Origin of the sequence: Caballeronia mineralivorans PML1(12) (assembly GCF_001028175.1) — a bacterium.
Classification (GTDB): domain Bacteria; phylum Pseudomonadota; class Gammaproteobacteria; order Burkholderiales; family Burkholderiaceae; genus Caballeronia; species Caballeronia mineralivorans.
In genome coordinates this window covers 1-57,671 of record NZ_AEJF01000163.1, presented here as the reverse complement: position 1 = coordinate 57,671, position 57,671 = coordinate 1, and the positions used below count along the sequence as shown (strand labels likewise).

Annotated in this window: 52 protein-coding genes and 3 pseudogenes (1 of these 55 running past the window's edge); 25 read left to right on the top strand and 30 right to left on the bottom strand. The window is 60.3% G+C overall.

What is annotated here, in order from left to right:
• Together EOS_RS27190 and EOS_RS27185 are read left to right on the top strand one after the other, a co-directional pair.
• Positions 1 to 898: the 3' portion of a 2-hydroxyacid dehydrogenase gene (locus EOS_RS27190; RefSeq protein WP_047895281.1), read on the top strand. Its footprint begins 35 nt before the window's first position; only the last 898 of its 933 coding nucleotides appear in the window; the start codon falls outside the window, past its left edge; the stop codon is at positions 896 to 898.
• A gap of 121 nt (positions 899 to 1,019) precedes the next feature.
• Entirely contained in the window at positions 1,020 to 2,384 is a 1,365-nt protein-coding gene (locus EOS_RS27185) for an MFS transporter (protein WP_047895280.1), read from the top strand.
• 39 nt (positions 2,385 to 2,423) lie between these two features.
• On the opposite strand, the gene EOS_RS27180 is transcribed toward EOS_RS27185, so the two are convergent.
• From EOS_RS27180 to EOS_RS27170, 3 genes are all read right to left on the bottom strand, one after another.
• The gene (locus tag EOS_RS27180; protein ID WP_047895279.1) at positions 2,424 to 2,606 is read right to left on the bottom strand and encodes a hypothetical protein; all 183 of its coding nucleotides are present in this window, start codon (positions 2,604 to 2,606) and stop codon (positions 2,424 to 2,426) included.
• Positions 2,607 to 2,967: 361 nt separating this feature from the next.
• On the bottom strand, positions 2,968 to 4,350 hold the full coding sequence (gene dbpA, locus EOS_RS27175) for an ATP-dependent RNA helicase DbpA (RefSeq protein WP_047895278.1): 1,383 nt from the start codon (positions 4,348 to 4,350) through the stop codon (positions 2,968 to 2,970).
• A 4-nt stretch (positions 4,351 to 4,354) separates the two neighbouring features.
• Positions 4,355 to 4,552 carry a hypothetical protein gene (locus tag EOS_RS27170; protein WP_047895277.1) on the bottom strand — a complete coding sequence of 66 codons (198 nt, stop codon included), beginning with the start codon at positions 4,550 to 4,552 and terminating at the stop codon, positions 4,355 to 4,357.
• Positions 4,553 to 4,785: 233 nt separating this feature from the next.
• On the opposite strand from EOS_RS27170, the gene sbcD reads away from it, so the two are divergent.
• Entirely contained in the window at positions 4,786 to 6,009 is a 1,224-nt protein-coding gene (gene sbcD / locus EOS_RS27165) for an exonuclease subunit SbcD (protein WP_047895276.1), read from the top strand.
• The gene (locus EOS_RS27160) at positions 6,006 to 9,443 is read left to right on the top strand and encodes an AAA family ATPase (RefSeq protein WP_047895275.1); all 3,438 of its coding nucleotides are present in this window, start codon (positions 6,006 to 6,008) and stop codon (positions 9,441 to 9,443) included. The genes sbcD and EOS_RS27160 overlap by 4 nt, the downstream gene beginning before the upstream one ends.
• Before the next feature lie 5 nt (positions 9,444 to 9,448).
• Here the strand turns inward: EOS_RS27160 and EOS_RS48310 are convergent.
• Positions 9,449 to 9,683, bottom strand: a pseudogene (locus tag EOS_RS48310) (IS5/IS1182 family transposase); the annotation flags it as partial.
• Between the two features lie 209 nt (positions 9,684 to 9,892).
• The gene (locus EOS_RS27155; protein ID WP_047895274.1) at positions 9,893 to 10,780 is read right to left on the bottom strand and encodes an SDR family oxidoreductase; all 888 of its coding nucleotides are present in this window, start codon (positions 10,778 to 10,780) and stop codon (positions 9,893 to 9,895) included.
• Positions 10,781 to 11,139: 359 nt separating this feature from the next.
• Between EOS_RS27155 and EOS_RS27150 the strand changes: the two genes are divergently transcribed.
• On the top strand, positions 11,140 to 12,141 hold the full coding sequence (locus EOS_RS27150; protein WP_235442982.1) for a tyrosine-type recombinase/integrase: 1,002 nt from the start codon (positions 11,140 to 11,142) through the stop codon (positions 12,139 to 12,141).
• A gap of 35 nt (positions 12,142 to 12,176) precedes the next feature.
• Here the strand turns inward: EOS_RS27150 and EOS_RS49010 are convergent.
• From EOS_RS49010 to EOS_RS27120, 7 genes and pseudogenes are all read right to left on the bottom strand, one after another.
• Positions 12,177 to 12,221 (bottom strand): annotated as a pseudogene (locus EOS_RS49010) (hypothetical protein); the annotation flags it as partial.
• A 166-nt stretch (positions 12,222 to 12,387) separates the two neighbouring features.
• Entirely contained in the window at positions 12,388 to 13,386 is a 999-nt protein-coding gene (locus EOS_RS27145) for a site-specific integrase (RefSeq protein ID WP_047895273.1), read from the bottom strand.
• A complete protein-coding gene (locus EOS_RS27140) occupies positions 13,383 to 14,327 on the bottom strand; it encodes a tyrosine-type recombinase/integrase (RefSeq protein WP_047895272.1) in 945 nt (314 codons plus the stop codon). The genes EOS_RS27145 and EOS_RS27140 overlap by 4 nt, the downstream gene beginning before the upstream one ends.
• A complete protein-coding gene (locus EOS_RS27135) occupies positions 14,324 to 15,562 on the bottom strand; it encodes a site-specific integrase (RefSeq protein WP_047895271.1) in 1,239 nt (412 codons plus the stop codon). The genes EOS_RS27140 and EOS_RS27135 overlap by 4 nt, the downstream gene beginning before the upstream one ends.
• A 52-nt stretch (positions 15,563 to 15,614) precedes the next feature.
• On the bottom strand, positions 15,615 to 16,451 hold the full coding sequence (locus tag EOS_RS27130; RefSeq protein ID WP_235442981.1) for a tyrosine-type recombinase/integrase: 837 nt from the start codon (positions 16,449 to 16,451) through the stop codon (positions 15,615 to 15,617).
• A gap of 23 nt (positions 16,452 to 16,474) precedes the next feature.
• Positions 16,475 to 17,416 carry a tyrosine-type recombinase/integrase gene (locus tag EOS_RS27125; RefSeq protein ID WP_235442980.1) on the bottom strand — a complete coding sequence of 314 codons (942 nt, stop codon included), beginning with the start codon at positions 17,414 to 17,416 and terminating at the stop codon, positions 16,475 to 16,477.
• A complete protein-coding gene (locus tag EOS_RS27120) occupies positions 17,413 to 18,378 on the bottom strand; it encodes a site-specific integrase (RefSeq protein ID WP_160312535.1) in 966 nt (321 codons plus the stop codon). Before EOS_RS27120 ends, EOS_RS27125 begins: the two co-directional genes overlap by 4 nt.
• 538 nt (positions 18,379 to 18,916) lie before the next feature.
• On the opposite strand from EOS_RS27120, the gene EOS_RS27115 reads away from it, so the two are divergent.
• Positions 18,917 to 20,083 carry an IS91 family transposase gene (locus tag EOS_RS27115; protein ID WP_047895269.1) on the top strand — a complete coding sequence of 389 codons (1,167 nt, stop codon included), beginning with the start codon at positions 18,917 to 18,919 and terminating at the stop codon, positions 20,081 to 20,083.
• Positions 20,084 to 20,691: 608 nt separating this feature from the next.
• On the top strand, positions 20,692 to 20,943 hold the full coding sequence (locus EOS_RS27110) for a hypothetical protein (protein WP_047895309.1): 252 nt from the start codon (positions 20,692 to 20,694) through the stop codon (positions 20,941 to 20,943).
• 457 nt (positions 20,944 to 21,400) lie between these two features.
• On the opposite strand, the gene EOS_RS27105 is transcribed toward EOS_RS27110, so the two are convergent.
• From EOS_RS27105 to EOS_RS27070, 7 genes are all read right to left on the bottom strand, one after another.
• Positions 21,401 to 21,625, bottom strand: coding sequence for a helix-turn-helix domain-containing protein (locus tag EOS_RS27105; RefSeq protein ID WP_235442979.1), 225 nt, complete (start codon positions 21,623 to 21,625; stop codon positions 21,401 to 21,403).
• A gap of 52 nt (positions 21,626 to 21,677) precedes the next feature.
• Positions 21,678 to 22,985, bottom strand: coding sequence for a type II toxin-antitoxin system HipA family toxin (locus tag EOS_RS27100; RefSeq protein WP_047895267.1), 1,308 nt, complete (start codon positions 22,983 to 22,985; stop codon positions 21,678 to 21,680).
• Positions 22,986 to 23,435: 450 nt separating this feature from the next.
• The gene (locus tag EOS_RS27095; RefSeq protein ID WP_082163538.1) at positions 23,436 to 24,953 is read right to left on the bottom strand and encodes a Fic family protein; all 1,518 of its coding nucleotides are present in this window, start codon (positions 24,951 to 24,953) and stop codon (positions 23,436 to 23,438) included.
• A 630-nt stretch (positions 24,954 to 25,583) separates the two neighbouring features.
• Complete coding sequence (locus EOS_RS27085; RefSeq protein ID WP_047895265.1) at positions 25,584 to 25,961, bottom strand: type II toxin-antitoxin system VapC family toxin; 378 nt, start codon at positions 25,959 to 25,961, stop codon at positions 25,584 to 25,586.
• The gene (locus EOS_RS27080; RefSeq protein WP_047895264.1) at positions 25,945 to 26,199 is read right to left on the bottom strand and encodes a type II toxin-antitoxin system Phd/YefM family antitoxin; all 255 of its coding nucleotides are present in this window, start codon (positions 26,197 to 26,199) and stop codon (positions 25,945 to 25,947) included. Before EOS_RS27080 ends, EOS_RS27085 begins: the two co-directional genes overlap by 17 nt.
• A 140-nt stretch (positions 26,200 to 26,339) precedes the next feature.
• Positions 26,340 to 26,492, bottom strand: a complete 153-nt coding sequence (locus EOS_RS43990; RefSeq protein ID WP_407639186.1) for an H-NS family nucleoid-associated regulatory protein — start codon at positions 26,490 to 26,492, stop codon at positions 26,340 to 26,342.
• 160 nt (positions 26,493 to 26,652) lie between these two features.
• Entirely contained in the window at positions 26,653 to 27,447 is a 795-nt protein-coding gene (locus tag EOS_RS27070) for an SDR family NAD(P)-dependent oxidoreductase (RefSeq protein WP_047895262.1), read from the bottom strand.
• Positions 27,448 to 27,550: 103 nt separating this feature from the next.
• On the opposite strand from EOS_RS27070, the gene EOS_RS27065 reads away from it, so the two are divergent.
• Both EOS_RS27065 and EOS_RS27060 read left to right on the top strand, forming a co-directional pair.
• Positions 27,551 to 28,441 (top strand): LysR family transcriptional regulator, encoded by an 891-nt coding sequence (locus EOS_RS27065; protein WP_047895307.1) that lies wholly within the window; start codon positions 27,551 to 27,553, stop codon positions 28,439 to 28,441.
• A 279-nt stretch (positions 28,442 to 28,720) separates the two neighbouring features.
• Positions 28,721 to 29,050, top strand: a complete 330-nt coding sequence (locus tag EOS_RS27060; RefSeq protein WP_053064060.1) for a GNAT family N-acetyltransferase — start codon at positions 28,721 to 28,723, stop codon at positions 29,048 to 29,050.
• A gap of 368 nt (positions 29,051 to 29,418) precedes the next feature.
• On the opposite strand, the gene gyrB is transcribed toward EOS_RS27060, so the two are convergent.
• The 3 genes from gyrB to dnaA all read right to left on the bottom strand — a co-directional run bounded on the left by gyrB (position 29,419) and on the right by dnaA (position 35,157).
• A complete protein-coding gene (gene gyrB, locus EOS_RS27055) occupies positions 29,419 to 31,890 on the bottom strand; it encodes a DNA topoisomerase (ATP-hydrolyzing) subunit B (RefSeq protein ID WP_047895261.1) in 2,472 nt (823 codons plus the stop codon).
• Between the two features lie 158 nt (positions 31,891 to 32,048).
• Positions 32,049 to 33,152: a DNA polymerase III subunit beta gene (gene dnaN, locus EOS_RS27050; protein WP_047895260.1), complete on the bottom strand. Its 1,104-nt coding sequence runs from the start codon at positions 33,150 to 33,152 to the stop codon at positions 32,049 to 32,051.
• 397 nt (positions 33,153 to 33,549) lie between these two features.
• Entirely contained in the window at positions 33,550 to 35,157 is a 1,608-nt protein-coding gene (gene dnaA, locus EOS_RS27045) for a chromosomal replication initiator protein DnaA (RefSeq protein WP_047895259.1), read from the bottom strand.
• Between the two features lie 419 nt (positions 35,158 to 35,576).
• Between dnaA and rpmH the strand changes: the two genes are divergently transcribed.
• From rpmH to EOS_RS27020, 5 genes and pseudogenes are all read left to right on the top strand, one after another.
• A complete protein-coding gene (gene rpmH / locus EOS_RS27040) occupies positions 35,577 to 35,711 on the top strand; it encodes a 50S ribosomal protein L34 (protein ID WP_006998755.1) in 135 nt (44 codons plus the stop codon).
• Positions 35,712 to 35,764: 53 nt separating this feature from the next.
• Positions 35,765 to 36,247, top strand: a complete 483-nt coding sequence (gene rnpA / locus EOS_RS27035) for a ribonuclease P protein component (RefSeq protein WP_047895258.1) — start codon at positions 35,765 to 35,767, stop codon at positions 36,245 to 36,247.
• 52 nt (positions 36,248 to 36,299) lie between these two features.
• On the top strand, positions 36,300 to 36,692 hold the full coding sequence (gene yidD / locus EOS_RS27030; RefSeq protein ID WP_047895257.1) for a membrane protein insertion efficiency factor YidD: 393 nt from the start codon (positions 36,300 to 36,302) through the stop codon (positions 36,690 to 36,692).
• Between the two features lie 8 nt (positions 36,693 to 36,700).
• A pseudogene (yidC, locus tag EOS_RS27025) lies at positions 36,701 to 38,378 on the top strand (membrane protein insertase YidC).
• Between the two features lie 278 nt (positions 38,379 to 38,656).
• A complete protein-coding gene (locus EOS_RS27020; RefSeq protein WP_152693182.1) occupies positions 38,657 to 39,463 on the top strand; it encodes a hypothetical protein in 807 nt (268 codons plus the stop codon).
• A 157-nt stretch (positions 39,464 to 39,620) separates the two neighbouring features.
• Here the strand turns inward: EOS_RS27020 and EOS_RS27015 are convergent, their stop codons facing one another.
• Positions 39,621 to 40,040, bottom strand: a complete 420-nt coding sequence (locus tag EOS_RS27015) for a hypothetical protein (protein ID WP_047895255.1) — start codon at positions 40,038 to 40,040, stop codon at positions 39,621 to 39,623.
• Between the two features lie 316 nt (positions 40,041 to 40,356).
• On the opposite strand from EOS_RS27015, the gene mnmE reads away from it, so the two are divergent.
• Complete coding sequence (gene mnmE, locus EOS_RS27010) at positions 40,357 to 41,745, top strand: tRNA uridine-5-carboxymethylaminomethyl(34) synthesis GTPase MnmE (protein WP_047895306.1); 1,389 nt, start codon at positions 40,357 to 40,359, stop codon at positions 41,743 to 41,745.
• 116 nt (positions 41,746 to 41,861) lie between these two features.
• Here mnmE and EOS_RS27005 read toward each other — a convergent pair whose 3' ends face one another.
• Both EOS_RS27005 and EOS_RS27000 read right to left on the bottom strand, forming a co-directional pair.
• Complete coding sequence (locus tag EOS_RS27005) at positions 41,862 to 42,509, bottom strand: hypothetical protein (RefSeq protein ID WP_047895254.1); 648 nt, start codon at positions 42,507 to 42,509, stop codon at positions 41,862 to 41,864.
• Positions 42,510 to 43,091: 582 nt separating this feature from the next.
• A complete protein-coding gene (locus EOS_RS27000) occupies positions 43,092 to 43,316 on the bottom strand; it encodes a hypothetical protein (protein ID WP_152693181.1) in 225 nt (74 codons plus the stop codon).
• 515 nt (positions 43,317 to 43,831) lie between these two features.
• On the opposite strand from EOS_RS27000, the gene EOS_RS46455 reads away from it, so the two are divergent.
• On the top strand, positions 43,832 to 44,029 hold the full coding sequence (locus EOS_RS46455) for a hypothetical protein (protein WP_152693180.1): 198 nt from the start codon (positions 43,832 to 43,834) through the stop codon (positions 44,027 to 44,029).
• A gap of 212 nt (positions 44,030 to 44,241) precedes the next feature.
• Positions 44,242 to 44,379, top strand: coding sequence for a hypothetical protein (locus EOS_RS47185; protein ID WP_160312534.1), 138 nt, complete (start codon positions 44,242 to 44,244; stop codon positions 44,377 to 44,379).
• Positions 44,380 to 44,477: 98 nt separating this feature from the next.
• Here the strand turns inward: EOS_RS47185 and EOS_RS26995 are convergent, their stop codons facing one another.
• On the bottom strand, positions 44,478 to 45,104 hold the full coding sequence (locus tag EOS_RS26995; protein ID WP_047895253.1) for a LysE family translocator: 627 nt from the start codon (positions 45,102 to 45,104) through the stop codon (positions 44,478 to 44,480).
• Between the two features lie 542 nt (positions 45,105 to 45,646).
• Between EOS_RS26995 and sap1 the strand changes: the two genes are divergently transcribed.
• Both sap1 and EOS_RS26985 read left to right on the top strand, forming a co-directional pair.
• The gene (gene sap1 / locus EOS_RS26990; protein WP_047895252.1) at positions 45,647 to 45,991 is read left to right on the top strand and encodes a surface attachment protein Sap1; all 345 of its coding nucleotides are present in this window, start codon (positions 45,647 to 45,649) and stop codon (positions 45,989 to 45,991) included.
• 368 nt (positions 45,992 to 46,359) lie between these two features.
• A complete protein-coding gene (locus tag EOS_RS26985) occupies positions 46,360 to 46,911 on the top strand; it encodes a YaeQ family protein (protein ID WP_047895251.1) in 552 nt (183 codons plus the stop codon).
• On the opposite strand, the gene EOS_RS26980 is transcribed toward EOS_RS26985, so the two are convergent.
• Positions 46,892 to 47,326 (bottom strand): VOC family protein, encoded by a 435-nt coding sequence (locus EOS_RS26980; RefSeq protein ID WP_047895250.1) that lies wholly within the window; start codon positions 47,324 to 47,326, stop codon positions 46,892 to 46,894. The genes EOS_RS26985 and EOS_RS26980 overlap by 20 nt on opposite strands.
• 401 nt (positions 47,327 to 47,727) lie before the next feature.
• On the opposite strand from EOS_RS26980, the gene ada reads away from it, so the two are divergent.
• The 6 genes from ada (at position 47,728) to EOS_RS26950 (ending at position 55,170) form a co-directional block, all read left to right on the top strand.
• Positions 47,728 to 48,837 (top strand): bifunctional DNA-binding transcriptional regulator/O6-methylguanine-DNA methyltransferase Ada, encoded by a 1,110-nt coding sequence (gene ada / locus EOS_RS26975; RefSeq protein ID WP_047895249.1) that lies wholly within the window; start codon positions 47,728 to 47,730, stop codon positions 48,835 to 48,837.
• A 118-nt stretch (positions 48,838 to 48,955) separates the two neighbouring features.
• A complete protein-coding gene (locus tag EOS_RS26970; RefSeq protein WP_047895248.1) occupies positions 48,956 to 49,870 on the top strand; it encodes a DNA-3-methyladenine glycosylase family protein in 915 nt (304 codons plus the stop codon).
• Between the two features lie 228 nt (positions 49,871 to 50,098).
• On the top strand, positions 50,099 to 51,718 hold the full coding sequence (gene gshA, locus EOS_RS26965) for a glutamate--cysteine ligase (RefSeq protein WP_047895247.1): 1,620 nt from the start codon (positions 50,099 to 50,101) through the stop codon (positions 51,716 to 51,718).
• A gap of 240 nt (positions 51,719 to 51,958) precedes the next feature.
• Positions 51,959 to 52,540, top strand: a complete 582-nt coding sequence (locus EOS_RS26960) for a hypothetical protein (protein ID WP_407639185.1) — start codon at positions 51,959 to 51,961, stop codon at positions 52,538 to 52,540.
• 587 nt (positions 52,541 to 53,127) lie between these two features.
• Positions 53,128 to 53,385: a hypothetical protein gene (locus EOS_RS26955; protein WP_053064067.1), complete on the top strand. Its 258-nt coding sequence runs from the start codon at positions 53,128 to 53,130 to the stop codon at positions 53,383 to 53,385.
• Positions 53,386 to 53,616: 231 nt separating this feature from the next.
• Positions 53,617 to 55,170: an efflux transporter outer membrane subunit gene (locus EOS_RS26950; RefSeq protein WP_047895246.1), complete on the top strand. Its 1,554-nt coding sequence runs from the start codon at positions 53,617 to 53,619 to the stop codon at positions 55,168 to 55,170.
• Positions 55,171 to 55,231: 61 nt separating this feature from the next.
• Here the strand turns inward: EOS_RS26950 and EOS_RS26945 are convergent, their stop codons facing one another.
• From EOS_RS26945 to gspL, 3 genes are all read right to left on the bottom strand, one after another.
• Positions 55,232 to 56,020, bottom strand: a complete 789-nt coding sequence (locus tag EOS_RS26945; RefSeq protein ID WP_047895245.1) for a type II secretion system protein N — start codon at positions 56,018 to 56,020, stop codon at positions 55,232 to 55,234.
• Complete coding sequence (gspM, locus tag EOS_RS26940) at positions 56,017 to 56,520, bottom strand: type II secretion system protein GspM (RefSeq protein ID WP_047895244.1); 504 nt, start codon at positions 56,518 to 56,520, stop codon at positions 56,017 to 56,019. Before gspM ends, EOS_RS26945 begins: the two co-directional genes overlap by 4 nt.
• The coding region (gene gspL / locus EOS_RS26935) for a type II secretion system protein GspL (protein ID WP_047895243.1) at positions 56,517 to 57,671 on the bottom strand (1,155 nt) is incomplete at its 5' end. The genes gspL and gspM, both read right to left, overlap by 4 nt.

The following is a 57,671-nucleotide window of genomic DNA, read 5'->3' as shown; positions in this document are numbered from 1 at the left end:
TCCTGAAAACCAAACCACCGTCGCCACCGCCTTCAACGTCATTACAGCCCTCGATCAACCCGCCCTCGATAAAGCCCTCACCGATCACGCGAGCGAAATCCGCGCTGTCCTGACCAACGGCACCATCGGCTTCGATGCAAGCTCGATCGCGAAACTCCCGAATCTCGAGCTGATCGGCGCGCTAGGCGCGGGCTACGAAAACATCGCTCGGGACGCGGCGCAGGCGCGCGGTATCGTCGTGGTGAATGGCGCCGGAACCAACGACGATTGCGTCGCCGATCACGCCTTCGCGCTGCTGCTCGGCGTCGTCCGCCAGATCCCCGTGCTCGACCGCGCGTGCCGGGCAGGCTTCTGGCGCGACGACCTGCCGTTTCAGCCCAACTTCTCGGGCAAGAAACTCGGCGTGATCGGACTAGGCAACATCGGCAGGAAGGTGGCGAAAAGAGCGCAAGGCTTCGATATCGAGATCGGTTATCACAATCGCCAGCCGCAACCGGACACGGCGTACACGTACTTCGACTCGGTGATCGCGCTGGCCGAATGGGCCGACTACCTCGTGGTCGCGACGCCGGGCGGCGCATCGACGAAACATCTGATCGACGCCAGCGTACTCGCCGCGCTCGGCTCGCACGGCTACGTGGTGAACGTGGCGCGCGGCAGTGTCGTCGATACCGCCGCTCTGGCAGATGCCCTCGAACGCGGCGTGATAGCGGGCGCAGGACTCGATGTCTACGAAGGCGAACCCGCGCCGCCAGCGTTGCTCACGGCCTCGGAGCGCGTGGTGCTGACGCCGCATGTGGGTGGGCGCTCGCCGGAAGCCGTGGCCGCATCGGTGCAGATGTTCGTCGATAACGCCACGCGGCACTTTGCCGGCAACGCCGTACTGACACCTGTTTGAAAGCTGCCACGGGGGTGCCCGGCAAGCTTCGCCACGATCCCGTATCGTGTCGGACTATCGCCGATCACGCTCCATACTAAAAACCGTGTCAGACCAGACCACTTTTCCCACCGACGGCCCCATGACCGCGCTTCAGCGTCGCGCCATGGCGGCGATTCTGCTGGCCGTTTCACTCGCCACACTCGATACCGCCATCGCGAATACGGCACTGCCTGCGATCGCCGCCGATCTCCACGCAACGCCGGCCTCGTCCGTCTGGATCATCAACGCGTATCAGCTCGCCATGGTGGCCACGCTGCTGCCGTTCGCGGCGCTGGGTGGCATCGTCGGGCATCGGAAGATTTATCTGGGCGGGCTGATTCTGTTCCTCGTGGCGTCGCTGACCTGCGCGCTGTCGTGGTCGCTGCCATCGTTGACCGCGGCGCGGCTGCTGCAAGGGATTGGCGCAAGCGCGGTGATGAGCGTGAACACGGCGCTGATCGGAGCGATCTATCCGCATCACCGGCTCGGGCGCGGATTTGGGCTGAACGCGCTGGTCGTGGGGATATCGTTCGCGGTCGGGCCGACGGTCGCGTCCATCGTGCTCTCGCTTGGGCCCTGGCCGTGGCTATTCGCGGTGAACCTGCCGGTGGGGTTGCTGGCGCTGTTTATCGGCTGGCCGGCGTTGCCCCAAACGCCGCGCGCGAAGCACGGCTTCGATCGCGTGGCGGCAGGGCTGAACGTGGTCACGTTCGCCGCGCTGGTGTTCGCACTCGGCGAAGCAGCGCAGCGCGCGCCCGCGCATATCGTGTTGATCGCGCTCGCGATAACGGCAGTGGCGGGCGGCTTGATGCTGCGTCGGGAACGCGGTCATCCGGCGCCGATGCTCCCCGTCGATCTCTTCAAGCGGCCGATGTTCGCGTTATCCACGGCGACTGCCGTTTGCTCGTTCGCCGCGCAAGGGCTGGCGTTCGTTTCGCTGCCGTTCTATTTCGAAAGCGTGCTCGGGCGCACTCAGGTGGAAACCGGCTTCCTGATGACGCCGTGGTCGGTCATGGTGGCGTTGCTGGCGCCGGTCGCCGGACGTTTATCGGATCGATATCAGCCGGGGCTGCTTGGCGGCGTCGGGCTCGCGATCATGTGCGCGGGGATGGCGTCACTGGCATTGTTGCCGGCTCATCCCCATGCCCTCGACATCTGTATCCGCATGGCCATCTGCGGCGCGGGCTTCGGGTTTTTTCAATCGCCCAATCTGAAGGCGTTGATGGCGAGCGCGCCGCGCGAGCGCAGCGGCGGTGCAAGCGGCGTGGTGGCGACGGCCCGGCTGATCGGTCAGGCTACCGGCGCGGCGCTGGTCGCGCTGAGCTTCGGTATTGCGGGACATCATGGACCGGCGTTGGCGCTCGCGATCGGTGCGGGATTCGCAGGCGTGGCGAGTATCGCAAGCGGCTTGCGGCTGATTACCCGCGACAAAGCCACTGAAACGATGCGGCCGGTTGGGGAATAGGTCGTTCAGGCCATTGGCCGACCGGCAAGCGGGCGACGATCAGCCCGCCGTCAGCGCCGCTTTCGCCTGCACCACCGGCGCGCTCCAGTCGCCCAGCTTGCCGAACGCACCGGCCAGATGAGCAACCGATGTATGCACCGTCATCACGAGATCGAGTTGTTCGATCAGCGCGGCGGTATCGGCGAAATCGTGGATGTCGTCCGTCAGATCATGGCGCTTCAACGCGCAATCGGGCTGCGAGAGCTGGTCGCGCGCGGCGCCCTTTTACAGCGAAAACCATTCGGTATTCGCGACATCGGCGAAAGGTGAGCACGCGGCGAACGGCATCCAACGAAATTGATCGTTGCCGAACGTCGGACCGCCCGCCCATACAACGCCAATCTTCCTGCGCCCACCCGCCGGTTTCTTCACTCGCACCGGCCACTCGCCGATCCGATTCGCGCTCGCTAAATGACGCTTTCCCGCCCAGCTATCGGATCCCAGCTATCGGATTGCTCCTATCCCTGGTTTCTTCGATTGAAGTTATGCATCTCGTTGTGGGTCTCCATTCGGCGTGGTGCAAATTGCAGGCCCGGCGCTTGATTTAAATGCGCCGCACCTTGACCTTCTTGCCCTTCACCTTCCCCGCCGACAACTTCTTCACCGCCTGATCCGCGATGTCCCGCGATACCGCAACATACGTGACCATGTCCGTCACATTGATCTTGCCGATCTGCGAGCCTTCGAAACCGGCATCGCCGGTGAGCGCGCCGAGGACATCGCCGGGACGAATCTTCTCTTTACGGCCGCCGAGGATCTGCAGCGTAGCCATCGGCGGCTGAAGATGACCGGGCTTCGCCGGCGTCAGCTCGCTCAGCTTGTGCCACTCGACTTCCTTCTTCTGCGCCTGTTCGATCGTGCCCACGCGCCCCATTTCGTCCATGCTCGCGAGGCTCAGCGCCCAGCCTTCCTGATCCGCGCGGCCCGTTCGGCCGATGCGGTGCACGTGGATCTCCGGATCGGGCGTGACATCGACGTTGATCACCGCCTCCAGTTGCGCGATATCGAGCCCGCGCGCGGCAACGTCGGTTGCGACCAGTACCGAGCAGCTACGGTTGGCGAACTGCACGAGCACCTGATCGCGTTCGCGTTGTTCCAGTTCACCGTGCAGCGCGAGTGCGTTGAAGCCCTGCGCGACGAGGACGTCGAGCAAGTCGCGGCATTGCTGCTTCGTGTTGCAGAACGCGAGCGTGCTGACCGGTTGGTAGTGATCGAGCAACAGGCCGACGGCGTGCAGGCGTTCGTTGTCGTGGACTTCGTAGAAGCGCTGCTTGATCTTCGAATTCGTGTGCTGCTCGGTGAGCTTGATTTCCTGGGGCTTGCGCAGAAATTGCTGACTCAACTTGGCGATGCCTTCCGGATACGTCGCGGAAAATAGCAGCGTCTGGCGATCCTTCGGGCATTGCTTGACGACCGCGACGATGTCGTCGAAGAAACCCATGTCGAGCATGCGATCGGCTTCATCAAGGACCAGCGTCTTGAGCGCGGTCAAAGGAAGCGTGCCGCGTTCGAGGTGATCCATGATCCGCCCCGGCGTTCCCACGGCAATATGGCAGCCATGTTCAAGGCTCGCGATCTGCGGACGCATCGGCGAGCCGCCGCACAGCGTCAGGATCTTGATGTTGTCTTCCGCGCGCGCGATCCGGCGGATTTCCTGTGTCACCTGATCGGCGAGTTCACGCGTCGGGCACAGCACGAGCGCCTGCACGGAAAACAGCCGCGGATCGATCTTCGCGAGCAGCGGCAACGCGAACGCGGCGGTCTTGCCGCTGCCTGTCTTGGCCTGCGCGATGAGATCGTGGCCGGCGAGCGCGATCGGCAGGCTGGCGGCCTGGATCGGGGTCATCGTGAGATAACCGAGCTGTTCGAGGTTCGCCAGCATCGCCGGCGAAAGCGGCAGAGCGCTGAAAGAAGTAGGCGTAGTCATGGGATTACTTTGCGGCAGGCTTCGGCGGGACCGAATTGTCCTGCTCGTAGGTGATGGTGCCGTCGGGCGCGTCGTGGCGAAGCACCTTGTTGCGCGCGCCACACATGGGGCAGCGGAACATGAGGCCCTGGCCTTCGTTCTTGATGAGCACGTCGGCGAGTTGCCATTCGGCGCCACACGGCTGGTTTCGGCAGATAAACATGATTGATTTGAGCGTAATGGATGGAGTTGCAGCGTGAAAAGGGCGCTGGCAGGGCCAGTGCACGCTGTTTCCGCGCAATAGAAGCCGAAGTGTACGCGTACACGCCACAATTGCCTCGTTTTACGATGTTTTGCATGGGTTTTCAGGGTGCTCGCTCAATGCTGGCCGAGGCGATCGGCTAAACTGGCAGCCACTAGAACCATGCGCGGCAACGCCTTCAACCCGACCCTTCGATGCGAATCCTGCACACCTCGGACTGGCACCTCGGCCAGTACTTTCTCGGGCATTCACGCCAGGCCGAACATCAAAAGCTGATCGCGTGGCTGGTCGAGCAGACGCGGCTGCACGCGGTCGATTCGGTACTGATAGCCGGCGATATCTTCGATACCGGCGCACCGCCCAGCTATGCCCGCGAGCTTTATTACACACTGATTCTCGCTTTGCGTGACGCGGGCGTGGGCTTGACGCTGCTTGCGGGTAATCATGATTCCGTCGCCGTGCTGGAAGAGTCGCGCCACTTGCTGACGGCGTTGAATACCGTGGTGATTCCCTCCGTTCGTGACGATCCGAATGAACAGGTTCGTGTGCTCAATACACGTGAAGGCAAGCCCGGCGCAATCATCTGCGCAATCCCGTTCATCCGTGCGCGCGACGTACTGCAGAGCCTCGCGGGACAGAGCGCAGGCGACAAGCAGCAGTCGCTGCAAGATGCGATTCATGCGCACTATCAGGCGTTGTTCGCGCTGGCCGAAGGCAAGCGCGTGGAGCTTGGCGCGCACTTGCCGATCATCGCGACCGGGCATTTGACGACCGTCGGCGCGAGCGCGAGCGAGTCGGTGCGGGAGATTTATGTCGGTGCGTTGGAAGCGTTCCCGACAGCCGCGTTTCCCGCCGCCGATTACATCGCGCTTGGGCATATTCATCGGCCGCAAAAAGTGGGCGGATTCGAGCACATCCGGTACAGCGGATCGCCCATCGCATTGAGCTTCGATGAAGCGCGGCAGCAAAAAGAGATGCTGCTCGTGGACGTTTCTTCGGACGGCCTTGAGCGCGTGACCGTGCTCGAGGTGCCGTGCTTTCAGCCGCTGATGTCAGTGAAAGGATCGTTGAAGGAGCTTGAGGCGGCAGTCGCGGCGGTGGCATCTCAGGTGGCTGAAGGCGAGACCGTGTGGCTCGAAATCGTGGTCTGCGCCGATGACTATCTCAGCGACCTCAACGCTCGCATCCAGACAATCACTGAAAACCTGCCGGTGGAAGTACTGCGCATTCGCCGCGAGCGCTCTTCCGCGTTGAACGCATTGCAATCGCAAGCGAAGGAAACCTTGAACGAACTCACGCCTGATGATGTATTTGCGCGCCGGCTGCAATCTGAAACCATCGACGACGAAACGCATGCTCAGCTCTTAACGATGTATCGCGAGGTCGTCGCGGAGATCGGCGAGGCGGACGCGCAATGAAGATTTTGTCGTTGCGTTTGCGGAATCTGAACTCGCTAAAGGGCGAGTGGAAGATCGACTTCAGTCAGCCGCCGTTTCGTGACAACGGCTTGTTCGCGATCACCGGTCCAACCGGCGCCGGCAAGACGACGTTGCTCGACGCGATCTGCCTTGCGCTCTATCACCGCACGCCGCGGATGGACACTATCTCGCAAGGGACCAACGAGCTGATGACGCGGCACACGTTCGAATGCCTCGCGGAGGTGGAGTTCGAGGTGAAGGGCGACGGGTATCGGGCGTTCTGGAGCCAGCGTCGCGCGCGCGACAAAGCCGATGGCAATCTGCAAGCGCCGAAGGTGGAACTCGCGCGTCTCGATGGCACCATCGTGACTGATCGGATCGTCGACAAGTTAAGGAAGGTCGAAGAGATTACCGGCCTCGATTTCGGCCGCTTCACGAAGTCGATGATGCTCGCGCAAGGTGGCTTCGCTGCGTTCCTCGAAGCGAAGGCGAACGAGCGCGCCGAGTTGCTGGAAGAGCTCACCGGCACCGATATCTACGGCACGATCTCGCAGAACGTGTTCGAACGGACGCGCAACGAGAAGCTTGCGCTGGATACGCTCCTGGCCCTGGCGGACGGCGTTCAGTTGCTGACCGAGGAACAACGCATCGGCTTGCAGCAGGAACAGACCAAGCTTGGCGAACAGGAAGCGGCGCTTGGTAAGCAACTCGATGCAACACGCGCGATGCTGGCGTGGCGGCTGGCGTTGTCGGCGGCGCAAACGCAGCTTGAACAGGCGCTGGTGAACGAGCGGCAAGCGGACTCGAAGATCGCCGATGCCAAGCCTCAACTCGATCGCCTGGCCCAAAGCGAACCCGCTGAAAAGCTGCGCGCGGATCATACGGCGATGCTTGCCGCGCGTGAAAGGCATGCGGAAACATCTCGTCAACTGGCGGTCTCGAAAGACGAAAAACGCGCCGCGTCGCTCGATGCCGCGCGCGGCCTGCGATCCGCGTCAGTGATCAGCCGACGAGTCGTCGAGATCCGCGAAGACGCGCTCAATGGCGTGTTACTGGAAACGAAGACCGTTCAGTCCGCACTCGACGAACATCCGCATCGAAGCAAACTCGGCGAGCGGATTGTGCTGTGGCAACAGCAATTCGCCGCGCGCCTGCAAACGCTAAGTGACATCGAGGTGAATGCCGCAAGGCAGAAAGAACTAAGCGGTGAGATCGACAAGCGGGCACGCGAGATCGATGCCAAACAGATTGCTGTGCGCGACGCCGTGGCAGCCGCGGAACACGCACGCAAGGCTGAAAGCGAGCAGCATGAAAAGCTTTCGAGCACGCTGGGTGGCGAGACTGAAGCTGCGTTGAAGACGCGTTGCCAGCGTCTTAACGAGCAGCATCATTTGTTCGGCAAGCTGATGGATATCGGCGAGATAGTTGCACGCGGAACCGGCCAAGCCGCGCTTGACCGTGATGAGCAGGCTCGGAAAAATGCATCACTCGCGTCGCTGAACGAGCAACGCGAGCGTCTTGCAAAAGACATGGCGACGCTGACCGAGCAAGTGGAAGACAAGCGCAAATTGCTGCATCAGGAGCAGCGCATTCTCGATCTCGCCGGGCATCGTGCAGCGTTGCAACCCGACGAAGCGTGCCCGTTGTGCGGATCAACGGAGCATCCGTCCATCACTGCGTATGCCGCGCTCGATGTCTCGGCGACCGAGCACGCGTTGAAGGACAAACAACTCGCATTGCAGAGCAAAAACAAGGAAGCCCTGGCTACCGATGTCGCTATCGCGGCGTTGACTGCGCAGATCAAGGCGCTTGGAACGCGTATCGATACATGGCTTGAAGACGAAGCGCGGCACGCGGATAGCTGGCGAAAGCTGTGCGTCGAGCTTGGACTCGGAGCCGTTGACCATGACGGACTCGATGCGCTCATGCAGGCGCACGCCGCGACGTTGAAGCTGGCGCAGGAAACCCTCGCAGCCGTGGATCACCAGATCGCGGTGATCAAGCAGCACGAAACTGCCAGACATGCGGCGGAGCGAACTGCGCTCGACCACCAACACGCACTGAAGCTGCTCGAAGAAAGACAAAGCGCAGCGGGAAAGGCCTTGAAAGAAGCCGCCGATCAATCCGACGCGTTGCGAACCGCGCTGCTCAAGCGAGAGCAGATGCTTGATGAATCGGTGAGGTCCGTGGATTATGCGCGGCCGGATACCTGGATGCATTGGCAGCAATGGCTCACGCAGCGCGATGCTGAATGGCGGGCCTGGCAGAAGGCATCGGAGCAAATCCGCGCGTTGACGCAGCAAGCCGATCGCGCGCGGCACGCGCACGAAGCCGCATCGGTTGAAGCCGCAAAGTGGTCCGCGCGATGTGTTGATTGTGAGAAGGATTACGTGGAGTTGAAAACCGAAGCTGTTGCCGCGAGCGCTAATCCCGATGCAGCGTTTTTGTCGGCGATACAACGCTACGACACCGCACGTGATAAAGCCAGCTTGCTCGAAGGCACCGAGCGAACGTTGACGGCGCGCCTGAGCGAAGACAAGGAGCGCGCGGAGAAAACATCGGCGACGTGGACCGAAGCGTTCGCCAAGAGCGCCTTCGCCGATGAACAGGCGTTCAAAGAAGCGCTGCTCTCTTATGAAGAACGCGAGCGCCTGCAAACGCTGAAGCGCGAACTCGATGAACTGCTCACAACGGTGCGCACGCTGCGCACGACCGCGGAAAACCGCCGTGCGGAATTGCTGAAAGAGCCGAAGACCGAGCTGGACGTTGACGCCCTGCAACGTACGCTCGACGACATGCTGGCAAAGTCGAAGAGCCTGAGCGAAAAACAAGGCGAGCTTCGCGCAACGCTCAAGAACGACGACCGCTTGCGCGTGGAAAAGCAGGCGCTGTATCAACAGATCGATGCACAACGCACACGTTACGACTTGTGGCAGCGCCTGAGCAGCCTGATCGGTTCCGCCGATGGCGCGAAGTATCGGAAATTCGCTCAAGGCCTGACGCTCGATCATTTGATCTATCTCGCGAACCGGCAACTCGTGCAGCTGCATGGGCGTTATCAGCTCAATCGCAAACTCGCCGGGGATCTGGAAATGGAAGTACTCGATATGTGGCAAGGCGACGTTGCGCGCGACACACGCACGCTCTCGGGTGGCGAGAGTTTCCTGGTGAGTCTCGCGCTGGCGCTGGCTTTATCGGATCTGGTGAGCTTCAAGACGTCGATTGATTCCTTGTTCCTCGATGAAGGTTTCGGCACGCTCGATGGCGAGACATTGGAAATCGCGTTGAACGCGCTCGATTCCTTGAATGCGAGCGGCAAGATGATTGGCGTGATCAGTCACGTGGAAGCGCTCAAGGAGCGCATTCCGTTGCAGATCAGAGTGGCGAAAAGCGTCGGAATCGGTTTTTCTACGGTAGAAGTGGTGGGCACGTGACCGGCAGCTACGCTCCGAGCGAATGCCGTAGCCGTAGCCCACGATCAGCATGCGGATCATGAGATCCGGATCAATCGACAGGCGACCGATCGGACTGTAGAAAGGTGCGAGATGCTAACGGAGATCGTCGAGATCGAGAGCCCGATCTATGCCTCTCAGCAGGTGGGTTCGAAGAACATGATTGTCAATATTGGACGAGTAAAAAAGCTTGTCCTGCCCGCTTTCCAATTGACCCATCATGACGATTCGCTCCTCGTCTATCGATATCAAAAGGATACCTAATGAATTACTCGAGAGCAGACTTTTTCAACAGAATCATTGTGAAGCCGACATTCGGTCCGCCGCGATGACGGACCGGGCTAAAACCTGATTGACCGCCGTAACTGTTCCTGACGAGCGTCGACCCGCTGCGTAAATGGTTTCCGCTCCGGGCCAATAAACGAAGGTGATCAGGCGTACCGGGCTTCGTTGAGGTCGTCGATGAGCGTTGGACCGATTGGATGCCAGTCCAGCCGGGCCTGGGTCTGGGCACTGGAGGCCGGCATATCCAGGCCGACGAACATTGCCATCCATCCAAAATGCGACGCCGCTTCGTCCGGGGCGATCGAAACGACGGGCAAGTTCAGGCCCCGGCCGAGCGCCTCGGCGATTTCGCGGCTGCTGATCCCTTCTTCGCCGACCGCATGATACCGTGCCCCCGGTTCGCGCTTTTCTACGGCGAGCCGATAGAGGAGCGCCACATCGCAGAGATGGCCAGCCGGCCAGCGGTTACGGCCCTCACCCACGAAGGCGGAAACACCTTTCTCACGAGCGATACCAATGAGCGGCGTGATGAGACCCTGCTTGAACGGGTTGTGAACCTGAGGTAGTCGTACCACCGACACGTTGACACCTGCCTCCAGGAGCGCATTCCCAGCCAGTTCGGATGCGATGCGTGGATTTGGATGACTGATGTTAAAGACATCTTCGGTCGCGGCTTGACCATGCTCACCGCTACCCATGCCGGTCCCGGAGGTGATGATCAGAGGGCGGTCGGAGCCGGCGAGCGCGGACCCGAGTGCCGCGATCGCAAGCTTGTCCTTTTCGCAATTCTCCACAAATCTTGAAAAATCGTGATCGAATGCCGTGTGGATGACGCCATCTGCTTTTGCGGCGCCGCTGCGCAGGCTCTCCGGATCCTCCAGGGTTCCGCGATGCACCTGCGCCCCCGCATTGATGAGCGCCTGGGCTCCCGCGTCCGAACGCGTCATGCCGATCACATGATGGCCCGCCTTGATGAGTTCGGGAACGATGGTCGCGCCGATAAAGCCTGTCGCACCGGTAAGAAAAATGCGCATGTTGAAATCTCCCAGGTTGTCACCGCAACTATCCGACCATTTCTTGTTCTGTTGAAGTAGTGACATCATCCTATTAAAAGGACTAACAGGATCCCGATGTCGACCAGACGTGTGCGCGCTGGGAAAATCAAACGATCCCGTGGTGATGTAGTCTCGAGCGCGTCATCGAAGGGATCGGGCCGGCCGAGCGGCCACACGGCAAATTCGATGAGGTGACCGGCAGTTGCACCTCGGGGGACGAAACCGCTCGCGCGGTAGGGGGCTCCGGCTAAGCGCGGTGGTTTGTGAGGGGTTTGCTGCGCGGTTCCGTATGTTGGCGAATGAGGCAATCCGCCTCGTTCTCCAGCAGGAGCCGAATCATGACCTCTCAACCGAGTGTCAGCCCGCTGCGTCAGCGCATGATTGACGACATGCACATGCGCCAGCTCTCTCCCAAGACGCAAGCCACCTATCTGCGCATCGTGCGCGAGTTTGCCCGGTTTCTCGGGCGCTCGCCCGATACCGCCACCATCGAGGATCTGCGAAGCTACCAGTTGCATCTGGTCGATCACGGCACATCACCGGTCTCGCTGAACGCCGCGATCACCGGACTGAAGTTCTTCTTCGAAGTCACGCTCCACGAGCCCGAACGGATGGCGCGAATGCAGCCCGTGCGCGTGCCCCGCACACTGCCCGTCGTCCTCAGCCCCGATGAGGTACGACGGCTCATCGCCGCAACGGGCAACCTGAAGCACCAGACCGCGCTGTCGGTCGCCTATGGCGCCGGACTGCGCGCCGGCGAAGTGGTAGCGCTGAAGGTCGGCGATGTCGATAGCCAGCGTATGACCCTGCGCATCGAACAGGGCAAGGGCCGCCGCGACCGCTACGCGCTGCTCTCGCCGGTGCTACTTGAACGCCTGCGGGTCTGGTGGCGCGTGGCCCGTGCCCAGGGCAGGATGCTCGACGGCGGTTGGCTCTTCCCCGGGCTCGATCCCGTCGATCCGCTCAGCACGCATCAACTGAACCGTGCCATTCATGCCGCCGCCGAGGCGGCCCAGATCGACAAGCGCGTGTCCATGCATACGTTGCGCCACAGTTTCGCGACGCACTTGCTGGAACAGAAGGTTGACATCCGCGTGATCCAGGTGCTGCTCGGGCACAAGAAGCTGGACTATCTCCCGCGCGGAACTATGTCCCGTGGCGCACGAGACTTACGGGACGACATCAGCCGGCCGTGCGCAGCGCGGGACATAGGTGTGGCCTATAGGCCCTTCAAGAACGCCAGCAATCGGTCATCTGGTCGATACCGTCCCGGTTTGCCTTTAGGGGGCGTGGTCCTGTCCAGAACCGCCTGTTTTAATGTGAGGTTGGCGTCCAGGTAGACCTGTGTGGTTTCAACCGATTCGTGACCGAGCCAGAGTGCGATTACTGAGGGGTCGACACCTTCTTGCAGCAGATCCATCGCTGTCGTGTGTCGACTATCTCTATCAAGAGATAGAAGGCACTATATGCCCTTCCGAATTATGTCGGGCGGCACGATTGAACTTCGACGATCTACCCGAACGGAGTGTGTCGAAAGCAGATGTGCCAGACGTGCCCAAGTTATTACCCGACATAATTTCAGGCCGCTAAAGACTGTTCAGAAAGTCGAGAAGCTCGTCTGTCGGCTTGAAGCGTCCAGGCTTGCCGTGTCGCGGAGTTGCCTTCTCAAGGGCCTGTTCTTTCATCGCAAGGGTCGCTTCGATATAGATCTCCGTTGTCGCAACCGATTCATGCCCGAGCCACAACGCGATGACCGAGCGACGAACGCCTTGTTGCAGAAGGTCCATGGCCATGGTGTGTCTCAAACAGTGGACGGTGACCCGTTTTTGCTTTAACGACGGGCAGACTTCACAGGCGGTCTTGCGGTGCTTGTTTAGCAGGTACTGCACACCATGGACGCTGAGGCGTTCACCCCGCGCGCTGGGAAACAGAACCGTGCCATCACCACGTTGTGGTTCTCGCAACCACGCTTTCAGTACGGCGCGTGTGGATCTCGCGATGGGTGTACAGCGCTCTCTCCGACCTTTCCCGATCACCCGCACGTGAGCGCCTGCGCCAAGGATCAGGTCCTCACGTTTGAGACCGGTCATCTCGGACAGGCGAAGGCCGGTCTGTACGGCGACCAACATAAAGGCGTGATCGCGCCGGCCAGACCAGGTGCCTTGATCAGGCGCGGCTAGCAAGGCGTCGACTTCAGGGCGCGTCAAAAAGTGGACCAGTGTACGCGCGAAGCGTTTGCTAGGGATAGCAAGCACCCGCTGGATCTGCGCCGAATGAGCCGGAGTTTCGAGGGCTGCGTAGTGAAAGAAGGAATGAATTGCCGCGAGGCGTAGATTGCGAGTGCGAACGCTGACACCCTGGTGCTTCTCGAGTTCATCGAGGAACGCGACAATCAAAGGCGCATCGATGTCTTCGAAGTTAAGCCGGGACGGCGGTTTATGCAAACGCTGCTGCACGAATTTCAGAAGTTGCCGAAAGGTATCGCGATAGGAGGTGATGGTGTAAGGGCTCGCCTGACGCTGCTGCATCAGGCGCTGCGTGAAGAAGAGTTCCAGTAGTGGAGCGAACGTCGCTGAAGTAGTCATTGCACGTCCTCCCAGCGTTGTTCGAGTCGACGCATAGCCTCACGCATCAGTTCGGGCGAGGCGCTTAAATACCACTGCGTATCCTCAACGTGGACATGACCGAGGTAGGCCGACAGGATTGGTAGGCGACGCTCGGGATCCTGATCGGACCGGTACCAGCGTACAAGTGTGTTGGTTGCGAACACGTGCCTCATATCGTGCAGACGCGGCCCGTGACTGTCTGACTCACCGCGCAAGCCGATCTGCCGCGACAACGCATAGAAAGCGCGATGAATCTGACCACTGTCCAGCCGGTTGCCCCAGCTCGACACGAACAGGTACGAGGATACCGGTCGCCCCGCCCAATGACGTTGGCGTTTTGCGATATAGTTTGCGAGCACCTCGCAGGTCGAGGCATGCAAAGGAACCAATCTCGTCTTGCCTAGTTTCGCTCCGCGGACCGTCAATATCCCCGCGGTCAGATCCACGTCCTGTAGCTCGAGATTGCGCGCTTCACCCAGACGCATTCCTGATACGCTCAGCAATCCGAACAGGCAATGATAGGTCCACGGCAGCAGGGCACCCCGTTCATAACGATATGGCATTTGGAGTGCAGCCTGCAATAATGCGCAGATCTCGCTGGTCGAATATAAATACGGTCTAGCCCGCTTCGGTTGAAACGGTAACAAGCCTGGCGCTGGTATCTCGGTGCGAAGATCGGTAGCACTGCGATGGCGCGCAAACTGTCGTACATAGCTCAGACGTTGCGCCCATTGCGCGGGCCGGACATCCGATGGCTGTTGAGCCCACGCGAGAGCCAGTGCCTGGGTAACGTAGGGAGCACGATGCCGTTCCATAAACGCGACGAAATCTGGTAGCGCATTGCCTGCCTCTCTCAGCTTGAATCCCAGGCTGCGCCTCAGATCGATGTACTCCTTAACGGCGTGTCGAAGTGTATTCATCGCACACCTCCCGGCCAGGGCAAAGCAAGTGTGCGCAATGCCTTGATGTCTACCGACGTATAGATCTTCGTTGTTTGTGGATGATGATGTCCCAATACCTCGCCGATCTCGCTGAGCGAAGCCCCACGGCTCAACATCTGGGTGGCCAGGCCGTGGCGGAACTGATGGGCACCCATCGTGGGTGCGTCGATGCCAGCGCGCTGAAGCGAATTTCGGACGAGGGAGCCGACGCCACTTTGCCCACGAAAACCTGTGATGGGCGCTTTTGTGCGCAAAAATACGCGGCGACTGGCGCTATGAGGACGCCCGTACCGCAAATATGCGGCAATCGCCTTGCCGACGTCGGCGGGTAAGGGTAGCTCGCAGCGTTGGCCGCCCTTGCCGCGGACGCTCACCTGGCCCGCGCTCCAGTTGATGTCGTCGAGTTCGAGAAAAGCCACCTCACCAGCGCGTAACCCCAATCGCGCAAGCAGGAGCAGGATGGCGTAGTCACGACGCCCAACCGAGGTCCGTCTATCGATGCTAGCCAGCAGCTGCCGCGTCTGCTCAGCAGAAATCGCTCGAGGAATCGACGGCATCGACCAGTTGGCGACGACCGGAACCGCGGCAGCCAGATCCAGCGTAACGTCGCCGCGATAGCGCGCATAGCGTAGAAATGAGCGCAGTGCAGTGGTCATTAGCTTGGCTCGCTTCAAATGCAAACTTGGTGCACGGAACTGCACGAAGCTCACGACATCCACGGCACGTAGGCGCGATAAGTTGACCCTCCCGTCACCGAAGCAATGGCGGAGAAAATCGCGGATGAATGGCACGTAATTAATGACCGTCGTTGCGGCAAGAGCCTTAGCGTCGCACAAGTACTCTGCGTATGCCTGTGCACAGATCTCCGCAGGTGGCGCCCGACGTGTTGCTGTCTTCTCGACGGGAATCACGCCCTCACTGCGCATAAAATCGATGAGATGACGGAGCGCAGCCCGATCTCCAAGGTAAGGTTGCACATGTCGGGCGCGATAGCGCAAATACCGTGTCGCGCGGTCGTAGCAGATGTCCTTTACGCTGACGCCTGTCTTCTTAAGCCATCGACTAAAGCATGCGGCGATACGTACCTGCTGCTTCATGGACTGTGCGCTGTATCCCTGGGAGTAGATTGCATCCGCAAACGATACCAAATGGGCTGCAAGCGGCCCTTCTGGCGCCCGAGAGAGCGTGACCTGATCATGAATGGTGTACTTCACAATGACCTCCTTCCCCGGCGTGGGGAGCGGGTGGAAGGAGTAAAGATTATCTCTATCTGGCATCGGCCGTTTGGCCTAAAAAGCGCGCCGTCACGCGATTACAAGACACAATTCGGAGGGGCATATAGTGTCGCAACACATGCGGGCTCACGCGCTTGTTCTTCAGTGAAGAGCATTCGTTCGTGGCCGCTAAGACATGCTTGTGAAGCAGGTAGTGAACGCCGTGTGCGCTCAACCGGCCGCCGCGCGCATTGGGGAACAGTGGCTGATTCTCGGCCCGCGGCGGCTCTCGAACCCACGCGGCCAACACGGCGCGGGTGCTCTTGCTCAATGGCGTGCAACGCTCCTTGCGCCCCTTGCCAAACACGCGTACATGCGCGCCGGCGCCAATGTGCAGGTCCTCGCGCCCAAGGCCGGTCAGCTCGGACAGGCGTAACCCCGTCTGCACAGCCAACAACAACAGAGCGTGATCGCGGCGACCTGACCAAGTCTGCTGGTCCGGCGCGGCCAGCAACGCATCGACCTCCTGTCGGCTCAGGAATGGGACCAATGCGCGGCTAAAGCGCTTGGCCGGGATGGCCAGCACACGCTGGATGTGCGCTGAGTGTGACGGCATCTCGAAGGCCGCATACCGGAAGAACGAGTGCACTGCCGTCAAGCGCAGGTTACGCGTTCGAGCCGTGATGCCACGAACCTGCTCCTGTTCATCCAGGAAGTCCGTTACCAGCGGCGCATTGATGTCTTCCAGTGCCAGAGTGGATGGCGCTTTATGCAGGCGTCGCTGTACAAATTCCAGCAGTAACCGGAATGTGTCGCGGTACGATGCGATCGTGTGCACACTAGCCTGGCGCTGGTGCATCAGGCGCTGGATGAAGAACTTCTCCAGCAAGGCGGCGAAGCTGGGCTCCCTAGTCATGATGACTCTCCCCAACGGCGTTCAAGGCGATCCATCGCTTGTGCCATCAACTCGGGCGACCCGCTCAAATACCAGTATGTGCCGGCCACATAGATGTGCCCAAGATAGGTCGACAGCACCGGCAACAAGCGCCAGGCGTCCTCTCCAGACTGATACCAACGTATCAGCACTTCAACGGCGAAGCGATGCCGGAAGTCATGCAACCGTGGCCCCTTGCTTGCGCCTTCGGCACGCAGTCCCGTTTGCCATGACAGCGCGTAGAACGTCCGATGAACGCGACCTATGTCGAGCCGGGTGCCGCGACTCGTGACGAACACATAGGACGAGACCTGGCGACCCAGGAACTGTTTGCGGCGCCTGAGGTAGTCAGCCAGGACGGTACAGGTGGTCGGATGAATTGGGACTAGGCGCGATCGGCCGAGCTTGGCACCGCGAATCGTCAGAACGGCGTCTTCGAGGTCCACGTCCCCAAGCTCGAGGTTCAGCGCTTCGCTGATACGCAGGCCGGTAACGCTGAGCAAGCCGATGAGGCAATGGAACACCCACGGCCGCAGCGGCGTCGACGGCCAGGCCACCGGCAGTTCCAATGCCGCATTCAGCAAGCGCCGTACTTCCGCTTCCGTGTATAAATGAGGTCTGGCTCGCGTAGACCGATGGGGCAACATGCCGACCGGTGGAATTTCCGTGCGGGTGTCGGTGGCACTGCGGTGGCGGGCAAAGCCGCGTACGAAGCAAAGGCGCCTGGCCCATTCTGCGGGTTGAACCGACGGATTTTGCGCCCACTCTAGAGCGAGGCCGTTGCTGATATGCTCGGCATGCCGCGTCTCCATGAAACTGACGAACCGTGGCAACAGCAAGCCGGCATCGTGCATCTTGAAGCCCAGGCTGCGACGCAGGTCAAGGTACTCCTGAAGTGCCTCTCGAAGCGTGTTCATCATGCACCTCCTGGCCAGGCTATGGCTAATTTCCGGAGGGCGCTGACATCCACCTTCGCATAAAGGCTCGTGGACTGCGGGCTTCGATGGCGAAGAACTTGGCCGATCTCCGGGAACGACGCACCGAGCTGCAACATGCGAACAGCCAAGGCGTGCCGGAACTGGTGCGAGCCGCGGTGCGGCGCGTCGACTTTGGCTCGATTGAGCGCGTGGCGCACGATCGTGCCGATGCCGTCCGACCCTTCCATCAACCCGCGTATCGGTGCCACGGATCGAAGGAAGAGGTGCCGATCTGGACTGGCAGGACGCCCGCGCTCGAGATAGGCGGCGATCGCCTCGCCCACGTCGGCGGTCAATGGCAGGAGACTCTCGCGGCCACCCTTGCCACGCACACGCAATTGAGCGCAGTCCCAGTCGACGTCGTCCAGCGTCAGCCTGACGATCTCGCAGGCTCGAAGTCCCAGTCTTGCCAGAAGCAGCAGCACGGCTCGATCGCGTCGGCCCACCGCGCTCTTGCGGTCGCAACTGTCGATTGCGCGCTGTGCGTGCTCGGCTGCAATGGCTCTGGGGATGGGGGGTGTGCTTGCCCAACTGGCTACCGCTGGCACGCTTGCAGCAAGTCCCGCGGTGACCTCGCCGCGAAACTGGGCGTAACGAAGGAAGGACCTCAGTGCCGTGATAACGTTCTTTAGGGCGGCCGGCGCCATGCGCTTTGCCTCGCTCTTAACGAAAGCGCTGGCGTCGGTCACGCGAACGTCCCGCAAGCAGACTTCTCCTTGGCCGAACCGCCACACCAGAAATTTGCGTGCCCACCTTGCATAGGACTCGACGGTCACAACGGCCAAACCCTGATCGCGTTTTAAGGATTGCGCAAACCCATCGACAACTTGGTCAGCGGCAATAGCGTGCGTTTGAGCGACATGACACACACCGCGATCGCGCAAGAAGCGCATCAACAGTTCCAATGCGTGCAGTTCCCGGCGTCGCGTCTCGAAGCATCGCGATCGACGCCGCGAACGAAAACGCTGATACCGCACGACGTCGTCGTCCCTTAAGTCATGGAAGGAAATGCCGCCATCTTCGCACCAGTGCCCAAACGCAAGCGCGTGTTGTGCCAACTGACATACATAACTAACCGAGTATTGCTGCCCGATCAGCGAACCGACGAACGCAACAAGGTGCTCCGCAGTTGCGCCTCTGATGGTGCAGACCAGCGCGGCAGCGCTCTCATAAGAATCTTCCATGGTCCTCTCCTGTCAGGCGAAAGTGCCTGCAAAAGAGAATGCCAATATCTAGCGCCCATGCGGAAAGTCCACGCCGGACGGGGGTTCTCGGTGAACACGGGACATAGTTCCGCGCGGGAGATAGTCCACCCTATTGACTGCAGTCAATAGGCTGGAGACCACCGCGCTGTACGCGCAGGTGGCCACCGACCTGCTGCGCGAAGTCATCAGTCCGCTGGAGCGTCTGCCCTCCGAGTAACGCGGCCCAGTGCAGTACCCCATGCTGGAGGTCGCAGACATCTTCCGCGCCCAGGGCCCAGTATGGCGACGCACGGTGTCGCTGAGCCTGGGGCAGCTGAAGGTCATGTCAGCCATCGAACAGTGCCGCAGCGCGGCGCTGGGAGGACACGTATTGCGCTGTTCCGGCTGCGCACAGATCGAGGTCGCCTACAACTCCTGCCGCAACCGCCATTGCCCGAAGTGCCAGGCCAGTGCCGCGCGCCGCTGGCTCGAAGCACGCCAGGCCGATCTGCTGCCGGTCGAGTACTACCACGTCGTCTTCACGCTGCCCGCGCCCATCAGCGCCATCGCCTGGTACAACAAGGCCGTCATCTACGCACTGCTGTTCGACATCGCTGCCGAAACGCTGCGCACTATCGCCGCTGATCCGAAGCATCTGGGTGCCAACATCGGCGCCACGCTTGTGCTGCACACCTGGGGCTCAGCGCTCACGCATCATCCGCACGTGCACGGCATTGTCCCCGGAGGGGGCCTGTCGCCCGATGGTGAGCGCTGGATTGCCTGTCGGCCAGGTTTCTTCCTGCCGGTGCGCGTCCTCTCCCGCCTGTTCCGGCGCCGCTTCCTCGAGGCACTCGAAGCGGTTCACCGTCGTGGCCAGTTGCAATTCTTCGGCGAGTACACGGAGCTTGCCAATGCGGCTGCCTTTGCGCGGTGGCTCGCACCGCTGCGCGCGTGCGAGTGGTTCGTGTATGCCAAACGTCCCTTTGCAGGGCCCAAAGCCGTGCTCGCGTACCTCTCACGCTATACGCACCGCGTCGCGATCTCCAATCAACGCCTGGTCGCTTTCGATGAGCACGGTGTGACCTTCCGCTGGAAGGACTACCGGGCAAAGGGGCGCACCCGCTACAAGACCATGACGCTTGAGGCTGGCGAGTTCATGCGCCGCTTCCTGCTGCACGTGCTGCCCGGCGGGTTCCATCGCATCCGTCACTACGGGCTGCTGGCCAACCCGGTGCGCCGCGCCAGTCTCGCGAAAGTGCGTGAACTGCTGCACGTCGCGACCGCGGTCAACGCGTCACCCCACGAAACCGTCATGGAAACGCGCCCGGTCTTCATCTGTCGGCACTGCGGCGCACCGATGATCGTCATCGACATCCTTGAGCGCACCGCACCGATTCGCGCACCACCGATGCAAGGCCACCTATGAGAGCAGTACTTCATGGACGTGCACACCAACCGTCGGCTCCACGGCAACGCGGGCCGCGAGTGGACGTTCGTGCCTGCCGCTTCGTGCAGCCCCTCGCACCTCCGCTTCACCATCACGATTGCGCGCCTGCATCGCATCACCACGGCATCTGGCCCATCCAGCATCCCGTTCCGCCGACCAGCCTCTCACATAGCTGAGGACCCCGGACCATCAATCGCCATAGTCACCCAGGATTCCAGCCGCATCGGACCACTCCGCGGTTTCCTCCCTCGAGGCTTATTGGACGCCTGCCCACACGCGCCGCGGCACACTCGCAGCCATGTGATTGAGGGCAGGCGTCCAATAACCCTTAACGGAAGCAGCCGGTGTTGTGGCAAGAGTCCGAACGGCGGCTATATAGGGTCGGCGGGAGTTCGCCCCGGGGCGCGGGCGCTCAGTTGCTGCCAGTAATCACAGGTCCGAGTGCGGGCATGAGCGGTTTCTCCCTATCCATTAGCGGGCGTCTGCTGACCAGCGGGCGGGGCGCGGTCATACTGGATGCGAGCGACGTTCTCAAGCTGTCCGGCTGGCTATCGTGCGCACCAATCTCATGTGGGAAAATCAAAGTGATGAAGAAGACGAGAATTTCGATCATTCTGTTCGTGCTGGCCGTGCTCAGCACGCTGGCGCATGCGAGCCTGGCTACAGGTGCCCACGAGTTCAAGAACGATGTCAAGACGGCAGGAAAGAAGAGCGGGCATGCTGCGCGCGATGCCGCGCACGCGGTCGGCCATGGTACGAAGAAGGCCGGCCATGCCGTTGCCGATGCATCAAGGCACGGCTATCACGCGACGAAAAAGTTCGTGACAGGGCACGGATAAGGGTCACTTCGCGGCAACTGAGGCGAAGACTGAGGCGGCGACTGCGGATCCATGACACGAGCAGCCTGTTGCTCGTGTCATGGACGATCGCACTCTTAGCTGAGCCGATATCAAGTGCGACAGCGCGGTCGTTCTGCCGCCAATCTGTGATGTCCAGACCGTGGCCGGCGCTTGCCTAACCGTTTTCCGCGCTAACTGCCATTACCGAAGCCTTGCCGTAGGGCACCCCAATAAATGACATCGCACCTCAACAAAATCAGACACTTGCGCGACGCTGCGTCATAGGTAGCTGACAGTCGCGCCAGACTGGCTGCAACTGACCTATGTTCGCGCCAAAGTAGTGGCTTTTTTTACGGCCGCTGCTGCGACGATCGATGATGAAAGGATGTCGGCACTCTGTAGAAAACGCGCAGAATCGCTTGCTTCGGAGACGTCGTCTGGCGCCATCTGATAGCTGCTAGCTTGAGGTTGGCGAGGATGATTCGTTCCGCCTGATCGGGACGAATCCAACCTGCAGGCCAAAGAGCTTCGCAACGCTGTTGAGCGAGTCGACGGTCGGATTTCCGGTCCCGCGCTCGATGTCCTGAATGACCCGGCGGCTGACGCCTCGGTGCGCGGCGAATTCCGCTTGGGTCAGGCCCGTCATCTCGCGCATCGCTTTCATGGTCTCAGGAATGGTCATGTCGCCCCGGCCGATCCTTTCGTAGAAAGTACGGCGCAGGTCATTCTGCTCTTCACGGGTAGGTCGGTTCCGACGGGGCATGATGAGCCTCTGGCGGTTGAAGGGCTTTCAGTTGTCGGACCTGCGTATCAATGTACTGCGTCAGGAACTCGATGATGTCGTGATCGATGCCCTGCTCTTCCATGATGTCGGGCAGGCGTTCGATCTGCGCGGCAAAGCGGCTCAGTTCCAAGGCGAGCATTCGGCGCTCGTGGTCAGATACAGGCAGCGCCGCAAGCACATCGGCCCAGTCCGTCAGTTCAACCCGAGTGTCTGGCCGATACCATCTCAGCGCACGTGGAATCACCTCGGGATCAAGGTACATCGGCGCGAAGTCGAACAGGGGTGTGAGCCGGACTTTGCCTTCGACCAACTGCACGGCTGTATTGCGCGCGTGATTGTCCGTGTTGCCCATCGCCAGATTGATCACGTCCCGTTTGATGAATTCGAGCGTTTCGGCTGATGGATCGGTCACAACCTTGCGGATCCCGGCCACGACCTCGAAGAGGCTCGGGCGCAGGTCAAAGCCGGGCAGTCCCAGAATAGATGCCACGCTTTCCTGATGGAGGCGCACCACTTTCCCGTCGCTCGCGATCCGGTCAAAGCGCGGGACCAGCAGAAGGTCTCCGTGAAGGGTCGGCAAATCCGCGTGCGTGCGGATAGCAAGCGCGGAGGCCACCCGCATGTACGCCGCTTCATTGCGCAGGATCTTGTTGTCGGCCGCGCTATTGCCGCGCGGCAGTTTCGCGATCAGATGCTGGGTAGCGTCGGCATCGGGCAGGATGGCATCACCGTGCAGCAGGCCCGCTCGGTCCCGAGTGAGCAGGTATTTCGGCGCCGCACCCTGGACCCCCGTGGTGCCGGTGCTCAGCATCCCGTGCAGGAACATCCTGTCCTTGAATTCCGCGCTGCGCACGACGACGTCGTCGATCGTCAGGCCGGGTAGGCCACGCGCTCCCGGGTGCCGGGCGACGTGCGTCTCAAAATAGTCGGCTGCCTCGGCAACCCGGATTCGGCCGACCGGATTGAAGGCGCCCGCACAGATCAGCGGGAAGTCCGCATCAGGGCCATCCGGTAGTTTCAGCTCGCCCAGCAGGAAGCAACGACCGGCCCCCTGCGGGGCGAGGTCGTGGAGGAATGCGGGCATGGTCCGGGCCGCGCGGAGGTGCATATCGACGGGCTCAGCCAGTGATAGTGGGGCGTCCGTGTGTTCGACGGCGTACATGACCAGATGATTCCACTGGCAAAGGCCGTCGTTGAGTTCGATCTGCGCGCAGTCGACCCAGCGATCGTCCAGGAATATTTGCAGGGTGCAATCCATGAGGCAACTCCTTATGCCTCATAAATGTAGCATGATAGGGCTATGAATTTCTTATGCGCTTCTTATAAGAAGTTTTTTGGTCGAATCAGCGGCAATTAGCATGAAGGTCCGGCACTGGCTTCCACCCGGCGGTGGAAACCCTCTCTCGAACTCAACTCGAAGCCGAAAGCTTTGCCGGCGACCGCGAGCTGGCTCGCGCGCATTGACTCACCAGAAGCCGAAAGCCAGGCTGCCGGGCGATACGCTCAAGCGTCTTAGTCAATGCCGCGTAGTGTCCCCGAAGTGACATTCGCGAAATCCCTCCCGAGCCGCGGATTCTGTCTCCCGGCGTCGAAAAATCCGTTCTTGGGTCGTGAAATTTTCACGATCCTGGAGATTTTTCGCGTGCTCCTCGAAAAACATGCAGGTTTTTGGATGCGCTCGGCAAGCGTCCGCGGGTTGGCCTGCAAATCAAGGGGAGTCGGCGTCCATAGCGTCGGCTGAACCGCCTGTAGCCTCGGGAAAAGAGTCCCTGACCACTTCCTCAATGCGAGCGATGACGTTCTCGGGCAGGTAATAGTATTGCTTGCGCTTATTTGCCGAGAGCTTTCCGTTGTTGGACTTCACCATGCGAATGAGGGCCGACAGGTCCGACTGTCTCAGGTCGAATTCCGTGTCCAGCTGCCTGAAAGCTTCGTCGTAACCGCTGAGCCAGCTGAGCTTCTCCGGCAGTTCTGTCCGGATGGCCTCCACCAGCATCTCGTGCAGGAAACGCACTTCCCGACTGGCGTCAAAGAAACGATACGGGCGGCCTCCCGGATGCCGGGTCACTAGCGGAGCCGGGTCGCTCATCACGTAGTCCCACAACCGGGTGGCTGGGACCGAAAAGCCTTTGAGGACTTCAGCGTACTCTGCTTCGTGACGAAGGATGACGGCCGAAACTGGAACGATGGCTCCGCCACGCAGGCGTCGCGCGCCGTTCAGCACATGGTGGATGATGAAGCGATGAATCCGCCCATTGCCATCCAGGAAGGGGTGCAGGTAGACGAATCCGAAAGCGGCGCACGCGGCTCTTACCAGGATATTCGGGCAGCGAAGGCCGATTTCGTTGATGAAACGCTCCCAACCTGCCATCGCCCGCGGCAGGTCTTCAGGAGAAGGCGGAAAGAAGGTGACGCGGCGCGTGCCATCCTCGAGCCAGTTCTGCTTCGTCCGATAGGACGCCTCCTGGCTGAACACCTCGCGAACGATGATGTTCTGCAGCCCGACCAGCCAGTCCTCTGTCACCAGCTTCTCTTCGCCAGCGTGAGCCAGGAGCTGAACAAACCGTTCAGCCTTGTCCGCGCTGGGGTTTTCTCGTTCGATGCTGAAACTGCTCCGCGTCTCCGACAGGTAGAGGTAGCTGACAGCCCGGGCATAAAGCGTCGGGTCCGTCAGGCCGTCCAGCGTCTCGGAAGCTTCGTTGAGAAGCTCATCGAGCGTCGGGCTTTCTGGTAGGGCCGAGCGGCGCACGAGTGGGCAGAAGGCAGAGGTGCCTGGCAGGTTATCCCGGACGCGAAACTTCGAGTTGTTCGCCGCACGTTCGGCAGTGAAATACTCATCTTTTGGAAGTGCGTCGACGTATGGGCCTGTCGGTGTGGCTTCGACGGACAGGCTTTTGCCGGTTAGCCATTCCCACAGGAAGCAGGCCCGGCGGATGTGCGCCCCATTGGGCGACTCTGTGAGGCGGCGAACGAGCTCTGTGTCGGGCAGGCGCTCGAACACGGCGTCGATGACTTCGAGGTTCACACCCTCGTGCCGCAGGGCGAACTCAAGATGACCCACCGGCGTCGATTCGAGCGCGACGTTGCGTGGGAACCAGAATCCATTGTGCGCAGGCACTCGCCGATTCACTGAGCCGCTAATGAAGCAGGGGTGCGTGAGCGGGCGGACAGGCAGGTTAAAGGTTCGGATTAGGCGCTCGTAGCCGACGGGTTCCAGACTGGACATGGACTCGAGATTTTTTCACTTGATTCGAGATTTTATCACTCAAAGGTGTTTTTCTGTATTTTCCTCGAAAATTATTCACGACGGACCAGATTTGGAGAGACCGTGGCTATACGGGTTCCCCGTTCAGCGATGGCGATACGGAACCCCAAACCTAGAAGAAACACTATGCGCGTACTTTACAAAACCGGAGCGGCCCTGTTGCTGGTGCTGCCGTTACTCGGACACGCTGCCAACGGGCATGGCCTAAGCTAGGAGCGCATCAACGGTCATCGCCGCGCATCTACCGGCAAGAAGCGCATTCGCTAGAGAAGCAAAGGGGCGGCATGGTAATAGAGCGAGCATGCGCAAAGAACTCACCGAACCTCCCTACCGCCCAACGTGTAGCGATCCGGAGCCCCCAAGGGCCAATGTAGTCCTCGCATCCGCGCCACGCTGCATCTAACGCAACCACCGAAATCCAAACCACAGGGTCGGGCTCGACGTTCCATCCTTCGCCGATCGGCTGCTGCATCCACACAATGTTCAGAAGGTCCGCCATATCAAGCTTTTCCCTGTTTTCCTATGTTTCCCTCCCTACAAGGCGCTGTTTGGCTGGACTGCTGCGTATTAACTTTTCCAATCGGCTGCACGTTAAACCACAGTCACTAGCGGGCTATAGCCTCGAAGCACGGTGTCGTGGGTCAGAAATTGCATCTGCTCGTGAATCGCTTGACCGATCAGCAAGCGGTCGAACGGATCTTTATGCAGCGCGGGAAGGTGCCGCACTTGCACCGCATGCCAAGCGGTCACCGGTAGCTCCTGCGCGCCCAATCCCTCAATACCGGCCACCACATCGCGGGCATTCGCATTGAGATTGCCGAGCGCGATCTTGATGGACAATTCCCACACTGTCGCTGCGCTCACGAATATTTCATCGGCGCTCGTCATCAGCTTGCGCATCGGACGCGTGAGCTTGGGATCATCCACCAATGCCCACAGATAAATATGGGAATCAAGCAGCAGACGCATCGGCCGACCCCTCGAACAGTGCAATATCCTCTTCAGTCATCGGGTCGTAGAAACCCTCCTTAATCTCGATCTCGCCTTTCATCACGCCAAACTGAATCTTGCGCTTTTGCTTTTGCAGCGGCACAAGCCGCGCCATCGGCGTGCCCGCCTTCGCGATGATGATTTCTTCCCCGGCGGCGGCCTGGTCTACCAGCTTAGAAAAGTTCGTCTTGGCGTCGTGAATATTGACGGTTTGCATAGTCGCTCCTAATGGACTAACGCAATCTTAGTCCACTTAGTCCGATGATGCAAATCCGATCGCGTCTACGCATCGGCTTGTCACGGTCGGCACGACGGTTACAGTGCGCAGCTCGCGCTGGGATGTTTTCCGAGGCCAGGTTATTCTGCGCCGACAACGAATGCTGCGCGGTCCTTACCTTTGATCCAACCAGGTTCGCGCCCCATTCCGCTCCAGGTCGCGCCCGACTCCGGGTCCCGATACGTTGGGCCGCTGCGCTCGCGTTGCTTCCGCGTCTTTTTGGTCGAGAACACATCTTCAACCGTGAAATCGAACTCCGCGATTTTTGCCTTGATCTCGGCTAAAGCGCCCGCTGCTTCTGCACATTCAACTTGGGCTGTCGTCTACTCCGGGAAGGAACCGATGGTTTGGCCCTTCCCGAGGCCGCGTTGAGCGAGCGAAAAAGCGTGCGCCCTATGCAATTGTCCGAACGACACCGCCGTCGACACGCAAGGACGTACCTGTAGTCGCTGAAGCCTGCTCCGAGCAGACATAGACGACCAGGTTTGCGACTTCTTCGGTTGTCGCGAAGCGATTGAGGAGCGTGGTCGGGCGATGCGTTTTCAGGAACTGCTGCTCGGCTTCCTCACGCGTAATGCCTTGCGCATCTGCGTTCGCCTGCGCCCAACCACCCATAATCTCCGAATTCGTCGGACCAGGGAGAACCGAATTAACGGTGACGCCCGTTCCGCCGACCACCTCGGCCAAGCCCCTCGCAATGGCGAGCTGAGCGGTCTTGGTCGTGGCGTAGTCGATCATGTCCTTGGGGATGGCAAGCGCGGACTCGCTGCTGATGAAGACGACGCGCCCCCAGCCGCGCTTCGTCATGTTTGGCACATAGTGGCGGGAGGCGCGAATGCCGCTCATGACGTTAAGTTCGAAGAGATCGATCCACTCGCTGTCCTCAATTTCGAAGAAGGACTTCGGACGCCCAGTACCCACATTGTTGACGAGAATGTCCGCATCCGGCGCCTGCGCGAACAAGTCCGCCGCGCCTTTCGGGGTCGCAAGATCTGCGATGACGCCGGTAAACTCCGCCTTTGGCAAGAGTTCGCGAAGCTCCCGAAGCGCCGTGGAGACGCGCTTCTCTGTGCGGCCGTTGATCACGACCGCGGCGCCTGCGCGCCCCAGCCCTTCTGCAATGGCTCGGCCGATACCTGCCGTGGACCCAGTAACGACGGCCTTGCGGCCAGTGAGATCAATATTCATGACACCATTCCTTCAGCTGTGGAGAGAGCTGCATTGTGAGTGATGTCGGAACCGATGATAATAGCTTAATTTGCCATAATATTAATTCCCAGGAGGAATGGAAGTGGATCGATTCCACGAATTAAACGCCTTCATAGCCGTGGTTGAAGCAGGCGGTTTTACAGCTGCCGCGCATCGAACCGGCGATTCACAGTCAGCAATCAGTAAGGCTATCGGCGCGCTCGAGAGGCGCCTCGGCGTGGTGTTATTTAACCGAAGTACGCGCCGCGTGACCCTGACGGATCAGGGGCAGAGATACTACGATCGGGCAAAACCGCTTCTTGACGAGATGGATGACGCCGACAGCGAGCTGACCAGCAGCACGCATAATGTCTCGGGTCTAATCAGGATCGCTGCATCAGGTACTTTCGGCCGTCTTCATATTTTGCCGCTTATTCCCGACCTGCTATCACTCAATCCTAGCCTTCAGGTGGATCTCATTCTCTCGGACTTCGTGCGAGATATGGTGGAAGATGGGATTGATCTGGCGATCCGAGTGGGGCCCGTGAACGATCCTGACGCGATCGTCAAGCGCGTGGCCAGCACTCCTCTCGTCTGCGTCGGATCCCGTCGCTACTTCGAGCAACGCGGAATGCCAAAGACTCCTGTCGAGCTCGTTGATCACAATTGCCTTTTATATCGCGGCTTGACGGAGTCAACGCATTGGCCTTTTGTAGGGCCAGAAGGTCGATTTAGCGTGTCCGTGCACGGAAATCTCACGTCCAACAGTATCGAAACGATCCGGGCTGGTGTTCTAGCCGGTGTGGGAATCGGCCTGTTTGCCAAGATCTCTCTTGCCGATGATCTCCGACATCCGGACGTCATCACCGTTCTCGACGAATTTATAGGCGACGCCAGAGACATAAGCCTCATCTGGCCAAGACGCCGGTTTGTACCGGCGCGTGTGCGACAAGTCACCGATTTTTTCGCAGAGGCTATACCGCGGCGTATTTAGTCGCCCGAACTTAGGAAAAATGGTCAGCGATGGCGGAGGGGGGCCTTCGGATCAGTCAAGCGGACTTCCTATTGATCGCGCGAGCCATGAAAGCTCAAGAAGCAGAGCACGAACACGGTCCAGTCCCCTGAAACATGGTTGGTATTGCTTGCTCGAACACCTCACATTCCATCCTTGCCGAAGGTTTCGTCGCACAGCCAGACGCCATACGTTCTTCGTTCTGGATAGGATGGAGGATGAGTTACTCATGATTGAGCAAGCCTGCCGTTTGCCGGCAAGATGTGCCTTATTGGTACCTGCGGACTCGCCATCAATTGGGCCTTCCGGTCGGCGAGCATCGGTTTCGAGTTGGAGAGACGCTTTGGGGGACAAGGTCTCATGCGCGAAGCTCTTAGCTCAACTGTCGACCATGCCTACGATCGCTGGGACATCAATCGAATTCAGGCAACGACCGACCTCGACAACCACGCGTCTATAGGGCTTCTGCGCAGCTTGGGATTTATAGAGGAAGGCATCATGCGACAGTGGGGGTACTGGAAAGACGCATTTCACGACGTTCGTCTTTTTTCCTTGATCAAGGCTGAACGACCCATCTATCCCACAGCGTAGGTTCTGGCGCTTGATCAACGATCCGGGCGGTTGTCCGCGACCGTCCGCTATCGAGAAAATCGACGGTCCCTTTACAGGGTCGTGAAGCGCCTCTCGCCCTTTCTGAATGGAAGCCGCATCGGCAAGTTGCCGGGTGCCACTTGCGCCGCGCGGCAGCCCTTCGATTTCCGCGCTTTCCCGGCAGTCCAATCAATTCCGTTCTTTCGAGTCTAGCTAATTGCGCGCTAGTCCAACGAATTCCGTTTCCCGACAAGTCTTCCTGGCCGTTTCGAACATTGCCATCCATCAGAAAAAACGCCCGGATAAGCCGGGCGTTTCGGTGATCCGAACTTGGCAAATTTTTCACTTTTTGTGGCATCCGACAAGTCTCAAACGTCAATATTCCCCGCTCTTAGCGCATTCGATTCAATAAACGCGCGACGCGGTTCAACGTCATCACCCATCAGCGTCGTAAAGATGCCATCGGCTGCAATCGCATCTTCGATCTGAACCCGCAACAACCGCCGCACCGTCGGGTCCATCGTGGTTTCCCACAACTGAGACGGGTTCATTTCACCCAAGCCCTTATACCGCTGCTTGCTGACGTTGCGCTCCGCGTCCGCGATCAACCACTTCATCGCGCTCTTGAAGTCGGTAACCGCCATCGACCGTTCGCCGCGCTTGATCAACGCACCCGGCCCGATCAAACCCTTGAACGTATTCGCGGTCGTCTGCAATTGCTTGTAGTCCGCGGTCAGCTGAAAGTCTTCATCGATAACGGAAACCTTCACATTCCCGTGATGCCGGCGATTGATATGCAGCGACCGGATCTCGCGCACTGGGTCGTAAGCCGGCTCGACAGTCACTTCCGGCTTCAACGGATCGGCCCGCAACGCAGCTTGCAGAGCCGCTGCGGATGCCGCCGCCGCTTCCTCCGTCGACAAATCCAGCGCGATGCCGTCCATCACCGCTTCAAGCGCATTGACGTCGTAGAACCGGCTGACGCGATCCACCACCGCCTGCGCGAGCAAATACGCACGCGCCAGTTCACCCAGCGCGTCACCCGTAATCGGTGTCGCGCCTTCAGCCGGGATCAACTCCGAACCCTGCAATGCCAGCTTCAACATATGCTGATTCAGCTCGTGCGTGTCCTTGAGATACCGCTCGTCCTTGCCCGCCTTGATCTTATAAAGCGGCGGTTGCGCGATATAAATAAACCCGCGCTCCACGATCTCCGGCATCTGCCGATAAAAGAACGTCAGCAACAGCGTACGGATGTGCGCACCGTCCACGTCCGCGTCGGTCATGATGATGATACGGTGGTAGCGCAGCTTGTCGAGGTTGTAATCGTCCTTGCCGAGCCCGGTCCCGAGCGCCGTCACCAGCGTCACGATCTGCTCCGACGAAATCAGCTTGTCAAAGCGCGCGCGCTCCACGTTCAGCACCTTGCCGCGCAACGGCAAAATGGCCTGGAACTTCCGGTCACGTCCTTGCTTCGCCGAGCCACCTGCCGAGTCGCCCTCGACGATATAAATCTCCGACTTCGCCGGATCCTTCTCCTGGCAATCGGCGAGCTTCCCCGGCAAACCAACGCCGTCGAGCACGCCCTTGCGCCGCGTCATTTCACGCGCTTTACGAGCGGCGTCGCGAGCCCGCGCTGCATCGATAATCTTGTTCGTAATGATCTTCGCGTCGTTCGGCGTTTCCTGCAGAAACTCCTCGAGCGCCTTGGCGACCACGTCTTCAACCGGCGCGCGTACTTCCGACGACACCAGCTTGTCCTTCGTCTGCGAGCTGAATTTAGGCTCCGGCACCTTCACTGACAGCACGCACGACAACCCTTCGCGCATGTCGTCGCCGCTCGTCTCGATCTTCGCTTTCTTCGCGATATCGTGATCTGTGATGTACTTGTTCAGCACCCGCGTCATGGCCGCGCGCAGGCCGGTCAAGTGCGTGCCGCCATCGCGCTGCGGAATGTTGTTCGTGAAGCACAGCACGCTTTCGTTGTAACTGTCGTTCCACTGCATGGCCACTTCGACCGTGACGTTGTCCTTCTCGCCAATCGCGTGAAACACATTCGGATGCAGCACTTGCTTCGCTTTGTTGATGTATTCGACAAAGCCCTTCACGCCGCCGATAAACGCAAAATCGTCTTCCTTGCCGTCACGCTGATCGGTCAGGCGAATTCGCACGCCGTTATTCAGGAACGACAGTTCGCGCATACGCTTGGCGAGGATGTCGTAGTGGAATTCCACGTTACCGAAGATGGTGATATCGGGCATGAAATGCACTTCGGTGCCGCGATTTTCGGTGTCTCCAACAACGTGCATTGGCGAATACGTAATACCGTCTTCGGTCACGAGTTCGCGGTTCTGCACCACGCCGCGATGAAACTCCATGAAGTGCTTCTTGCCGTCGCGGCGCACGGTGAGGCGCAGCCATTCGGACAAGCCGTTCACGCACGACACGCCCACGCCGTGCAAGCCGCCCGACACCTTGTAGCTGTTCTGGTCGAACTTGCCGCCGGCGTGCAACTCGGTCATCACGATCTCGGCGGCGCTGCGCTTCGGATCGTGCTTGTCGTCGAGCTTCAGGCCCGTGGGCACACCACGGCCGTTGTCGGTCACGGAGATGGAGTTATCGGCGTGAATAGTGACGTGGATGTCGTTGCAATGGCCGGCGAGCGCTTCGTCGATGGAGTTGTCCAGCACTTCGAAAACGAGGTGGTGCAGACCCGTGCCATCCGACGTATCGCCGATATACATACCCGGCCTCTTGCGGACCGCCTCCAGACCCTCGAGGATCTGAATGGAGGATGCGCCATAAGCGTTGTCGGGTTGCGAAATTGGGTTTTCAGTCATGGGTTTTTTTCCGGTTCTGCGTCACTACTGGGTTGCTACTGGGTCACTACGCGGTCACTGCGGGGTTGCTGCGCGGTCGCTGCATGAGACTTTTCGAAACACCTTAAAAATGCCAAAGGGGCAATGCGCCCCTTGGAAAGTTTTTAGTTTTGGCCGCGTCAGATGCGCATCGGCATCACCACATATTTGAATTCGTCGTTCTCGGGAATCGTGATCAAGGCGCTTGAGCTAGCGTCGCCGAGGCTCACTTGCAGCATGTCGATCTTCAGGTTCGCGAGCACGTCGAGCAGATACGTGACGTTGAAACCGATGTCCACGCTGTCGCCCTGATACGCGATTTCCAGCTCTTCCTGCGCTTCTTCCTGGTCGGCGTTGGTCGACATGATCTTCAACTGGCCCGGCTCAATCAGGCAGCGCACGCCCTTGAACTTGTCCGACGTCAGGATGGCGGCACGCTGCAGCGAACGCTGCAATTCTTCGCGGCCGATGAGGAACGTGTTCTTGTGCGACTTCGGGATCACGCGCTGGAAGTCGGGGAACTTGCCCTCCACCAGCTTCGACACGAGTTCGACCTGGCCGAACGTGAACTTGACCTGGCTTGCCGCAATATCGATCACGAGCGCGTCGTCGATATCTTCCAGCAAGCGCTGCAATTCCAGGATCGTCTTGCGCGGGATGATGACTTCCTGCCGCGGGAACGAGCCTTCGATTTTCATCGATGAAAACGCCAGCCGGTGACCGTCGGTTGCGACCGCCATCAATTGGTCGCCGTCGACCACGAGCAGCATGCCGTTCAGGTAATAGCGGATGTCCTGCTGCGCCATCGCGAAGTGGACCATGCCGAGCAATTGCCGGAACGTCTTTTGCGGAACCGAGAGGCTCGCGCCGAATTCCGTCGCCTGATTGACGGTCGGGAACTCATCGGCAGCAAGCGTCTGAAGCGCAAAGCGGCTCTTGCCGGAGCGCACGGTCAGCTTCTTGTCGGTGAGATCGAGCGAGACTTCGCCCGGCGGCATGGCGCGCAGGATGTCCAGCAGCTTGCGCGCGGCGACGGTGGTGGCGACCTGATCGCTGCCGGTGCCGAAATCGGCGCGGGTGGTGATCTGAAGTTCGAGATCGGTCGAGAGGAACGACACGTCGGCGCCAGTCTTGGTGATCAGCAAATTGGCGAGGATCGGCAACGTATGACGGCGTTCGACGATTCCGCTCACGGTTTGCAGCGGCCTTAGGAGATTATCTCGTTCGGTCTTGACCAGTTGCATAGAGTTCCTTCGTTGATGTGACGGCCGTCCGCCGCGTTTGTCACCGCTTTTGCCACCGCTTTTTCAGAAGCGTTTGCCACCGCATTGATGAGCTTCGGACGGTCTCGTGTCACGCGCTTGCGGCCCCCGCCGCCCGCACGTGCCAGGCTTACGCCAAAACGCCGCCCAAGGCCGCTGGACGGTCAAACCCGTATTGTGCCTCAAAACCTGACCGCTCCCTGAAAATGGGGGCAATTTCGTCAATAAACAGGCCCATTTTTCGACGCTTTTTTCGCGCTTTTCAGCCAAGCGCACAAACCTGCGCGGGCACGATCCTGATAACGCGTTCTGAGTGCGTTCGCCCGCGGCTGCGCGAGGCCGGCAAGCCCGCACTCAACTTGACTTACAGCCTTGCGAGCTACCCCTTCAGCGTTTGTTCGAGCACGTGCAGTTCGTGGTTCAACTGGGCGTCCGTGCCGCGTTCGGCCGAGATTTTCCGCACGGCGTGCAGCACCGTCGTGTGGTCGCGGCCACCGAACAATTCGCCGATTTCCGGCAGGCTTTTCTGCGTGAGTTCCTTCGCGAGATACATCGCGATCTGACGCGGCCGCGCGATGTTCGCCGGGCGCTTCTTGGAATACATGTCGGCGACCTTGATGTTGTAGAAGTCCGCCGCCGTCTTCTGGATGTTTTCCACCGAAATCTGCCGGTTCTGCACCGTCAGCAGATCTTTCAGCGCTTCCTTGGTCAGCTCGATGGAGATCTCGCGGCCGTGGAACCGGGAAAAAGCCAGGATCTTGCGCAGCGCGCCTTCGAGCTCACGCACATTCGAACGCAGATGCTTCGCCACAAAAAACGCCACATCCTCCGACAAGCTCACGCCTTCCGATTGCGCCTTGCGCATCAGGATGGCCACGCGCATTTCCAGCTCCGGCGGCTCGATCGCGACTGTCAGGCCGGAGTCGAAGCGTGAAATCAGCCGGTCGTCGATACCCGAAATCTCCTTCGGATACGTATCGCTCGTGATGATGACCTGCGCCTTGTTCGCCACCAGCGCCTCGAACGCGTAGAAAAACTCTTCCTGCGTACGCGATTTGCCCGAGAAGAACTGGATATCGTCGATCAGCAGCAGGTCGAGCGAGTGGTAGTAGCGCTTGAAGTCGTCAAAGGCCTTGCGTTGATACGCCTTCACCACGTCCGACACGTATTGCTCCGCGTGGATGTAGCGAATGCGCGCGCCGGCCTTGTCCTGCAGCAACTGGTTGCCGATAGCGTGAATCAGGTGCGTCTTGCCCAGGCCCACGCCGCCGTACAGGAAGAGCGGGTTGTACGAAATGCCGGGGTTATCGGCGACCTGGATTGCGGCTGCGCGGGCGAGCTGATTCGCCTTGCCGGTCACGAAGTTGTCGAAGGTGAGAACGGGATTGAGCTTCGAGCGCTCGTAAGCCGAATCGCTTTCCCCATTCGACGACACCGTGCCGCCCGGGCGCCATGTCCGGCGCGCGGCGGCGGCTTCGTTGGCGTCAAGGCTCGGCAGGTCGAGATCGCCGTTATCGGCCTGGTCGTTGTGTTGCAAGGATTGCGCGTGCTGCGCGGCTTCGGCGGCGAGCGCATTGATGTGAGCGCTCGCGTTCGCGTGGCCGCCATTGCTTCGTTCAGCGGGCTCGGCCAGCGGACGCTGGATTGACGGGGAAGCGGGCGCTCCAGACGGCGTGGATGCAGACGGCGTGGATGCAGCCGACGGCGCAGCCACGCCGCCCATCGCTTTGCGTGCGGTGGCTTTTGGGTCAAGAACAAACTGGATATCGACCGGCGCGTGCCAGAAATCGCGCGCCAGATCCGCGATACGGCCTGAAAACTGGCTCTTCACCCAGTCGAGCTTGAACCGGTTGGGCGCGGCGATGCGCAGCGTGCTCGCATCGGCATCGAAGTCGACCAGGGCCAGCGGTTTAATCCATGTGACGTACTGCTGCGGCGTAAGTTCGCGCTCCAGCAATGCGGAACAGTGTTGCCAAAAATCGTTCATCGAATGCAGTCGTTAGGGTTTACCGCGAGTCCTGCCGCCGCCCTCGCCGCCACTTGGCGACGAGGCCCGGTGCGCGCGGGCAAGCGTGCCCCGAAGCCTTGTCCAGCCTGGCTTTGCAGGCGGCACAGCGGACCGGGACAACGTGCGGTTAGGTCGGATTGAGGGGAGATTCTAACGCCAAATGCAAGCTCGGAGCGAGTTATCCACAGGGACGGACCATGTTGCGTATCGAACGATGATGCCTGTGGACTTCTCGGTAAACCAGTCGTCATGCCTCGTAACCTATTGACGGTCAATAGGAAACCGGTTTAAATAGCGGGTTCCGCAAAACCCGAATTCCTGTACCAACGGCCGGTGCGTCGCCTTTTTACGTCGCTTAGGTCTGGCCGGCGGTCCGTTTTTACCCAAGTGAGACCAACATGAAACGCACTTATCAACCTTCCGTCACCCGTCGCAAGCGCACCCACGGCTTTCGCGTCCGCATGAAGACGGCCGGTGGCCGCAAGGTGATCAACGCACGTCGCGCGAAGGGTCGCAAGCGCCTGGCAGTTTAAGGTCGCTGTTGACGGCGCACCCCGGCACTCGCCCAGACGCGTGCGACGGCCAGGTGCGCAGCACGACAAGCTCCGGACAGGAAATCGGTCAGTTGCAAGCACGTGCCGCGTTCCCCAAGGCCGCAAGGCTGCTGAAAACGGATGAATACTCATCCGTTTTTCGTTTGCGCCCTTGGCGCCGGTCCCCGCACTTCGTTCTTTACGGCAAGCCGACCGGCAATGAGGCGCGGCTAGGGTTGGTTATCGGCAAGAAGTTTGCGCCGCGTGCAGTCACGCGTAATCTGATAAAGCGGCTCGCGCGCGAAGCTTTCCGGCTTCGGCGCGCGGAGCTTGGCGGCTGGGACATCTTGCTGCGGCTGCATGCGAAAATTGACCGCAAGGCCATGCCGAGCGCGAAATCGCCGCCGCTGCGCACGTTGTTTCGCGAGGAGATCGACAGCCTGCTCGACCGTGCAGTGCGCGAAGCCGCGCGGCGCATGGCGGAGCCGGGTGCATCGACTATCGTCAACGATCCACCCGCGCCTGCGGGCTCATGAGCCGCTTCAGGCGCGCACCGGCTTGTCCGGCGTCGACCCGAGCGCGAATTCTATGCAGACGGCACGAATTGCAGAAACGGCGTTGATCGCCTTATTACGCTTCTACAAGGTTGCGGTGAGCCCCATGCTCGGCAACCGGTGCCGCTTTTACCCATCGTGTTCTGACTACGCGCGCGAAGCAATCCAGTATCATGGCGCCGCGCGTGGCTCATTCCTCGCAGCAAAACGTCTGTGCCGCTGCCATCCGTTTTCGGCTGGCGGCATCGATCTGGTCCCCGTGCCTCCGTGCGCCGCCGGCTGCGTTCAGCAGGATGGCGCGTCAGCGGCCGACCCAGTCGACGACTCTGCCCCGAGCTCATCGAATTCGCCAAATCCTCCGGATTCAGCAAATTCAGTGAGTTCAAACCCCCACGGCGCCAATAACGCGCTCTTCGATCGACACTGAGACAACGCATGGATATCAAACGTACCGTCCTATGGGTCATCTTTTTCATGTCGGCTGTCATGCTGTTCGACAACTGGCAACGTGACCATGGGCGCCCGTCGATGTTCTTCCCGAGCGCCGTCCCGACCAAGACAGTCGGCACCGCTGCACCGGGAACCACGACGCCGGGCACGCAAGCCGCCGATTTGCCGGCCACCCCCTGGCGTACCCGGCGCACCGGTCGCGCCCGGCTCGAACGCACCCGCGCCCGCGGCCGCCGACCAGCTCGTGAATTTCTCCACGGACGTCTACTCCGGCCAGATCGATACACGTGGTGGAACGCTGTCGAAGCTTTCGCTCATGAAGGAAGGCGACGGCAAGCAGCCGGATCTGTACATCACGCTCTTCGATCACACCCCGACTCACACGTATCTCGCGCGCACGGGCCTCCTCGGTGGCGATTTCCCGAACCACAACGACGTGTTCACGCTCGTACCGGGCAGTCAGACGTCGATGGGTGACGGCAAGACGCTGTCGATCTCGTTCGAATCGCCGGTCAAGGGTGGCGTGAAGGTCATCAAGACCTACACGTTCACGCGCGGCAGCTATGTGATCAACGTCGACACGAAGGTGCAGAACGTCGGCACCACGCCGGTCACGCCGCGCCTCTATATGGAACTCGTGCGCGACAACACGCCGGTGGAAACGCCGCGTTTCTCGCACACGTTTATCGGGCCGGCTGTTTATACGGACCAGCATCACTTCCAGAAGATCGATTTCAGCGATATCGACAAGGACAAGGCCACGTTCGCCCCCTCTGCCGATAACGGCTGGATCGCGATGGTGCAGCATTACTTCGCCTCGGCGTGGATTCCGCAGCAGGGCGTGAAGCGCGACATCTACGTGCAGAAAATCGATCCGTCGCTGTATCGCGTGGGCGTGCAGCAGCCGTTGCAGACCATCGCGCCGGGACAGACTGTCGACGTGCAGGCACGGCTCTTCGCCGGTCCCGAGGAAGAGCGGATGCTCGAAGGCGTCGCGCCGGGTCTGGAGCTGGTGAAGGACTACGGCATGGTGACGATCATCGCGAAGCCTCTGTTCTGGCTGCTCGAGAAGATCCATAGCTATGTCGGCAACTGGGGTTGGGCGATTATCCTGCTCACGCTGTTGATCAAGGCTGTGTTCTTCCCGCTGTCGGCAGCAAGCTACAAGTCGATGGCGCGTATGAAGACCATCACGCCGCGCATGACGCAATTGCGTGAACGGTATAAGGGCGATCCGCAGAAGATGAATGCGGAATTGATGGCGCTCTATAAAACTGAGAAAGTGAATCCGTTCGGCGGGTGTTTGCCGGTCGTCGTGCAGATTCCGGTGTTTATCTCGCTGTATTGGGTGTTGCTCTCGTCGGTGGAAATGCGCGGTGCGCCGTGGGTCTTGTGGATTCACGACCTGTCCCAGGCCGATCCGTTCTACATTTTGCCGGTGCTGATGGCCGTGTCCATGTTCCTGCAAACGCGGTTGAATCCTACGCCGCCGGATCCGGTTCAGGCCAAGATGATGATGTTCATGCCGCTGGCTTTCTCGGTCATGTTCTTCTTCTTCCCGTCAGGACTGGTGCTGTATTACGTCGTGAATAACGTCCTTTCCATCGCGCAGCAGTATTACATTACGCGGATGATGGGACAGAAGAAGGTTGCAAAGGCTTAGGTTTTTGGTGGTTCAGTTTGAAAACGCCCGGCTTATGCCGGGCGTTTTTGTTTCCGTGACGGCATTCTGGCGGAGTTACCCTTTGAGGCTTTCGCGGCCGTATGCATCGGGCGGTACATGTCGGCGCGAATCGCCGCAGATCGCAAGCGGGTGCGGCTCTCCCTTCGACAGCTGACCGCGCCCGCTTTTCAACATAGAATGTTAATCATGCATTCGAGTGACTAACGGACTATTCACATAGTTTCGTAGTCGGTGCACGTCGTGATTAGGGTACTACAATGGATGCAGGTTTCAATGACGCACCTGCTCGTACCGAATGGAGATACGAACTCCTAGGACTTCTCGAGTCAAACGAAGCACCTCGCGTCTGCACCACGGAAGAGCTGGCGCAACTGGTGCGTCGCGTACGGCCGCGCGCCAACGCCGATACCGTCCACAGTGCTATTGGCGGCCTGATGAAGGCGGGTGCCCTGCAAAAGGTGAGTCGCGGGCTCTACTTGAATCGTCGCAGTCGGCCTGCTGTCGAAGTAGCCGAAGTTGCACAGCACATTCGACAAGGCGCTGTTGTCTCACTCGAATCGGTGCTTGGAGAGTGTGGCTTTCTAAATAACCCGCCAGCTATCGTGACGGCTTTGGTGCCGCGACGCCCCGACTCCGTTCCCCGTGTCGGTTCGGTCAAGACCAGCGGCGGACAGGTCCTTCGGTTCAATGCCCTGCCATCTCGATTCTTCCCATCCTCCCAAGAGGAGGCGCGCCTACTGCTTCAAGCCGGGCGCCACTGTCCGGTGGTTAGACCCGAGGTGGCAGCTTTGCACCGGCTGCATCTGGCTTTGTCGCCCCGCAGCTCGATGCGGATGCCGCCGCAGGATGTGGATTTCAGTGTTTTGGACGCGGAGCTTCTCAAGGACCTCGCATGGCGCTGGGAGCTCTCACGTGCGCTCGAGGATTGGAAGGGGCAGATTCAGCTGGCTGGCGACATTCAAGAGCCCTCTCAGCCAACCGCTCCGGTCTCAGAAGCGCATCGGCAGCGCGGCCTTGCAGCGCGTGAGCGGCTCATGGCAAGGCGCAAACTCAACACTACCTGAGTTGCCAGATGCATGAGCGCTGACACGACGCACCAGTTCGGCTTGATTGCGCCGCGCCGCGAAGAAGCTGTCGAGTTCAGGCTGCGTGCCTAGCCAAGGCCACTCAAGGGGTAACGCCGTCATCATGCCGTTGCGTGAGCGCGTTTGGATACGCGTGTTAGCGTTTCTCGCCCGCCCCATAAAACTGGTCAACCAGTTCCTCGAGCAAATACCGGTGATGCGGCGAAAGCGCTTCAATCTTCGAAGCCAGTTCGATCGTCTCCCCGGACGCCGGATACTTCTCGTCATGCACGATCGGTTTCGGCGCGTTTTGCGGATTCCCGCTTGGCGGCGGACCGTAATGCAGCCAGTGCTGCTCGACCTTGAACCATTCGGCGAGCGTCGCCAGTTTGTCGGCCGTGGGAATCGAACGCGCGCTCAGCCACTTATGCGTGGTTTGCGCAGACACGGGTTCGCCGTGATATCGCAAATTGAAATGCAAAGCGAGGTCGGTTGCGCCGCGCATTTTCTCGGGCGCGCGCGTCATCGAAAATTTGAGCCGATCCGAAAAATCGGTTTTCTCTTGGGGTGTTGGCATAGGTCGCGATGGTGCGAGGCAAACGCAGCGGCCGAGTCAACCGCCTACGCCAGATGTGGCGCCGTTTCCTCATTTTTAGCGTGTTCAGGAAAAAGAACAGGCGAATGCCGCATCGATCGATTAATACGCGTGAACCTCATTGCGACGACATTTGCGCACAATGAAACGATCGGCTCAGCAGGCACTCCTGCGATTCATCATATCCCACATAAGATAAATTAAGAATCGTCCTGTCGCATCGTGCGGCGCAGCGAAACGAAAGCACCGCGCTACAATGCCGCCAGCCGAATTCACTAGCGTTTCGCTCGAAAAAACCATGTCCAACAACGACTCCGATCCGATCGTCGCGATTGCCACTGCGCCAGGGCGCGGGGGTATCGGCGTGATCCGGCTGTCGTTCGGGCGGGCGGGCGAAGCAGCGGCGAAACACGCAATGCTCACGCTGTGCGGCCAGTTGCTCGAAGCGCGGCACGCGAGCTACGTGCCGTTCATCGATGCGCGCGGCGAGGCGCTCGATCGCGGTATCGCGATGTATTTCCCCGCGCCGAATTCCTACACCGGCGAACACGTGCTCGAGTTGCAGGGACACGGTGGTCCGATCGTGCTGCAACTGCTGTTACAGCGTGCGATCGATACCGGTCGTGAGTTCGGTTTGCGGCTGGCCGAACCGGGCGAATTCACGCGTCGCGCCTTCCTCAACGACAAGCTCGATTTGGCTCAGGCCGAAGCCGTCGCCGACTTGATCGAGGCGAGCACCGAAGCAGCGGCACGCTCGGCGGGCCGCTCACTCGATGGCGCTTTTTCGCGTGAAATCCACGTGCTCGTCGAGGACGTGATCACGTTGCGCATGCTGGTTGAGGCGACGCTCGATTTCCCCGAGGAAGAGATCGATTTCCTGGAGGCCGCCGATGCCCGCGGCAAGCTCGCCCGCATCCGGGCACGGCTGGACAAGGTGCTGGCCGATGCTCGTCAGGGCGCGCTATTGCGCGAGGGCCTGTCGGTCGTGCTCGCGGGGCAGCCGAACGTGGGCAAATCGTCGTTGCTGAACGCGCTGGCCGGCGCGGAGCTCGCTATCGTCACGCCGATCGCCGGCACCACGCGCGACAAGGTCACGCAGACCATTCAGATCGAAGGTATTCCGCTACATGTCATCGATACCGCCGGACTACGCGAAACGCAGGATGAGGTGGAGCGGATCGGTATCGAGCGGACGTGGGGTGAAATCGGCCGCGCGGATGTCGTGCTCCATCTGCTCGATGCGCGCGAGGCATTGAGTGCCGACGATGTCGCCATCGCCGCACGTTTCCCCGCGGGCGTACCGGTCGTGCGTGTGCTGAACAAGACGGATCTGGCGGGCGTGCAGGCATCGGCGGAAATGGCCCGCGATGACGTGCGTGAAGTGCGTTTATCGGCGAAAACGGGCGACGGCATCGCGTTATTGCGTAGCGAGTTACTGCAGATTGCCGGCTGGCAAGCGGGCGCCGAAAGCATTTACTTGGCGCGCGAGCGGCATCTGATCGCGTTGCGTGCGGCACGCGAGCACCTCGCAACCGCCGCTGATCACGCGGACCAGAATTCACAAGCACTCGATTTGTTCGCCGAAGAGTTACGGCTCGCGCAAGATCAGCTGAATTCGATCACCGGGGAATTTAGTTCCGACGATCTTTTGGGCGTGATTTTCAGCCGGTTTTGTATTGGAAAGTAGTGCGCTGCCCAAGGACGTCTAAAAAAGCGTACTGGCTTGCGGGGCAACGGCGAGCAGAGTGCTCAGATGTGCCCCTCTGCCCTGTCTATAGGTAGGATGTTTCGCAGGCGGCGCCTTTAGTATTGGATCAACGGTTCGCCATTTTCGACTTGATCCGCCAACAGATTCAAGGCTTGGGAAACTTGACGGTTGAAATAGTGCGGTCGCTCCTTTTCATACGCGTGCAGCAGATTGGTACAGTCGCGTTCTTCCCATCGCCAACGCGGACCTTGCTTCGAGAATGCGGGATGGTCACGAAGCTCAGGCGCCACAATATCCTCGTCTTCCCAAACCCACAGGAAGCGCTGGTCGGCGCGTGTGAATGGCCGCCCCACCTCGCGTGCGACTAAATGATTGTGCCGCACCGTGAAGTCGATGACCTCCGTCCTCGATGCTCCGTCAGCCTGTGCATGCTCGGCCTCGATCCAGCAATGGTACCGGGATAGTTGAGAGAGATGCTTTGCGTTGCGGCGACGCTCGCGGGGCGAACACAATACAAACAAATCGCGACCGCCAAAATCCATCACCTCGCCGCCTGCAATCGGCCGATAAGCTAGGTGTGTCAGCAGTGCAAGCACGCGTGCGCCGACGATCGCGTAGTCGGCGCAGCGCATGTAGCCATTTTTCTTTGTCGTGTCCGAGACACTGCGATGAACTGCCGCATCGACCAAGTGCTGGACCGCAGGCGTCAAAGGAGCAGTCAAGGCCGGAGTGCTGTTTAGCATTTTTCGATGTGTCCCCTACATAATTCATTGCCCGGCAGATCGGCTGGTGGCGACCGGAGTACTCGCGCGGCATCGTAGGAATTCAACATCCCCGCCAAATGTAACGAATTATTACAAACAAATCGTAAGGCATGAAAAGTGAACATGTATTAAATGTTGGAATGTTGTAATGTCAATTCGCACTGAATCCTAGTGCTCTGCAATGCACCGAAGCGATTGAGATCGTCGAGGAAGGCGTCAAACCCGGGGCGTGTTTTTTTGCCGCCCGACCTCAAGGCGATTCGAATCACACGCAGAGGTCGACAGGCAAAAGACGCTCATCCGCGGCGGGGCCGACCGGGAGGTACTTCGCAACTCGCGGGACAAGGTGAGCTTGGAGCGGCGCGTGTTGCCCCCGGGAAATACCGCGGTGGGTGTAGGAAGTTCTCGTGAAAATTCGTGAAGTTCGCGAACGCGGCGGAGAAACCCGCGCGAGTTATGGCCCTGCGAAATTGCTTGAGTCGATCACTGGTGACACATTCACCATGGCGTGGAAATCCAGCAAGCCGAGACCTGCTGACGCGTGGTCGAAGTGTTCCTGCGTCACGCGACGCTCAGATCGTGCTCGGAGTCGAAGCGATCAAGAACGGCGAGAAGCGCATCGACCTGGTTCAACTGAGCTTTTGACAAATGATTTAACCGCATAATCTCGACCAGCCGTCGACGCCAATACGGTGGTGTTAAAAGCGGGTTGGTGTAATTCTCGTTACACGATTGCAGCACTGCGGTCCGGACATGTTCGATATCCATATCGAGTAGAGTTGGCATGCAAGCCTCCCGCGTCTGCGCCAATACTTTTATTATCCTATGGTAATACAAAAGTGCAATCGATTTCTCTTCCGAGTTGATTGCGACCTAAATTTTCCCGGAAACGATAAGCCCTTCGCGGCTCAAATTCTTAATCGCTTTCAGATGCGTCAATATCTCACGAGTGATATTTACCGATCTCAACGACCAGAAGTATTTCTGTTCAGTGCCGAATTACCATTCGGCACAATGTCATGCAGGTTGAGTCGGACGTAGGCTGGATCGGTAGCGTCCAGACACTCGAACGTGAGGGTCGATTCAACAGAGGTCCAGCCCATGCTTCTGAGGTCCTCGCCGGACCGGACATCAATTTCTTACCCTTACCAGCTTCCAGGCGCCCTATCCGAACCGCCTGGCAACGACATGTAACAACAGAACGCACGATAACCGACGGTAATTTCTTGCAACGCAACCGCCGTTACTGTCTCGCTGATAATTGAGCATCAGCACTGTTCGTTCATGTAGGAGCCTTAATCGTGCAAGAAATATCCCCCCCTTTAACCGAGCAATCTGCCACTGCACTGCTGCGTCAAATCGAACCTGTTCTCGCATACGTGATTCGTTGCGCGTACACGGAACAGGTGCCTTTCATCAGCGAAGACGTGATTCAGTTACGACAAAAAATACGCGGGTTAATGACGGTTGCACCGGAATCGTCATCACCTGAGCGTTGAGAGTAAAAACGCGTGCAGGGGTCAGTCGGCAATATCGATATCCGAATATCCCCTTCCGGGAAAGTCTGCGTGGCGAAAATATTGCTTGCCAGAATCGGCGAGCAATACCTGTATCGTCTTGCCATCAGGCAGTCGGCATCAGGGTAACGCTGGAAAGGATTGGTCGCTCCTTGATGTACGATTCCAGAAGAGGAACCGCGCAGGAGCCCAAAATGGCGAATCCGAAGGATCTCGACGACGAGCGGGCAACTCGCTGCCGCAGACAGATAGCTTTGGCCACCATCGCGGCCGTGATCATCATTGCCGGGTTGTGGCGAACCGCCGCGTGGCTAGGATGGCTTGGTTCGTAAATCTTGCGTCGTGTGCCGCGCGCAGGATGGCGCCGCTGCAGCGGCCTGAGTCAACCTCAGGCCGCTAACTAACCAAGCAAGCGCCGCTCATCCAAGCCCTACACCGCCTTTTTCCACGCGGCCGCAAATACGCCCGCGCCCATCAAGAGCGCGCCGCCAGTCCGATTCACCGTCCGCTGCACGGCCGGCCGGCGAATCGCCCGTCGCGCGACCGATGCGAGCATCGCGTATCCAAACGCATTAGCCGCAGCCAGGCCAACGAACGTTGCCTCCATGATCGCAATCTGCGAAATGCTCGCGACATGTGGATTAATGAACTGCGGCAGGAAAGCGATGAAGAAAATAATGCTCTTCGGATTGAGCGTGGTCACTGCGTACGCGTGAGCGACAATCCGCCCAGTGCGCAATTCGGTAGGGGCCTGGACGGCGTCGGTATCCATCACCGGCGCACGCCACAACTTGATGCCCAGGTAGACGAGATAGGCCGCGCCCACCCATTTCAACACCATGAACAATTCCGCCGATGCCGCGAGCAATACGCCAAGCCCGAGCATGGAGGCGCTCATCGACGTGAGGTCGCCCAACGCAACGCCAGCGGTTGTGGCGAGCGCATATTTGCGGCCGTGGCCGAGCGCGTACGAGACGACCAGCAACACTGTCGGTCCGGGAATGGCAACGAGGATGGCGGAGGCGATCGCGAATGGCAGCCATTGAGTGAGGGTCATGAGAGCTCCTGTGGGAAGCGTCGATTAATCCACGAAGATGCGCCTCTGACAAGACGTCGCGTAAAAAACACTGGAAGCAAACACTGGAAGCCACGCGCGTAGGCGCCGCCGCGAAAGAGCGGTTGCACGCACCACGTGTCTGACTCGAAACGACTTCGTCTGCGAAATTGCGTTGATGTATCGGGTTTGTGCGTTCGGCACAATTTCTGCTTAGAATTAAGCGGGTTTTGACCCGCGATCAGGCCCGGTAATCTCAGTGTCTCCTCCCCTCATTCGTGAGGTTGAATGCCCGGTTCCAGCGAACCGGGCATCTTTTATTGCCTTTTTGGTTTGCGCTGCATCATTGACGATTTTTATTAGCGTGCCGCGCTGTTAAAGCCGCTTAATCCAGAAAACCCATCTGCGACAATCTGTCTTGTTGCGCACGCACACAAGTTGTGCTTGCCTCTTGCAAATTCTCGTCTAGGATAAACGCTGCAGATTAATAACTAGTCACTGAATACATAGCTAAATCCCGAGAAATAGTTGCATGGAGGCTATAGATGAAAAAGCACGCCATTGCTGGTTTCGCGATGATCGGCTTATTCGCCGCGATCACCACGGTTCATGCCCAGGACAAGGTGATCCAGCCGCAGCAAACGTTCAGTTTCATGCCTAATTCGTACGGCTGTTTATCGAAGGACAAATTCGATTCCGCCGATCAGCACGCCCAAGCCGGCGAGCAACAGAAAATGCAAGAGTTCTTCACCGGGTTTCAATGCCTGTCCACACCGGAAAACGCTCATTTCCGCGTACTGCGTGTTGTCGGACACGATGTCGAATTTGTGAACGCGGCGAACAGCGATACACAAGGCATGTGGACCGCCGACCGATTTATTAAGCAGTGAATTTTCGCACACGAATCAGGGTTTCAACGGATCACGGCGGCGCAAAACCGCCGATTATCTGATCGCTTGATTATCTCCCGGCGAGATTTATTTACCTCCGCCGCGTCGGTTTCACGTTTCGTCCAGGACGATCCTGCGCGCTCGCACATTCAGGCTTAAGCCCGCATCTGAGCCGCCATCGCTTCGCCGGTTTCCAGCCAACCACACCCTCCACCAAGCGATTCCCCGCAACGAACGAACGCGTTCGGTATCATCACGCGTCGAACGTCGTCGAATGTGATTGGGAATGCGTCAGCGAGTAGCGGTGCCGCGTGAACATCCGTCAAAATTCCCCTTTTCCGGCCTCTCAAAAGGCCCTCCGGTGTTGCATGGCCCTTAAATCCACAATCTACAAAGCTGAGCTGCAAATCGCCGACATGGATCGGCACTACTACGGCGACCACGCGCTGACGATCGCCCGGCATCCGTCCGAAACCGACGACCGGATGATGGTGCGTGTGGCCGCGTTCGCATTATTCGCCAGCGAACGCCTCGAATTCACCAAGGGCCTGTCCGACACCGACGAACCCGATCTCTGGCAGAAGGATCTGACCGGACAAATCGAAACATGGATTGAAGTCGGCCAGCCCGAGGAACGGCGCATCGCGAAGGCGAGCGGACGCGCGGACCGGGTGATCGTGATCGCCTATGGCGGCCGGGCGTCGGAGATCTGGTGGCAGGGCGTCAAGGCGAAGGTCGAACGGATGCAAAACGTGACCGTATGGTCGCTCACGGACGGCGTGGCCGCGGCGCTCGGCGCGCTGGCCGAACGCACGATGCGGCTTCAATGCACGGTGCAGGACGGCGAGGCGTCGCTCGGTAGCGCGAGCGTCGATCCGGTCGCTATCGACTGGAGCGTTTTCAAGGGAACGCCGCGCTGATGCCACTCAGCGCGTCCGGCGGGCCTTTCAGTTCAATGAGATTGCCTTCCGGATCGAAGAAATAGAGCGACGGGCCGAAGCCTTCGGCGCCGTATCGACGGGCCTCTTCCCCCAGGCGCACGCCGTTCTCAAGCAGATGTGCGCGCAACGCGGCGGCATCGAACGGTTCCACGCGCAGGCACACGTGATCCATGTTATTTCCCGCGCCCGGCGTGCCGCTTTCCGGCCGGTCGATCTTCGCGCCCACGGCCAGCAGATCGATCAGCGAGCGCCCCGCGCGCATCTGCACGAGTCCGAGCTCACGCTGCTCCTTCTCCACCGGGCAGCCCAGCACCGTCTTATAAAAATCGACCATGGCATCAAGGTTCGCGCAGCGAATCACCACGTGATCAATCTCGCGGATGGGTATTTGCATCGCGTGTCTCCGGTTTTTTAGCGTAATGGCGACTAGTAAATCCGCGCAAAAGTCCAGTTTAAAGTTTAGCGCGTGTTGCGAAACAGCCCCGCCACACAGGGCTACACAGCCTACGGACGAAAAAAAGCCCGCTCGTTGCGGAGCGGGCTGAATCCATATCAGGAGGAGACATGGAGGAGACAGTTCCGATCTTACACAGTGGATTGGTACGTTGCAACACTTATCGTAGTAAAAACCCCTATGGTGGTGATGTGTCGCATCTGTGCGTCATTTGTTTATGTGTTCACATGCCCGTCATCCAAGGACCGCCAAGGACCGAAATGACAGAGCAAGAACCGGCGCGTACCAATAGACGTACACCTCTAAAGTAGTCACGTACCCTTCGCAAACCGAGGATTGTGATGAAACCCGAACAAAGTACCGCCACTTTTTCCAGCGATGAAACCCGTTGGAACGCCGTGTCCGGCCGCGATTCGAGCGCCGACGGCACGTTCTTTTACGCTGTTCGCACAACAGGCGTGTTCTGCCGCCCATCGTGTGCGTCGCGGCCGCCGCGCCGTGAAAACGTCGAATTCTTCGATACCCCGCAACAAGCCGAATCCGCCGGATATCGGGCATGCAAGCGGTGTCAGCCGGGCAGTTTGTCGCGCGAGCTGGCGATCGTCGAACGGGCGTGCAAAGTGCTCGATGCCGATCCGCAACAGCGCCTCACCCTCGCGCAATTGAGCAACGCCGTGCATGTCAGCCCGTTTCATTTGCAGCGGCTCTTTTCGCGTGTTGTCGGCGTGTCGCCGCGGCAATATCAGGCCGCTCGCCGTGCCGATGCACTGCGCGGCGCGCTTCAACGTGGCGATGACGTGACGCGCGCTACCCACGACGCCGGCTTCGGTTCGACATCGCGGATGTATGAGGCTGCGCCCGCCGAACTGGGGATGACGCCGTCGATTTATCGACGCAAGGGAGCGGGGTTGATCGTGCATTACGCGACGGCGCAGACGGCGCTCGGAATCGTGCTGGTCGCCGCGACCGCCAAGGGCATCTGCAAGATCGCTTTCGGCGATGACCCGGCCACGCTGGAAGCGGACCTGGCGCAGGAGTTGTCCGAGGCTAAACGGATCGAGGACAAGGAGCGGCTCGCGCCGTTTATCGCGCAGATCGATGCCTATTTGCGCGGCACGCGCGAGCACTTCGACCTCCCGCTCGATATCAGCGCGACAGCATTTCAACAGCGCGTCTGGGACGCCCTGCAGAGGATTCCGTACGGCCAGACGCGCAGTTATACCGATATCGCCGAGACGCTCGGTTCACCGCGCGCGGTGCGGGCGGTGGCGAATGCGTGTGCATCGAATCCGGTGGCGCTCGCTATTCCGTGTCATCGCGTGGTGCATAAGGATGGCGCGCTGGCGGGGTATCGGTGGGGCACCGCGCGCAAAGTTGCGTTGTTATCGGCGGAAAAGGAGCATCGGGAGGAGGCGCCGCTCGAGGCCGTCGGTGCGGGGGTTTTGAGTTGATGGGGCTAGTTCGGCATCGACGTTACGTGAAACGCTACGATGCCGATTAGCATCCTATTAGCGTCCTTTTAGCATCCTGAGCGCCCGATCCCCTCTGCTTTCGAACTCGCCTAATAAATTGCCCCAAGCCAAACTCACCCGGCTCGAGCTGCCCTACGTCGAACCCTACGATTGGCCCCGCGTCCTGCGATTTTTCGCGGGGCGCGCCACGCTCGGCGTCGAAGCCGTGGAGGATGGTGCGTATCGTCGCGCAATCGAATGGCTTGGCGACTCCGGCACGCTCAGCGTCACGCGGCACGTGGCCAAACCCTGTCTCGTCGCGACGCTCGAAGGCGCGGCGAGCCGCCACGCGAAAGCAATCGGCGAGCATCTGGCGCGCATGTTCGATCTTCAGGCCGACGCGCCCGCCATCTGCGCTCATCTCGGCCGCGATCCGTGGTTCGCGCCGCTCACACGCGCCGTGCCGGGTCTGCGCGTACCCGGCGCGTGGTCCGGCTTCGAGCTGGTCGTGCGCGCGATAGTCGGCCAGCAGGTCAGCGTGAAGGCGGCATCGACGATAGTAGGAAGGCTCGTCGAGCGCGCCGGCACGCCGCTCACCGATCACCCTCATCCCGGTACGGCCTGGCGTTTCCCCACGCCCGCCGCACTCGCCGCGGTCGATCTGCAGAAGATCGGCATGCCGGGCAAACGCGTGGCCGCGTTGCAGGGTTTCGCGCGTGAGGTCGCCGCGGGCGCGCTGCCGCTTGACGATCCGCACGCCGATCGCGCCGAACTGCGGGCCGCATTGCTGGCGATGCCGGGTATCGGACCATGGACGGTGGAATACGTCGCGATGCGTGCATTACGCGATGCCGACGCGTGGCCCGGCACCGACCTGATCCTGATGCAGGCGCTGATAGCGCGCGATCCGTCGATGGCGAAAGCGGCGGCGTTGCGCGCCCGCGCTGAGGCGTGGCGGCCCTATCGGGCGTACGCCGCGCTGCACGTGTGGAACGAGATCGCGGATCGGGCTGGATCGGCGAAAGGCGGGTGACGTTAAGCGCCCCTCACACCGGTGCTTACGCAGCCGAACCGCCAACCCCGCATCGCCCATCGAAAAACCCTACTGCCCGAAGGCCCGCTCAAACACCCCGGAAATTCGCGCAAACCCTTATCCGGCAAGGCTTCAAGCACGTCTTACACTGAGATGTTAAAGTGCCCGCTACCTAAAAAATCTGGTTCGGCGCATTCGGTTCGGCGCTCAATCGCAAACGTCGCAGCAATGGCAAATACGAATTTCGCATCCCCCTCCAGCGGCGCTTTCCTGCGCCGCTTATCTGCGCTGAGCTCCGGCCCGAACGGCGCTGCATTGCGTCAGGGGTTGCGTGGCATCGAGCGGGAGAGCTTGCGCGTGACGCGCGACGGCGCGCTCGCCACCACGCCACATCCGCGCGCATTCGGCTCGGCGCTCACGCATCCGCTCATCACCACGGACTACTCCGAAGCGCTGATCGAACTGATTACGCCAGCGGAGCACGACGTCGCGCGCACGCTTGAACAACTCGACGATCTGCATCGCTTCTCCTACGCTCATCTCGGCAATGAACTGCTCTGGAACGACTCCATGCCCGGCATGCTTCCCGCCGATCAGGACATCCCGATCGGCTGGTATGGCACATCGAATATCGGCATGTTGAAGCATGTCTACCGGCGCGGTTTGTCGCTGCGATACGGCCGTACCATGCAGTGCATCGCCGGGATTCACTACAACTATTCGCTGCACGAAGACGTGTGGCGCGCGTGGGCCGCGCTCGATAACCGCAGCGCCGTGCCAGCCGTCGATTTCCAGTCCGAACGATATTTCGCGCTGATCCGCAATTTCCGCCGCACGAGCTGGCTGCTGATGTATTTGTTCGGCGCATCGCCTGCGCTCAACGAGCAGTTCCTGCGCGGCCGCCCGAACACGCTCGAGACCTTCGACGCCACCACGCGTTATCTGCCGTACGCCACCAGCCTGCGGATGAGCGATCTCGGCTATACGAACAATCCGGCGCAATCCGCGCTGCTGCCGAGCTACGACACGCTCGACGGTTATCTCGACGTGCTCGCGAAAGCGGTCAGCGAGCCGTATCCGCCGTATGAAGCCATGGGCACGCAGCGCGACGGCGAATGGGTGCAGATCAACACGAACGTGCTGCAGATCGAGAACGAGTTCTACTCGACCATCCGGCCGAAGCGCATCACGCAGCCCGGCGAGCGGCCGTTGCATGCGTTGTCGTCGCGTGGCGTGCAATACATCGAAGTACGTTGCCTCGATATCAACCCGTTCGAGCCGACCGGAATCTCGCTTGAGACCACGCGCTTCATGGACGCGTACTTGCTGTATTGCGCGATTGAAGACAGCCCGCTGTTGCCGCGCGCCGCCAACGAGGAGGCCAACGAAAACTTCGCGCGCATCACGAAGCAAGGGCGCAAGCCGGGCCTGACGCTGGCACGCGATGGCCGTGAAGTCTCCATGCACGGCTGGGCCGATTCATTGCTCGACGCCATTGAGCCAGTGGCGCAAGCGCTCGACGCGCTGCATGGTATCGATGAACACATGACCGCCCTGAAGGCCCAGCGCGCGCGCCTCGCCGATGTCTCGCTGACGCCGTCCGCACGCGTACTCGACACCATGCGCGAGCGGCATCAAAGCTTCAACACATTCGCGCTGGAACTCAGCACACAGCACGCCGATTACTTCCGTCGTCGTCCGCTTAGCGCTGAAACCGAGCGCGAAATGATGGCGCTTGCGGCAAAGTCGCTGGATGATCAGGCAAGAATCGAACGCGATGAATCGGGCTCCTTCGATGCATTCGTCGGCGCATATCGCGCTTACACGTTGAACCGCATTAGTGTGTGAAATGTGATCCGGCAGGGCGTCGGCTCTCGCGCTGACGCTCTGCCAAACCAGCAGCTTTTTCCTCGCCGCATCGTGTCAGCAGCGGCAACCCTTACTTGTTTTGAAACAGTGCGCAACGCGCGGAAACGCTCGCACGCGTGTCGGGTCTGAAATTAGCGACGCATCAGCTAAACCGGACCGATGGACGACTGGCCAGGTGCGACAGGCCGGCCCAGACACACATCAAGGAGAGGAAGAAAAATGAGAAGAAACCTGCTGAAAAGCACGGGTTTCGCCACGGCGACGGCGATGAGTACGATCGTGGCCGCCATCGCCCTGCTGGCAGGCTGCTCGACAACCGGCCAGATCGCCGGCGAGACCATGGAGCAGGCCACCGCGCCGCTCACGTGCACGAACAAGGCCGAATGTGACGCCTGGTGGGCGCGTGCTCAGGTCTGGGTGATCAACCACTCCGAATACAAGCTGCAGACCGTCACCGACTCGATCATCCAGACCGACGGCCCGTCCGGCGGCAAACGCGCGCTGGCGTACCAGATTACGAAGACCCCGAGCAACGAAGGCACGGCGACGGTCGGTTTTGCCGCCCATTGCGACAACATGCTGGGCTGCGAGCCGAATCCGTGGAAAGCCGGCGCGGACTTCAAGCAGTTCGTGCGCGGCCGGCCTTCGCAGATTGGCGCGACGGCATCGAGCAACACCTTGCCGCCGGTTTCTCCTGCCCCAGCGTCCAAACCGATCCCGCCCGCCATGCCGGTTCAGCCTATGCCGCCTACGCTCCAGAATCAGCCGGGTCAGTCGGGCCAGAGCCTGACGCCAGAATAAGTTTGCCGGGATTGCTGATGGTAGAAGGCCGCGTTTTCGTGCGCTTTCGTCCGCAAACGCGGCCTTCGTTGTCATGTCACGCAATATGTCACGCAACACGCGCAAACTGCCGGCCATGGCGAAAATGTGGCGGCTACATACTATTGAGTGCATCGACAGGCTCCGCACTATCGGTGCAATAGCTAAAACACTTGCATAGGCATTGTTTTATTCCAGCGAAACAATGGCTGCAAGCCGTAACAGACTCCCTTCATTACCCGGCGAAAAACGGCCACGAAGCGCTCGAAGAACGCGTGACACTCATCCACGGCATCTCCGATCCAAACGCGAAAAGCATCTGCCGCGAAAGACCCAAAGCGAGAACGACACACCCGATCCGCCAGACGACGAAAGTCCACGCGCCCAGTCTCCACGCCATCACGACCTAAAAACAACACCGCGAAAATTTGATCAAGAACGCATCTTGAAAAACGATTGCATAGTCAATATTATTCTAAGCAACGAGTTACGCGCGACTGCGCCACCCGAGACCATGTTCTGACCGACTGAAAGCATCGAAACATTCGATGCGTAAATGGATGTACCCGATGAACCGCGCTGCCCAAACCACCCGCCTGCTCGGCCGACGCTTCGGCCACTCACTAACTGCCGCCTTAGTGCACGTCCTGCCGCCGAATTTGAGCTCCTGGAAGCTGGCGCTGTACGTGATTGTGTTCTTGCTGCCGGGTGGATCGTTTGTCGTGCTGGGCGCCGCGTGGTTCGAAAACCGGCGCACGCGCAAAGCCGCCGACCCCGCACCCGCCAAGACCGCGCTGCTCCGCTCGCCGAAACACTGCGACGCCTGAAGCCCGTGCCGCCCGTTCATCGCGCTACGTTTTCGCATCGCCTGATGCTTTGCGTAACGACCCGTAACCGAATCCGCGCGGCGAGTAACACTCAGCTTCCTTTCAAGCCGTTACCCTAACGCCTGCCCAACGCCCGCCCTTCATGCGGGTTCAGTTACCATTTCGGACCGGTTGCAAGAGGTGCTTCACGGCGCGTCGACGTGCGCAATCTCCGACAGGAATCCAGAGCAGATGCCGTTCACCCGAATCCCCGTCTTTCCTCGCAAATCCGCTATCGTCCTCGTGCTGGCGCTGGCAGGTTGCGCCGTTGGTCCGAACTACAAACGCCCCGAGGCCGCCATTCCCGCGGCTTACAAAGAGGCGCCGGAAGGCTGGAAAGTCGCGCAACCCGCGGACCGGGTGGATCGTGGGAACTGGTGGACCATTTATAACGACCCGCAGCTCAATGACCTCGAAACGCGGCTGAATGCGTCGAATCAGACCATCGCTCAATTTGCCGCGGTGTACCGGCAAGCGCGGGCACTGGTCGCCGAAGCACGCGCGTCGTATTTCCCCACACTGGGCGTAACGGCAACGGGCACGCGGGCGGGTTCCTCCAGCCGCACGAGCGGCAGCTCGGTCAGCAATAACTTCGACCTTGGCCTCAATGCATCGTGGGAACCCGATTTGTGGGGCACCGTCAGCCGCACGGTCGGCGCGCAAAAGGCCGGCGAACAAAGTGCTGCGGCGGATCTCGCCAACGCGCGGCTCTCGGCCCAGGGAACGCTTGCGCAGACTTACTTCCAGTTGCGCGCGCTGGACGCGCAGCAAAGGCTCCTCGACAATACCGTCGCCGCCTATCAGCGCACGCTGCAACTCACGCAGAATCAGTACGCCCAAGGCACGGCCGCGCGCTCGGACGTGATCCAGGCGCAAACGCAATTGCTGTCGGCGCAAGCGGCAGCCATCGATAACGGCGTCGCACGCGCGCAATTCGAACACGCAATCGCCGCGCTGGTCGGCGAGCCGGCGTCGACGTTCTCCATCGCTTCTTCGCCGCTCGACGCCACGCCGCCCGAGGTTCCGCTGGAAATGCCCTCAGCCATCCTCGAACGACGGCCTGACGTCGCTTCCGCCGAGCGCAAGGCGGCGGCGGCCAACGAACAGATCGGCGTGACGATCGCTGCGTTTTTTCCCACGCTGACGTTCTCGGCAAGCGGCGGTTTTCAGAACTCCGTGCTGTCGCAATTGCTGAGCGCGCCGTCGCGCTTCTGGACGCTCGGGCCGAGTCTCGCGGCAAATATCTTCGATGGCGGCCTGCGGATCGCACAGACCGAAGCGGCGCGCGCGGCGTATGACTCGGCGGTGGCAACGTACCGGCAGACGATACTGAGCGCGTTCCAGGACGTCGAGGACAATCTGGCGTCGCAGAGAATCCTGGCGAACGAGGTGGTGGTCCAGGAGCAGGCGGTGGCGTCGGCGCAGCAGGCGCTGGCCATCGTGACCAATCAGTACAAGTCGGGCACGGTCGGATTCATCAGCGTGCTCACCGCGCAGGCTACGGCGTTCACCGCCGAGCAGAAGCTGGCGAGTATCGCGGGACAGCGGATGGTGTCGTCGGTGGGATTGATCAAGTCGCTCGGCGGCGGCTGGGACACCGCGCAAATCGATCAGGAAACAGGCCGTGCAGCCGCGCCGGTTCCGGCGAGTGGCGTTGTTTTGAAGGGGCCAAGCGCCGCTTTAAATCCCGCACGGGGTTCGTCGTCGACCGTTGCGGCAACGAACGGCGGCGCAGCGAAAGAATAAGACGCGCCGGGCAGGAATGCCTTCGGTGACTCCGCAACCAGCGGCAATAAGGCCGCCGTGCTCACCGGCCGAAGGTCAGCTCGACGGTATCCGGTCCCGTGTGCCTGCCGAGCAGGTTCAACAATCCCGCCAGATTCTCGCGTGCCTCCGGCGCGGACGTCGCCACGCCGTTGAACGCGCTCGATGCCTGCGACACCGTCCCTTGTCCGCTCAGCAGCAACGGTCCGCGCGATGTCGTCAGCTCGATCGTGCCCGCCTGGCCTTCCGCCTGAAACACCACGCGATACGACCCCAGCGGCTTCACACGCGACACGCTTGACGCCATGTCGTCGAGCGTCACAATCACCTGCCCATACGTGTTGTGCCCGAGCATGCGCAATTCGGTCCATGTCAGCCGGACATTGCCATCCATGTTCAGCGTGTTGAACGGCGCGCCCAGACCCGTAAGCAGACTTGCCGGCACGGCGATCGTGCCCGGCGAGACGGTCGAACCGGACAGACCGGCATCGACGAAAACGGCGTCAGGCATCGCATCCGTTTGGCGCATCTCCATCCGTGCGCGGCCGCTGAACAATGGCCAGAACGCCGTGCGCCACTCGACCCGTCCCGGCAGCAGCGTCGCGCCATCGCCGCCGCCCGCACCGCCACCGGTCGCGAGCATGAGCGTGGCCGAGCCCTTCCAGAGCGAACCGGCCGGATCGACGAGATTCACGTGACCGCCCGTCGCCTTCGCGAATTGCGGCACGATCCACGCGGCGGGCAGCATGACGGCCAGCGTGACGAGCACCGATACCACCGCCACCGCGAGCCATGGCCAGGCCGCGAGAAACCGCCGCAAGCCGTAGTTCATTGCGCCTGGGCCGGTTGCAGCGATGCCGTCAGATCAACCTGGCCGTCGGGTTTAAGCGCCGTGATGTGCGCCTCGCTCACCTGCACCTTGAACTGCTTCCTAGCGTCGTCGAGCCACACCGTCCACGCCGGGAACGACGCGTTCTTCAACTGGATCTGCACGGCCGAGCCGACCACCTGAACTTGCGCAGGGGGCATGTTGTTATCGGCGAGAGACTTCGCCAGCGCGTCGCGCAACGCGCCGCCGGTCGGCGTGACGCCCTGCCCGCCGCCTGCCAGCGATCGTGCCTCGTTGGCTTGCGCGGTCATCTGCGCGAGCTGGCGCTGCATGGCGGGCAGCGTGTTGCGCAGCCGGGCGCGGCCTTCATACGCGGGCGCCCACAGCACCAGATACACCAGCGCGATCGCCGCTACCAGACAGCCCCACATCAGGATGGTTTTTTCACGCTGGGTACGCGCGTTCCAGAACTCGCCCCAAGTGTCGATGATGAGCTGTTTCATTGGGCGCTCCTGATGGACCACTTGCCGGTATTGCTGTCGATAGCGCCCGCCAGCCCATTCGCTGCCAAACGTCTCTGCAAGCCAGGATCCACTTTGGTTTCCGGCTTGAAGGTCACCTCGAGCCGCCTGTCGTGGTAATCCAGCCCCGCGATGCCGTTCACCGGAATCGGGCCGAGCGCACGAGCGAGGGCATCGGCGAGAGAAAGGAAATCGGATGGCGACAGTTGTCCCGAAACCAACCGCAAGCGGTCGAGCTGACGCGACATCTGGTCCGGCGCATCGAGCACGACCGTCGTTTTCGGGAATGTATTGAGGAGCGTTTCGGTCATCTGCGCATTGATCGCGTCGCGTTGCCGGGCGAGCTGCATCCACTGGATGTTGACACCGATCATCGATACCACGAGCGCCCCGGCCAGCAGTGCCACCGGCACTCTCAAGCGCCGCATGGTCGCGCGGTCGAGCCGCCACGGCTGCGCGGCGAACTCGAACTGGCACAAGTCGAAATGGTTCGCGAGCGCGTTGCGTGCGAGGGTTTCGAACGTCAGCGGCTGTGCATCGGGAATGGCGGAGCGGGCCGAGGCCAGGCGCGGCTCGGCACCGGGGACGTCGCGCAGGGCGTATAGCGTTATCGGTTGTGCGCCTGCCAGCGCGTTGAGCGTGGACGTCACGGCATCGGCGGGAATCGCAAGACCTTCGCCCAGCGCCGCGTGCTCGCCCCGCGCAATCGCAACCTCGACACGCGAGGTGGCACTCTCCGGTGGCCGGAGCGTATCGCCGCCCAGCAGCGCCGGCGCGGTCGCGAGCACATCGCCCAGCACACCGGCGACAAACGGATCGGGGATATCGGCGGCGCTTTCATGCCGCGGCAGGCAGCGCATGGCCGGCACCGCCTTCACGTTCCGATGCCCCTTGTTCGCAAACGCCTCGAGCACAAAGCGGAACCAGCCGCGATCGATCACCGCCAGTACGCGCCGGCCGCTCGCGAGCGCGACCGGGTCGACGGCAATATGGCAGGTCTGCGGGTCCTGGATCAACTGATCCTCGACCACGTTGGGCAAGGCCTGGCGCAAGCGCGGCCCTTTTAGCGGTGGCATCTGCGCGGCGGTCAGCAACAGGTCGCGCGCGGCGACGATCAGCACCGTCGCGCTCGC

Bases quoted from the DNA above. Each gene is read 5' to 3' on its own strand.
- sap1 (WP_047895252.1), top strand. From the start codon at position 45,647: ATGAAAAAGCACGCCATTGCTGGTTTCGCGATGATCGGCTTATTCGCC.
- EOS_RS26945 (WP_047895245.1), bottom strand. From the start codon at position 56,020: ATGAACTACGGCTTGCGGCGGTTTCTCGCGGCCTGGCCATGGCTCGCG.
- gyrB (WP_047895261.1), bottom strand. From the start codon at position 31,890: ATGACTGAAAACCCAATTTCGCAACCCGACAACGCTTATGGCGCATCC.
- ada (WP_047895249.1), top strand. From the start codon at position 47,728: ATGAAACCCGAACAAAGTACCGCCACTTTTTCCAGCGATGAAACCCGT.
- EOS_RS27140 (WP_047895272.1), bottom strand. From the start codon at position 14,327: ATGAATACACTTCGACACGCCGTTAAGGAGTACATCGATCTGAGGCGC.
- EOS_RS27100 (WP_047895267.1), bottom strand. From the start codon at position 22,985: ATGGATTGCACCCTGCAAATATTCCTGGACGATCGCTGGGTCGACTGC.
- EOS_RS27015 (WP_047895255.1), bottom strand. From the start codon at position 40,040: ATGCCAACACCCCAAGAGAAAACCGATTTTTCGGATCGGCTCAAATTT.
- EOS_RS27105 (WP_235442979.1), bottom strand. From the start codon at position 21,625: ATGACCATTCCTGAGACCATGAAAGCGATGCGCGAGATGACGGGCCTG.
- EOS_RS47185 (WP_160312534.1), top strand. From the start codon at position 44,242: ATGGCGAATCCGAAGGATCTCGACGACGAGCGGGCAACTCGCTGCCGC.
- EOS_RS26985 (WP_047895251.1), top strand. From the start codon at position 46,360: ATGGCCCTTAAATCCACAATCTACAAAGCTGAGCTGCAAATCGCCGAC.
- EOS_RS27170 (WP_047895277.1), bottom strand. From the start codon at position 4,552: ATGTTTATCTGCCGAAACCAGCCGTGTGGCGCCGAATGGCAACTCGCC.
- EOS_RS27155 (WP_047895274.1), bottom strand. From the start codon at position 10,780: ATGCGCATTTTTCTTACCGGTGCGACAGGCTTTATCGGCGCGACCATC.
- EOS_RS27085 (WP_047895265.1), bottom strand. From the start codon at position 25,961: ATGCGTCTGCTGCTTGATTCCCATATTTATCTGTGGGCATTGGTGGAT.
- gspM (WP_047895244.1), bottom strand. From the start codon at position 56,520: ATGAAACAGCTCATCATCGACACTTGGGGCGAGTTCTGGAACGCGCGT.
- EOS_RS27115 (WP_047895269.1), top strand. From the start codon at position 18,917: ATGCTGGAGGTCGCAGACATCTTCCGCGCCCAGGGCCCAGTATGGCGA.
- EOS_RS27020 (WP_152693182.1), top strand. From the start codon at position 38,657: ATGGATGCAGGTTTCAATGACGCACCTGCTCGTACCGAATGGAGATAC.
- dnaA (WP_047895259.1), bottom strand. From the start codon at position 35,157: ATGAACGATTTTTGGCAACACTGTTCCGCATTGCTGGAGCGCGAACTT.
- rpmH (WP_006998755.1), top strand. From the start codon at position 35,577: ATGAAACGCACTTATCAACCTTCCGTCACCCGTCGCAAGCGCACCCAC.
- EOS_RS27160 (WP_047895275.1), top strand. From the start codon at position 6,006: ATGAAGATTTTGTCGTTGCGTTTGCGGAATCTGAACTCGCTAAAGGGC.
- EOS_RS26955 (WP_053064067.1), top strand. From the start codon at position 53,128: ATGAACCGCGCTGCCCAAACCACCCGCCTGCTCGGCCGACGCTTCGGC.
- EOS_RS26960 (WP_407639185.1), top strand. From the start codon at position 51,959: ATGAGAAGAAACCTGCTGAAAAGCACGGGTTTCGCCACGGCGACGGCG.
- gshA (WP_047895247.1), top strand. From the start codon at position 50,099: ATGGCAAATACGAATTTCGCATCCCCCTCCAGCGGCGCTTTCCTGCGC.
- sbcD (WP_047895276.1), top strand. From the start codon at position 4,786: ATGCGAATCCTGCACACCTCGGACTGGCACCTCGGCCAGTACTTTCTC.
- yidD (WP_047895257.1), top strand. From the start codon at position 36,300: ATGCAGACGGCACGAATTGCAGAAACGGCGTTGATCGCCTTATTACGC.
- EOS_RS27110 (WP_047895309.1), top strand. From the start codon at position 20,692: ATGAAGAAGACGAGAATTTCGATCATTCTGTTCGTGCTGGCCGTGCTC.
- EOS_RS27150 (WP_235442982.1), top strand. From the start codon at position 11,140: ATGACCTCTCAACCGAGTGTCAGCCCGCTGCGTCAGCGCATGATTGAC.
- dbpA (WP_047895278.1), bottom strand. From the start codon at position 4,350: ATGACTACGCCTACTTCTTTCAGCGCTCTGCCGCTTTCGCCGGCGATG.
- EOS_RS27000 (WP_152693181.1), bottom strand. From the start codon at position 43,316: ATGCCAACTCTACTCGATATGGATATCGAACATGTCCGGACCGCAGTG.
- EOS_RS27185 (WP_047895280.1), top strand. From the start codon at position 1,020: ATGACCGCGCTTCAGCGTCGCGCCATGGCGGCGATTCTGCTGGCCGTT.
- EOS_RS26995 (WP_047895253.1), bottom strand. From the start codon at position 45,104: ATGACCCTCACTCAATGGCTGCCATTCGCGATCGCCTCCGCCATCCTC.
- mnmE (WP_047895306.1), top strand. From the start codon at position 40,357: ATGTCCAACAACGACTCCGATCCGATCGTCGCGATTGCCACTGCGCCA.
- EOS_RS27060 (WP_053064060.1), top strand. From the start codon at position 28,721: ATGTGCCTTATTGGTACCTGCGGACTCGCCATCAATTGGGCCTTCCGG.
- EOS_RS27095 (WP_082163538.1), bottom strand. From the start codon at position 24,953: ATGTCCAGTCTGGAACCCGTCGGCTACGAGCGCCTAATCCGAACCTTT.
- EOS_RS27125 (WP_235442980.1), bottom strand. From the start codon at position 17,416: ATGATGAACACGCTTCGAGAGGCACTTCAGGAGTACCTTGACCTGCGT.
- EOS_RS27145 (WP_047895273.1), bottom strand. From the start codon at position 13,386: ATGACTACTTCAGCGACGTTCGCTCCACTACTGGAACTCTTCTTCACG.
- EOS_RS27080 (WP_047895264.1), bottom strand. From the start codon at position 26,199: ATGCAAACCGTCAATATTCACGACGCCAAGACGAACTTTTCTAAGCTG.
- EOS_RS26950 (WP_047895246.1), top strand. From the start codon at position 53,617: ATGCCGTTCACCCGAATCCCCGTCTTTCCTCGCAAATCCGCTATCGTC.
- EOS_RS27005 (WP_047895254.1), bottom strand. From the start codon at position 42,509: ATGCTAAACAGCACTCCGGCCTTGACTGCTCCTTTGACGCCTGCGGTC.
- dnaN (WP_047895260.1), bottom strand. From the start codon at position 33,152: ATGCAACTGGTCAAGACCGAACGAGATAATCTCCTAAGGCCGCTGCAA.
- EOS_RS26980 (WP_047895250.1), bottom strand. From the start codon at position 47,326: ATGCAAATACCCATCCGCGAGATTGATCACGTGGTGATTCGCTGCGCG.
- EOS_RS27070 (WP_047895262.1), bottom strand. From the start codon at position 27,447: ATGAATATTGATCTCACTGGCCGCAAGGCCGTCGTTACTGGGTCCACG.